This is a genomic window from Microcoleus sp. FACHB-68, from assembly GCF_014695715.1.
Taxonomy (GTDB): domain Bacteria; phylum Cyanobacteriota; class Cyanobacteriia; order Cyanobacteriales; family Oscillatoriaceae; genus FACHB-68.
The window spans coordinates 1-57,671 of record NZ_JACJOT010000018.1 but is presented as its reverse complement, the minus strand read 5'-3'; the positions used below and the strand labels follow the sequence as shown (position 1 = coordinate 57,671).

General features: G+C 47.4%; 30 protein-coding genes (1 of these 30 running past the window's edge). 14 read left to right on the top strand and 16 right to left on the bottom strand.

Features of this window, described 5'->3' with window-relative positions; genetic code table 11:
- The 3 genes from H6F73_RS23970 to H6F73_RS23960 all read left to right on the top strand — a co-directional run.
- Positions 1 to 168, top strand: the 3' portion of a protein-coding gene (locus H6F73_RS23970) for a Re/Si-specific NAD(P)(+) transhydrogenase subunit alpha (RefSeq protein ID WP_190761288.1). The gene continues 987 nt to the left of window position 1, outside the view; only the last 168 of its 1,155 coding nucleotides appear in the window; its start codon lies beyond the left edge, outside the window; its stop codon occupies positions 166 to 168.
- 115 nt (positions 169 to 283) lie between these two features.
- The gene (locus H6F73_RS23965) at positions 284 to 577 is read left to right on the top strand and encodes an NAD(P) transhydrogenase subunit alpha (RefSeq protein ID WP_190666009.1); all 294 of its coding nucleotides are present in this window, start codon (positions 284 to 286) and stop codon (positions 575 to 577) included.
- Positions 574 to 1,983, top strand: a complete 1,410-nt coding sequence (locus tag H6F73_RS23960) for an NAD(P)(+) transhydrogenase (Re/Si-specific) subunit beta (protein ID WP_190761287.1) — start codon at positions 574 to 576, stop codon at positions 1,981 to 1,983. The genes H6F73_RS23965 and H6F73_RS23960 overlap by 4 nt, the downstream gene beginning before the upstream one ends.
- A gap of 74 nt (positions 1,984 to 2,057) precedes the next feature.
- On the opposite strand, the gene H6F73_RS23955 is transcribed toward H6F73_RS23960, so the two are convergent.
- Genes H6F73_RS23955 through H6F73_RS23940 form a run of 4 tightly spaced genes read right to left on the bottom strand, consistent with a single transcriptional unit; the run spans position 2,058 to position 7,363 of the window.
- Positions 2,058 to 3,695, bottom strand: coding sequence for a hypothetical protein (locus H6F73_RS23955; protein ID WP_190761286.1), 1,638 nt, complete (start codon positions 3,693 to 3,695; stop codon positions 2,058 to 2,060).
- A gap of 14 nt (positions 3,696 to 3,709) precedes the next feature.
- A complete protein-coding gene (locus H6F73_RS23950; RefSeq protein WP_190761285.1) occupies positions 3,710 to 4,051 on the bottom strand; it encodes a hypothetical protein in 342 nt (113 codons plus the stop codon).
- A gap of 40 nt (positions 4,052 to 4,091) precedes the next feature.
- Entirely contained in the window at positions 4,092 to 7,175 is a 3,084-nt protein-coding gene (locus tag H6F73_RS23945; RefSeq protein WP_190761284.1) for a CHAT domain-containing protein, read from the bottom strand.
- Positions 7,176 to 7,177: 2 nt separating this feature from the next.
- Complete coding sequence (locus H6F73_RS23940) at positions 7,178 to 7,363, bottom strand: hypothetical protein (RefSeq protein ID WP_190761283.1); 186 nt, start codon at positions 7,361 to 7,363, stop codon at positions 7,178 to 7,180.
- 157 nt (positions 7,364 to 7,520) lie between these two features.
- On the opposite strand from H6F73_RS23940, the gene H6F73_RS23935 reads away from it, so the two are divergent.
- From H6F73_RS23935 to pruA, 3 genes are all read left to right on the top strand, one after another.
- Complete coding sequence (locus tag H6F73_RS23935) at positions 7,521 to 8,114, top strand: SH3 domain-containing protein (RefSeq protein ID WP_190761282.1); 594 nt, start codon at positions 7,521 to 7,523, stop codon at positions 8,112 to 8,114.
- A 415-nt stretch (positions 8,115 to 8,529) separates the two neighbouring features.
- Positions 8,530 to 9,078, top strand: a complete 549-nt coding sequence (locus H6F73_RS23930; protein ID WP_190761281.1) for a Uma2 family endonuclease — start codon at positions 8,530 to 8,532, stop codon at positions 9,076 to 9,078.
- 241 nt (positions 9,079 to 9,319) lie between these two features.
- Positions 9,320 to 12,292: an L-glutamate gamma-semialdehyde dehydrogenase gene (gene pruA, locus H6F73_RS23925; protein WP_190761280.1), complete on the top strand. Its 2,973-nt coding sequence runs from the start codon at positions 9,320 to 9,322 to the stop codon at positions 12,290 to 12,292.
- Between the two features lie 301 nt (positions 12,293 to 12,593).
- Here the strand turns inward: pruA and H6F73_RS23920 are convergent, their stop codons facing one another.
- The 4 genes from H6F73_RS23920 to H6F73_RS23905 all read right to left on the bottom strand — a co-directional run bounded on the left by H6F73_RS23920 (position 12,594) and on the right by H6F73_RS23905 (position 16,018).
- Complete coding sequence (locus H6F73_RS23920) at positions 12,594 to 13,556, bottom strand: protochlorophyllide reductase (protein ID WP_190761279.1); 963 nt, start codon at positions 13,554 to 13,556, stop codon at positions 12,594 to 12,596.
- Between the two features lie 107 nt (positions 13,557 to 13,663).
- On the bottom strand, positions 13,664 to 14,428 hold the full coding sequence (locus tag H6F73_RS23915) for an ABC transporter ATP-binding protein (protein ID WP_190761278.1): 765 nt from the start codon (positions 14,426 to 14,428) through the stop codon (positions 13,664 to 13,666).
- Entirely contained in the window at positions 14,425 to 15,084 is a 660-nt protein-coding gene (locus tag H6F73_RS23910; protein WP_199330762.1) for an energy-coupling factor transporter transmembrane protein EcfT, read from the bottom strand. The genes H6F73_RS23915 and H6F73_RS23910 overlap by 4 nt, the downstream gene beginning before the upstream one ends.
- 10 nt (positions 15,085 to 15,094) lie before the next feature.
- Complete coding sequence (locus tag H6F73_RS23905) at positions 15,095 to 16,018, bottom strand: energy-coupling factor ABC transporter permease (protein WP_190761276.1); 924 nt, start codon at positions 16,016 to 16,018, stop codon at positions 15,095 to 15,097.
- Positions 16,019 to 16,596: 578 nt separating this feature from the next.
- Between H6F73_RS23905 and H6F73_RS23900 the strand changes: the two genes are divergently transcribed.
- The 6 genes from H6F73_RS23900 (at position 16,597) to H6F73_RS23875 (ending at position 23,275) form a co-directional block, all read left to right on the top strand.
- Positions 16,597 to 17,595, top strand: coding sequence for a multicopper oxidase domain-containing protein (locus H6F73_RS23900; RefSeq protein ID WP_190761275.1), 999 nt, complete (start codon positions 16,597 to 16,599; stop codon positions 17,593 to 17,595).
- A gap of 140 nt (positions 17,596 to 17,735) precedes the next feature.
- Entirely contained in the window at positions 17,736 to 18,746 is a 1,011-nt protein-coding gene (locus H6F73_RS23895; RefSeq protein ID WP_190761274.1) for a helix-hairpin-helix domain-containing protein, read from the top strand.
- 11 nt (positions 18,747 to 18,757) lie between these two features.
- Positions 18,758 to 19,729: an FTR1 family protein gene (locus H6F73_RS23890; RefSeq protein WP_190761273.1), complete on the top strand. Its 972-nt coding sequence runs from the start codon at positions 18,758 to 18,760 to the stop codon at positions 19,727 to 19,729.
- A 99-nt stretch (positions 19,730 to 19,828) separates the two neighbouring features.
- Positions 19,829 to 20,263 (top strand): ferritin-like domain-containing protein, encoded by a 435-nt coding sequence (locus tag H6F73_RS23885; RefSeq protein WP_190761272.1) that lies wholly within the window; start codon positions 19,829 to 19,831, stop codon positions 20,261 to 20,263.
- Between the two features lie 73 nt (positions 20,264 to 20,336).
- Positions 20,337 to 21,293: an FTR1 family protein gene (locus H6F73_RS23880; protein ID WP_190761271.1), complete on the top strand. Its 957-nt coding sequence runs from the start codon at positions 20,337 to 20,339 to the stop codon at positions 21,291 to 21,293.
- A 584-nt stretch (positions 21,294 to 21,877) separates the two neighbouring features.
- Complete coding sequence (locus tag H6F73_RS23875; protein ID WP_190761270.1) at positions 21,878 to 23,275, top strand: hypothetical protein; 1,398 nt, start codon at positions 21,878 to 21,880, stop codon at positions 23,273 to 23,275.
- An 85-nt stretch (positions 23,276 to 23,360) separates the two neighbouring features.
- Here H6F73_RS23875 and H6F73_RS23870 read toward each other — a convergent pair whose 3' ends face one another.
- The 7 genes from H6F73_RS23870 to H6F73_RS23840 form a co-directional block, all read right to left on the bottom strand.
- Positions 23,361 to 25,082: a diflavin flavoprotein gene (locus H6F73_RS23870; RefSeq protein WP_190761269.1), complete on the bottom strand. Its 1,722-nt coding sequence runs from the start codon at positions 25,080 to 25,082 to the stop codon at positions 23,361 to 23,363.
- A gap of 181 nt (positions 25,083 to 25,263) precedes the next feature.
- Positions 25,264 to 26,991, bottom strand: coding sequence for a diflavin flavoprotein (locus H6F73_RS23865; RefSeq protein ID WP_190761268.1), 1,728 nt, complete (start codon positions 26,989 to 26,991; stop codon positions 25,264 to 25,266).
- 203 nt (positions 26,992 to 27,194) lie between these two features.
- Positions 27,195 to 32,606, bottom strand: coding sequence for a DUF4347 domain-containing protein (locus H6F73_RS27145; protein WP_190761267.1), 5,412 nt, complete (start codon positions 32,604 to 32,606; stop codon positions 27,195 to 27,197).
- A gap of 189 nt (positions 32,607 to 32,795) precedes the next feature.
- Positions 32,796 to 33,644, bottom strand: a complete 849-nt coding sequence (locus H6F73_RS23855; protein ID WP_190761266.1) for a sulfotransferase — start codon at positions 33,642 to 33,644, stop codon at positions 32,796 to 32,798.
- Between the two features lie 632 nt (positions 33,645 to 34,276).
- Positions 34,277 to 42,124, bottom strand: a complete 7,848-nt coding sequence (locus H6F73_RS23850; protein WP_190761265.1) for an FG-GAP-like repeat-containing protein — start codon at positions 42,122 to 42,124, stop codon at positions 34,277 to 34,279.
- A 419-nt stretch (positions 42,125 to 42,543) separates the two neighbouring features.
- Complete coding sequence (locus H6F73_RS23845) at positions 42,544 to 47,790, bottom strand: DUF4347 domain-containing protein (protein ID WP_206754763.1); 5,247 nt, start codon at positions 47,788 to 47,790, stop codon at positions 42,544 to 42,546.
- Between the two features lie 331 nt (positions 47,791 to 48,121).
- On the bottom strand, positions 48,122 to 49,195 hold the full coding sequence (locus H6F73_RS23840) for a TIGR03032 family protein (protein ID WP_347239610.1): 1,074 nt from the start codon (positions 49,193 to 49,195) through the stop codon (positions 48,122 to 48,124).
- A gap of 328 nt (positions 49,196 to 49,523) precedes the next feature.
- Here H6F73_RS23840 and H6F73_RS23835 point away from each other — a divergent pair, with 328 nt between their 5' ends.
- Entirely contained in the window at positions 49,524 to 50,333 is an 810-nt protein-coding gene (locus H6F73_RS23835) for a glucose 1-dehydrogenase (protein WP_190761262.1), read from the top strand.
- 10 nt (positions 50,334 to 50,343) lie between these two features.
- The gene (locus tag H6F73_RS23830; protein ID WP_242072637.1) at positions 50,344 to 51,234 is read left to right on the top strand and encodes an SMP-30/gluconolactonase/LRE family protein; all 891 of its coding nucleotides are present in this window, start codon (positions 50,344 to 50,346) and stop codon (positions 51,232 to 51,234) included.
- 100 nt (positions 51,235 to 51,334) lie between these two features.
- On the opposite strand, the gene H6F73_RS26780 is transcribed toward H6F73_RS23830, so the two are convergent.
- Positions 51,335 to 57,040, bottom strand: coding sequence for a choice-of-anchor I family protein (locus tag H6F73_RS26780; RefSeq protein WP_277882648.1), 5,706 nt, complete (start codon positions 57,038 to 57,040; stop codon positions 51,335 to 51,337).
- Positions 57,041 to 57,671 lie beyond the last annotated feature (631 nt).

Below are 57,671 nucleotides of genomic sequence, written 5' to 3'. Positions count from 1 at the left end.
AAAAATATTTTGACGTTGCTGCAATACCTGATTAAGGATGGCCAAATGCAACTGAATTTTGAGGATGACATCACCGGCGGCACGTGTGTGACGCACGCCGGCGAGATTCGCAATCAGCGGGTGCGCGATGCTTTGGCGTCTAGCCCTCAGCATTCGTCGGTAAGCTAAACGCGAAGTTTGACAAGTCAAGGCGGGTTTTGTTCGTGAAGCTGTTGTCTGAACATTTGTTTCTAAACCCGCCCCTACAGACACAGCGATTTGATGGAAAAGAATTTGGAGAACTATGGCAGAAGGATTGATTGCCGGTTTAGTTGTATTTGTTTTGGCGTCGTTTGTGGGATTTGAGGTGATTAATAAAGTGCCTCCGACGCTGCACACGCCTTTGATGTCTGGATCGAATGCGATTTCAGGGATTGCGGTGATCGGGGCGCTGCTGATTGCCGGTGATCGCGAGTGGAATGTTACGGTGATTTTGGGCTTGATTGCGATTATTTTGGCCACTATCAACGTTGTGGGTGGCTTTTTAGTGACTGATCGGATGTTGCAAATGTTTAAGAAAAAAGAGGTGAAAGCATGAGCGATTTTCTACCCTCAGGCATTCAGCTGAGCTATTTAGTTGCAGCATCTTTATTTATTGTTGGTTTGAAGCAGTTGGGTTCACCGGCAACGGCGCGTCAGGGCAATGTGCTGGCAGCCGTTGGGATGTTGATCGCGATCGTCGGAACCCTGCTAGAACGCTCAGTGTTGAACTACGAGATGATTCTGGTTGGAATCATCATCGGTTCGATTTTAGGCGTGATCATGGCCAAGAGCGTGGCGATGACGGATATGCCCCAGATGGTGGGCGTGTTGAACGGTTTGGGCGGCGCGGCTTCGGCTTTGGTGGCGGTTGGGGAATACTGGCGCGTCAGCAGTCATTCTGATGTGGTGCCGCTTGATGCCAACATCACGATTATTTTGGGCGTGTTGATCGGCGGAATTACCTTCACCGGCAGTTTGATTGCGTTTGCAAAATTGCAAGGCATCCTTAAGGGTGCGCCGATTACGTTTCCGTTGCAGCAACCTGTGAATGCCTTGCTGTTGGTGGCGTTACTTGCCGGCAGTGTTTATCTGTGTGTGACACCGGCTAATACTACGGTGTTGCTGGGACTGACTGCGGTTTCGCTAGTGCTGGGTGTGATGTTTGTCCTGCCGATTGGTGGGGGCGATATGCCGGTGGTGATTTCGCTGCTCAACTCTTATTCAGGGGTTGCGGCAAGTGTGGCCGGCTTTATCGTGATGAACAATATGTTGATCATTGCCGGTGCGCTGGTTGGCGCGTCGGGATTAATCCTCACCCAGATTATGTGTAAGGCAATGAACCGTTCCTTGACAAGTGTGCTATTTGGTGCATTTGGTGGAGGCGGTTCGGCTGCTGCTGGCGGTGACGCAGCCGGCGCTGTTGGTGACAAGACGGTTCGCAGCGTCGATCCGGAAGAAGCGGCGATGATGTTGGGCTATGCCCGATCTGTGGTGATTGTACCCGGATATGGGATGGCAGTTGCCCAGGCACAGCACACGGTTCGGGAATTGGCCGATCAGTTGGAACGGCTGGGTGTGGAAGTGAAGTATGCGATTCACCCCGTTGCCGGTCGGATGCCGGGACACATGAACGTGTTGCTGGCTGAGGCGAATGTGCCTTATCCGCAGCTTTATGATATGGATGACATCAATCCCCAGTTTGATGAGACAGATGTGGCGCTGGTAATTGGGGCGAATGATGTGGTGAACCCGGCGGCGCGTCACGATGCCGGCAGTCCGATCTATGGGATGCCTATCTTGGAAGTGGATAAGGCAAAGCATACGATTGTGATTAAGCGCGGCATGAGTGCTGGCTTTGCCGGCATTGAGAATGAGCTGTTTTACAAGGAAAAGACGATGATGCTATTTGGCAGCGCGAAAGATGCGGTTGCTAAGTTGGTCTCTGAAGTGAAGCACCTGTAAGGCAACAAGCCGGTAATTTGTACGAAAAAGAAATAGCTTGCTTCTTAGGTTTTCTGTGAGAGGCAAGCTATTTTTTATGCCGGCAGTTCGGGATCTTTGTCTTTATCTGGTGAATTGGGTTTGTCTTGTTTGGGGGGAAGCTTAGGCTGAAAACCGACTAATTTCCGCACGCTAGCAACGATTCTCTTTAGATTCATGACTCCTGAAACGACTGCCCACACCCCTAAGCGGGCACCTAATAAGCCGGCACCTAAGCTCATTAAAAGAACTAGCGAGAAAGGATGAATTTCGCTTGTAGGAAAATTAATTGCCCTTGTGGTAAATGGCAATCTTATCGGATAGTTTTCTGGTTCGGCTTTGATTAAGTAGGGGATGCTTGTTGCCACCACTCCTGCTGTAGCCAAGCCAAAACCTAATGCTTGAACAGTAACTTGTAAGTCTCGATCTCGTTGGGCTTCTTCGATGTCTACCATGCCTCTGATCGAATTAATGGCTGTGTCGAGTAAGCCAGAGCCATGCTGAAAATAGCCTAAGTCGGCGGTAATTTGCTTTTGAAAAGTTACACAGGTTTCTTTACTGAAAGTTTCTAAAAATTTTAAATCTAATGGGTCTGATTTTGACTTGAGGTAGGTTCTAATTTTGCTAACTTTATCCTTATAATTTTGAGTGTTAATGTTTAAGGTGTGCTGCCGGATTTCTATGTCTCTCAGCAATCTAGCGTATTCCACAGCTTTAGTTGGCATCTGCATGAGCTGGGTGTTGAGTTTTTGCAGAACGTTTTGGCTTAATCTCTGAGGATAAGACTTTTCTTTATTTAGGTTTTCAAAAGTCTCGTTAATTATTTGTTCAATTTGTTCATATTCATCACGAGTTACATAATAAATTTTATCGCGTTCGTGATAGGTATGAAGTATCTTGTTACGGTACAATAGCAGCTCTAGCAAATCATTATAGCAGTCAAATAATCTTTCACTGGTTGTAGGATTAGTGAATAACCAGATGAGGATATGCCAAGAATCTTCAATTTGGCTGAGACTGCCGTATTCAAAAATCGGACTGCCAAATAATTTTCCTTCACCTGAAAAAGTGGGAGTTTTAAGAGGGCATTGGATTAGACTTTCTAGGCACTTATCGGCTAAGTTTTTAAGAAAGTTGCTGTCTGTTTTTGCTGCGGCTTCGTTTTGCTCGTCAGTAAGGGTGATAGTAATCAGAATGGTTTGTCCTAAGAAATTTAGGTTCGGATCGAGAGGCAAGGAATAATGATTTGGGTTAAATAAACAATTACTTGGGTTAAATTGTTTAAAAATCGAAATGTCAACCGGCTCAGTTTTTTGTCCAGCCTCTTTTTCAGGAACGCGAATATTCAAGCCAAGGGCGTAACTATCGCTAATGCGTTTAGGTAAAGCAAATCCTTTAATGGGTATTTTGACATTTCCTTGTTGAATGGTTTTCTCGAAAGGGAGAGAGCGCCGATTGCCTACTTTTTCTGGGACAATTAAATCTATTCGCGTTCCGGGTGGTTCGCTTTTCTGATAACTGGTTAAATTTTCTCGATTAAATTTCTTATTGACTCCTAAAGCGGTTAATATTCTGTTACATTTGTCCCATAAATAATTTATATTTCCTTCATTTGAGTTTGCATCACCGGCTAGAACTTTATGAGCGTGAAAAGCAAACAAGTGGACGTTAGGCGCATAAACTTTATCAAACATTTTTATTGCTGCTTTTATTGGTCTTGAGCTTTCTTCTTCAATTGTTCATATCGAATTTGGACACTTTGACGTAGGGTTTGAGTGATATTTTCAATTTCTGTGAACGTGTTATCCATTGCCGGCGGATCATCAATATCTTTTCTGTTTTTACTTAGCTTCTCTCTGAGCTTTTCTCCAAGCCCGTGTTGGGCACACCATTTACTGATTGTCATGGCGATGGGAAACAACTCTTCGTCGTCTGATTCGGCAAGGCTTTCATCAAGTTGAGGCAAGTCTTGCCAAGCTGTGGGTAGAAAGTATTCAGGATAGTTTTGCAGCCAGTCTTGAAATTCAGCAATGACTTTGGTGGGTTCCATTAAGTTACTCTCCAGGTTTGAGGATTCGATTAAAATTTACTTATTTGCCAATAGCACAGAAAGCCGCCCAGTATTGAGGATCGCTAAAAGGCAAAGGTTTATCGCCTAGCTCTACTAATAGCCCAAGCTGTATCTTTTCAGAAGATTTTTTATCTAATTTTAAGTCATTTTTCATCCATTCGATAATTTTTTTGCTAGAGATTGTTCTCATCCAATATTGGGCGTTTTTCAGGGCAAGTGAGATATTTGACTCGGTTCGTAACTCCTCATAAAATTTAATCATTAAAATGGTAGTGGCAAAGTCATTAACAGACCAAAGACTGCTGACGACACTCAGGCTACCGGCATAGAGGAAGCCGCTGGGTAAACCGATATACTCATCAACGAGTTTTGTGGCATCTGTCAAGCCGGTTTCGCAGGCGGAAAGTGTCACCAACCGGCACACCGGCAGATCGACTGAAGCAAAAATTTCTTGCAGGGTTAGGCTTTTTTCTGGATTGGCTTTTCTTCCATTTCTTAAGGTTAGTTGTCGCTTATCTTTTTCAGGGGTTGGCGGTTGCGGCGTATCCGCAAGATGTAAAGAATCTGCCAGAATTAACGACGAAAGCAAAGGAAACTCGAAGTTAAACGCACCGTGACAAGAGAAATGGGCGTATTCGGCTTTGCGAAGCGCGGGTAAGTTTTGCGTGAGGGCGGATTTTGTCGCTGCTTCTTTAAGCAAAATTTGTGTGTCTGGAGGGGGTGCAAAATCCCGTTGAATGGTTTCTACTTCAACATCAGTATAATGCAGGTCTTGGGTGGGATTTTGAATCGCAAATAGGAAGCGGTTGAGTAAGAGATTTTCTGTTGGCTGAGGGATGCCGGCAGATTCTTGAATTCTGCGTTGCACGAGTTGCAGCAATTGGCAGCTAGGCGCGTAACGGATGCCGGCAGGGAAGCAGTCAATTAACCGGCAAGGAGAAATTTCTAAATCCACACACCGGCTGCTTGAGACTTCGCACGCATGAAGCGGCAATAAATGCAGGGTACGGTGGGGAATTAAAATCAATTCCTTGCAGCTTGGGGGAATTTTGGCAACAATTTCATCAAGGCGCAATATTTGGGAGAGGGAGGCAAGTCTGCTACTGAGGTTGTCTTGCCGATTTGTCTGCCGGTAGTCGTTTAAATAGGTGTTTGCCCAAGCTTCTAGCTGCTGCAATTCTGGCTTACTGAATTCCACTACGTCTAGGGTGTTTTGGGTGATGATGAAGGCGTAAAAGCCAGAGGTGCCGATGTACCAGTCGAGGATCGCTGTTTCCGAGTTAATTAAGGTACGGATGCCGGCAAAGCTGATGGGTTCGACGCGCTGGGTGAGGGTAAATTCTGGATCTTGTTGTTTTATTTCGTCAAGGAGTTGGTTTAGCTGCTGCCGCGCTGCTTGCAACTGTTGTTTCTGCATTTCAAGATAGTCGCGACTGAGGTTAGACGCGCTGCCGGTGCGCTGAGTGTCTGCCAAATCCCCACTGGTATCCTTTTTTGGGGTGGGGGTTTCTGTTGCGGTTTCTTCCAGCAGCCAGCTAATGGAGGCAAGCCGATTACGCAGTTCCCTTAGCTGCTGTTTCTGTTTTGCCGGTGCGTTTTTGGGGTAGAGATCGGCATTGGCTAGAAGTTCCACCAATTGGCGAGATTTACTGCGTTCAACGGTTTCCACAGCGCGATCCATCTGTTTGTCATTGATGCAGACTCTCACCATATCCTCATACACATCAAGGGCGCTTTCTCGAAGTTCTCGCTTGCGCTTCTCTGATGTCACCCATTCCAGGCTTTGTTCCACGGCCTGGATGGCAGCATCATAACCAAATATTGCTTTGTCCCATAAATTTTCTCTTAAGCCAAGGATGCCCAAATTTCGCCCTGTTCTTAGGCAATCAATCGGATAGGCGCTGGGAGTATAAACCGTAAAAGCCGCCTCACAAGCGGCAATCGCTTGTTCTAAATTCTCCCCCCGATCCCCTCGAATTCTGTGACGGTAAGCAAGTGCCAAATTATTTTGAGTCATTGCCCAATCTTGGGGAAATGCCGACTGTGTGCGAACCGTTAAAGCCGCCTGATAAGCGGCAATCGCGAATTCTAAATTCTCCCCCCGATCTCCCCGAATTCTCTCCGTGTAAGCATTTGCCAAACTATTTTGAGTGGCTGCCCACTCTTGGGGAAATGCCGACTGTGTGCGAACCGTTAAAGCCGCCTGAGAAGCGGCAATCGCGAATTCTAAATTCTCCTCTCGATCCCCCCGAATTCTGTTACGGTAAGCACTGGCCAAATTATTTTGAATCATTGCCCACTTTTCGGGAAATGCCGACTGTGTGCGAACCGTTAAAGCTGCCTGATAAGCGGCAATCGCGAATTCTAAATTCTCCTCTCGATCCCCCCGAATTCTGTTACGGTAAGCAAGTGCCAAATTATTTTGAATCATTGCCCAATCTTGGGGAAATGCCGACTGTGTGCGAACCGTTAAAGCTGCCTGATAAGCGGCAATCGCGAATTCTAAATTCTCCTCTCGATCCCCCCGAATTCTGTCACCGTAAGCAATTGCCAAACTATTTTGAGTGTCTGCCCACTCTTGGGGAAATGCCGACTGTGTGCGAACCGTTAAAGCTGCCTGATAAGCGGCAATCGCTTGTTCTAAATTCTCCCCCCGATCTCCCCGAATTCTGTCACGGTAAGCAGTTGCTAAATTATTTTGAGCCAGTGCCCAATCTTTGGGGGATTTACGGCGGGTGAAAACTGCTTGGATACTCTCATAACCGGCAATAGCAATTTCGTAGTTAGCTGCAATACTACCCTGCGGAAACTGCTGTACCAAATTACTGAAATTACCAATATTTGAGGCAATAGATTGTGTGGTATCTGAATTTAGCGATAATACTTCAGAGGCCCAATTCCGCAAAAATTGAGCGAAATTCTCGTTAAGTTTATCTATATTTTGCTGTAAAATTGGATAGACAGTTTGGGGATTGTCATTACTATCGCTAATGGCTTCCAACACCTCGATTAAAAAATTAAGATAAATTTGCGCCTCTAGTTGCGACGCCACAAAATCACCCAATTGCGTGGCCACATCTCTCAACCAATTAAATAATTCCATTCTTATCTCCTTATCGCCGAAACTTGCATCAACTTCCCCAACTCCGCATCCAGCAACTCTAGCTGGGCGTTCAATATAGCCTCTTTCTCGCCACTCTCAGAATTTAGCAAGGTGTAGATCAGAGCGTTGTAGGCTTGCAAACGCTGTTCATTCATAGCAAGTTGGATTGGGGATGAGGCATGGGGCATTGGGCATAGAGGGTACTTCTCTCCGTCTCCCTCTCCCCTGCATCTATTATTACCGGCCCCAGGAATTGCTCTAATCCCGTACACCTCTGCCTGTCACCCCTCAGGAGCTATAAAATACAAGGCAAGATCCTTTTGGTGTGATTTGGAGTTTTCTCTTATGAAAATGAATCTTTGGCAAACGTCCTTGGCGGTAACTGCCTCCCTGTCCCTGTCTGTCAGCACTTTTTCCATTCCCGCATCTGCCGGCATCACGCAGCCACAAGGCAGCCAGTCTGCTGCATCTGGACAAGCATCTCTTCAGAATCAGGGTACAAATCAACTGATCGCCCAAGCCAACTGCCGGCGGGTGAATACAAATGCCAGTGATCTCAATGTTCGTTCCAGCCCAAATGGCCCGATCACCGGCTCAGTTGCGAAAGGAACGCTGCTGACTGTCGATAGTGTTGGCAATGATGGCTGGGTGTTGATTTCATCTCCCCAAAAAGGTTATGTGTTTGGCCAATATCTCGGCACTTGCGATCAACCTGTACCGCCCAACCAAACCTCCACAACTGGTGACAATTGCCGACAAATCACATCGGCTGAGGCGGTGAGTGTGCGGCAGTCTCCTTCGACAAATAGCCCAATTCTCGGTAATTTAGCCAATCTTCAGCGTGTGACGATTGTGAATCGCGGTGCAAGCGGCTGGGTGCCAATTTCCGCGCCGGTGACGGGTTTTATTCCGGCTAACATACTGATTTACTGCCGGTAAGGGGTTGTTAGAAACGTCTTTTTGAGCCGGTAATCTTTGGAGATGCCGGCTGAGTTAGCCAGGGGTTTTCATCTCTGGCTAATTGTTTGAGCCGATTGCTGCCGGTTTATTTTTTAATTGATAGAGAGTCATCCTAAATCTGTCGTGAAAAGCACAGCCGGTTTTCCCCCTAAATCCCCCAATTCTGGGGTACTTTGAAAAGCTCGTTTCCCTCCTCATTTGGGAGGTAGAGGGGAATAAAATGTAGTCGTTCTATCTCAAAGCCCCCAGCATTGGGGGTTTGGGGGCTGACTTAAATCTCTGCCGGACTTAACCGGCAGCAAAAGCAAAGGATAAAATAGTTATAAAACCAACCGGCAACTCTGCTTGTGATCAATGTGCCGGTTGCAATCATCCTCTAATTGGCAGGTTTGAAATGAGTGTAACCATCGCTAAATGGACAGTGGATGACTATCACCGCATGATAGAAGTCGGTCTTTTAGAAAACCGGCACGTTGAACTATTAAATGGAGAAATTATTGAAATGCCTCCAGAGGGTTTAGAACACGCTTATCTGGGAGACGAAGTTGGCAAATATCTCAGTAATCTTCTCGGTAAGAGCGCCAGAGTTCGAGAAGCTCGTCCCATCACTTTGCCTAACAACTCAGAACCCGAACCCGATCTCGCAATTGTTAAACCACTTGGTCAAATCTATCGCCAACACCATCCTTATCCCGAAGATATTTTTTGGCTGATTGAGTTTTCTAATACTAGCCTTGTTAAAGATTTAGATGTTAAGCGAAAAACATACGCCGCCGCAGAAATTCCAGAATACTGGGTTGTGGATTTGAAACACCGGCAGCTTAATGTGTTTCGTCAACCTGTTAATGGTGACTATGTTCAAGCGGTAACGCTAACAGCCGGAGAGATTGTGCCGGTAGCTTTTCCGGATATTAAGGTGCCGGTGCAACAGTTACTGGGTTGAGATGAGCTATCGAATCTTTAAGAAGATATTTGAAAAGTTGCTTTTTTCTGGAGTCAGAATTGAAGTGTAGTTAAAGCTACAGCAAATTTTTCATCGCTAATTTATTACGTCCCATTTTATCTTTGATTTTTATATAAATTAATAAATGTCGGGTGGCTGAACCGGCCTTTGCAACGCCACAATAGAAGAGAAGAGAAAGTCTTAAACAAACGCCTCACCCAGAACTAGGAGTTTTCCCGCTGTGGTTGTACAAATATCCAATAGCACCTACGAAGCTAAAACCCAAGAAATTGCGAAACAACTATTAGCCGCAACGAAAGAAAATCGTTCCTTTTTTGCCCAGATCCGCGACCAAATGCGCCCGGATGATAAATTGCTGGCTTGGGCGATGAGTAACCCTGGTTTGCGGGTGCAACTGTTTCGCTTTATTGACTGCTTGCCGGCACTCCGCAGCAAACCGGAAATTGCCCATCACCTGCAAGAATACCTAACCGCTGAAGAAGTGGAACTGCCGGCAGCCCTCAAAGGCTTGATTAGTTTTAGCGGGGGCGATTCGATGGCGGGACAGGTGGCGGCAACCACGGTATCCACAGCCGTCGAAACTTTAGCCCATAAGTACATTGCCGGCGCAAATATTAAGGAAGTGATCAAGACAATTGAACGCCTGCGTAAGGATAAAATGGCGTTCACGATTGACTTGTTAGGCGAAGCCGTGATTACGGAAATTGAGGCACAATCTTACCTGGATCGCTATCTGGAACTGATCACCCAACTCAGTGAGGTGGCGAAAAAGTGGTCAACCGTGCCGGCCATTGATCAAGCAGATGGCGAAGATATCCCACGAGTTCAGGTATCTGTCAAGTTAACCGCCTTTTACTCGCAATTTGACGCCCTCGATCCCAAAGGAAGTGAAGCCCGCGTGAGTGATCGCATCCGCACGCTGCTGCGCCACGCCGAGGAAGCCGGTGCGGCGGTTCACTTTGACATGGAACAGTATTGCTATAAAGATTTAACCCTGGCAATTCTGAAGCAAATCCTCATGGAAGCGGAATTCCGCAACCGCACAGATATCGGCATCACCATCCAAGGCTATCTGCGCGACAGTGAAAAAGACTTGCGGGATTTGATTGAATGGGCGAAACAGCGGGGTAATCCTGTTACCGTCCGCTTGGTAAAAGGGGCGTATTGGGATCAGGAAACGATTAAAGCCCTGCAAAAAGATTGGCCCCAGCCGGTTTATAACGATAAAGCGGCAACGGATGCCAATTTTGAGAAAATCACCCAAATTTTGCTGGAAAATCACGAGTATCTGTATGCCGCGATTGGTAGCCATAACGTGCGAACCCAAGCGCGGGCGATGGCAATTGCAGAAACCCTGAATATTCCCAAGCGCCGGTTTGAGATGCAAGTCCTCTACGGCATGGGCGATAAACTGGCGAAAGGCTTAGCAGATCGGGGTTATCGCGTCCGCGTTTACTGTCCTTACGGCGATCTTCTCCCCGGCATGGCGTACCTGATTCGCCGGCTGCTGGAAAATACGGCAAATAGTTCTTTCTTGCGGCAAAACATGGAAGATCGCCCGATTGAGGAATTATTAGCGCCGCCTTCCCCGAATGGCAAAGACTCAATCCATCGCGGTTCGCCCGTCTTCCCCAATGTCGCCGATACCGACTATGCCAATGCCAAATTGCGGCAAGAAGCCCAGCAAGCGCTGGAATCTGTGCGTCAGCAGTTGGGTAAAACCTATTTGCCGCTGATTAATGGGGAATATCAAAATACTGCACAAATGGTGGATTCTATCAATCCATCCGATCCGAATGAAGTGATTGGCAAAATCGGGCTGATGTCTGTGGAACAGGCACAGCAAGCGATTCAAGCAGCGAAGGATGCGTTTGCGGGTTGGCGAAAAACGCCGGTGAGGGAACGCGCTGGGGTACTGCGGAAGGCGGCGGAGTTGATGGAAAAGCGCCGGCATGAATTGTCTGCTTGGATGCTGTTTGAAGTCGGAAAACCGCTGCGGGAGTGTGATGGGGAAGTCTCGGAGGCGATTGACTTCTGCCGGTATTATGCCGATGAAATGGAACGGCTGGAACAAGGACATCACTATGATATTGCCGGCGAAACCAACCGCTATAATTACCAGCCGCGCGGTATTTCGCTGATTGTTTCTCCCTGGAATTTCCCGCTTGCGATTCCCACCGGCATGACGGTTGCCTCTCTGGTTGCCGGCAACTGCACTTTATTAAAGCCGGCGGAAGTTTCAACCGTAATTGCGGCAAAATTAGCGGAAATTCTGGTAGAAGCCGGCATCCCGAAAGGTGTCTTCCAATATGTTCCCGGCAAAGGTTCTAGCGTCGGTTCTTACATGGTGAAACACCCCGACGTTCACATGATTACCTTCACAGGTTCTCAAGAAGTGGGTTGCCAAATCTACGCCGATGCCGCAATTTTGCAACCGGGACAAAAACACCTGAAACGGGTGATTGCGGAGATGGGCGGCAAGAATGCGATTATTGTCGATGAGAGTGCCGACTTGGATCAAGCGGTTGCCGGGGTCGTGCATTCCGCATTTGGCTACAGTGGGCAAAAATGCTCAGCCTGTTCGCGGGTAATTGTGCTGGAACCGATTTATGATACGTTCGTGCAGCGCTTAGTTGAGGCAACACGTTCGCTGAATGTTGGCCCAGCAGAAGCACCGAGTACCCAAGTCGGGCCGGTGATCGATGCCAACGCTTATGATCGCATCCGGGATTACATTGAGAAGGGACGCACAGAAGCTGAGGTTGCCTTAGAAATGCCGGCACCAGGTACGGGATATTTTATCGGGCCGGTGATTTTTACGAATGTGTCACCCACTGCTAAGATTGCCCAAGAAGAAATTTTCGGGCCGGTGCTTTCTGTGATGCCGGCGAAGAATTTCCAAGAAGCAATCAATTTCGCAAATGGCACGAATTTCGCCCTCACTGGCGGCATTTATTCTCGCACGCCTTCCCACATTCAACAGGCAGAAGTTGAGTTTGAAGTCGGTAATCTTTATATCAACCGGGGGATAACCGGCGCAATTGTCTCGCGTCAGCCTTTCGGTGGGTTCAAGCTTTCCGGCGTTGGTTCCAAAGCCGGTGGCCCAGATTACCTGCTACAATTCCTCGAACCTCGAACAGTGACGGAGAATATCCAGCGTCAAGGGTTTGCGCCGATTGAAGGAGTGGATTAGTTGATTAACCGCAGATAAACGCAGATAAACGCAGATAAATTTAATATCATCTGTGTGTATCTGTGTGCATCTGTGGTTTAAATTCCTCTTCTCTTTGTGGGGAGTGGATTAGATTATTAACCGCAGATAAACGCAGATAAACGCAGATAAAGATTGAGAAATTTAATATCATCTGTGTGTATCTGTGTGCATCTGTAGTTTAAATTCCTCTTCTCTTTAGTAGTTAACAAGCCGGCTCACCCGTGCTAACAAGTGAAACCGGCTTGTTCAATTGCGTTTACAGCACTTAATTAAAGTCTGCTTACGCCAGTCCAACTAACTTAGCGCTGAGATCCCACATCCGTTCGCCTTTTTCATCATCGCGGGCTTGGGGAGAGACTTTTTGCACAAAAGAGGTGCCATTTTTCTTTTGGCGATTTCCCCAACTCCAATAGGCACCGGATTGCTTATATTCAGGCTCGGCAACCACCGCCGCAACTCGTTCGCCGGCTAATTCCTGAGACACATATCCCCCAGTGATATTTTTTTGGAACCAAGGGAATATTTTTTGGAAAAGCGGATAGTGGTTGCGGAATAAAGGCGTGTCTGCAACGCATCCCGGATAAAGGGAAGTGAAGGTGATGCCGGTTGATTCGTGATAGCGCCGGTGCAGTTCTCGCATTGTCAAAACGTTGCAAACTTTGCTATCTTTGTAGGCTTTAACCGGCTCAAACTTTTTGCCATCAATCATCGAAACTGGCTCTTGAAATCCGGCTGCAAAACCTTCCAAATTACCTAAATCTGGACGTGGGGGAATCTTTCCACCCAATTCATCCGGGTTGTGGGTGACGGTTCCCAAAATAACCATCCGCTTGTCAGCTGCCGGTGATCGCTTCATATCCTCAAGCATAGTTTGGCACATGAGGAAATGACCAAGGTGATTGGTTGTCACCGTCAACTCATAGCCTTCCGGGCTTCGCAACGGTTCTTTGATCAAAGGCATATAAATGGCGGCGTTGCACACTAAAGCGTCCAGCGGTCTGCCCAGTGTTCTAAAATTGCTGATAAATTGCCGAACGCTATCCAAGGAGCCTAAATCGATGTGCTGGATGGTGTAGCTATCCTGGGGCATTCCCACGGTTTGGGCAGCGTTTTGGGCTTTTTCTAAATCCCGACAAGCCATCACAACGTACCATCCCCGTTTAGCAAGCGCTTTCGCGGCATACAAGCCAACCCCAGAGGATGCGCCGGTGATGACAACCGTTGACTTCCGATTCTGTTCCATTGTCTTCAGACTCTATTGACCGTGTTGACTTTCTCTAGGATCTCATGTCAATGGACTGCCTGACAGATGGCGATAAAAATGTTTCGCTAAAACCCCTAATCCCCTATCTAATAATCCACCGGCAGCCCATAATTCTCAAGCGTCGCCCCATCTTGCAATAATTCTTGAGTGGGCCGGTCTAGCTTAATCTCACCTTGACCCATCACCATCGCCCTGTCAGTTGTTTTACGAATCCAATTTAAATCATGGGAAGCAATTAAAAGTACCTGCACCGGCAGCTGACATAGCACCTTTGCTAAGTGACGCCGCCATGCCGGATCAAGGCCGGTTGTGGGTTCATCTAAAATTAAAACAGACGGTTCCAATGCCAGAATTGCCGCAAGCGCAGCTAAGCGTTTTTGACCGCCAGAAAGTTCGTGTGCAGAACGATTTGCACAGGCTTCTAAACCGAATTCTGCCAACAACTGACGGGCTTTATCAACTGCAACCGCCGGCGGGACTCCGTAGTTGCGTGGCCCGAAAGTAATGTCTTCTAAAATCGTTGGCATAAACAGTTGATCATTCGCGTCTTGAAAACAAAAACCAACTTGCCGGCGCACTTGGGGCAAGGTTGCCGGTTCTAGGCGCGTTCCCTGAATCCAAATATCACCAGATTTAGCTTGTTTTAAGCCAATTAAATGGTCTAATAAAGTGCTTTTGCCACAACCTGTCGGGCCGAGAAGGGCGACTCGCTCACCTTGATTGAGGGTAAAAGAAACGCTACGCAAAACCGGCTCTTGTTTAGGATAAGCAAAGACTAAATCCTTAACAACAAGGCCGGCATCACGAGAATGAGCATTTGGGGTTTGGGGATAAGAAGTTGAGAAACTCAAAATTTTAAGTAAGAAGCTAAAGTTAATCCACCGGCAACGGAGGCAGCCCCTAATAAACCGGCCAGTTCTTTCGGTGTCGTTTTGGCATCAACCGGCAGTTCGCCCTGATAGCCACGAGAAACCATTGCACCATAAACGCGTTCTGCACGGTCGAGTGTGCGGATATAAAGCGCCCCGATCATAGCAGCGCTGGCGTAGCGCAACCAGCCGGCAGGGCCAGATAATCCGCGACACTGGGCGGCGCGTTGCATCCGGGTGACTTCTGAGAGCAAAATTTCTAAATATTGTCCCGCTAAAAGCACACTTTGCTGCAAACCTGCCGGTAGGGGTAAGCCTTTAAGCGCAATTCCAAAACTGTGAGGCGGCAAACTTAATAAAAAGCTATTCACAATCAGCAGACAAATCAGGGAACGAACGAGCAAATAACTGGCGCGTTCCCAACCCAAGGGCAATGCCATTAAGCTGAGAAAGATTAATTCTGCCCCCAGCAATTGGGTGAGGGCTTTCAATGGTGTCCGCAACACGAATGCCCACAAAAGCGCAAAAGCGCCATAGACGCCGAGTAAGGGCCAAGTGCCGAGTTTTAATAAAGCTGCCCCGATGACAGCAATCAGCGACAGCCGCAGTCGAAATATAATCGGGAAGGAATGACCCATTACCTCGCCTTTACGCATCTTTGGGTTTAACTAGCTGGGCGAGTCCAAAAGCCACCCCAAAGGACGCACCACTGCCCAAAATGCCGGCAATGCTAGTACCCACCGGCCCTAATCCTTCGATGCCGTAATCCGCAAAGGGAGTGGGAACCGGCACTCGCACATTGTCAGCTAACTCAATAAAACCTAAGTCTTCGGCCACTTTTTCTAAGCCATCTGGCCATCCAGAAGCGGCTAGGGAAAGAACGCCGGCGATGAGCAAAACACTGACAACCGGCACCACCCATTTATCTAATTGCGGCTGTTCCCCTGGTAGCAAATCGGGACGTGCGGTTGCTAGGTAAGAAAGCACGCCGCCGGTGATGATACCTTCGCCTACTCCGATTAGGATGTGAACACCACTCATTGCCGGTAACACTAAGTTGGGCGCGGCTGTCCCGGAAAGCACCAATTGAATGGCACAAAATACGGCTGCTGGCACTACGCTAACGCCGGCAGCAATCCCAGCCGCCAAGGGCAGCCGGCTTCTCGATCCTCCCAGCAATCGTTGCAAGACTTGCGTGAGTGTCCAGCCAACCCAGACGCCGATGACCCCCATGTTGAACACGTTGGCTCCCAAGGCGGTGATACCGCCGTCGGCAAATAAGATGGCTTGAATGATTAAAACGGTGGCGATGCACAGCGTCCCTGCCCAAGGACTCCCCAGCATCACGGCGGCTAGGGTTCCTCCCAGCAGGTGGCCGCTGGTGCCCCCCGCAACGGGAAAATTAATCATCTGGGCGGCAAAGATGAAGGCAGTGGTTAAGCCCAAAATGGGTGCTTGTCGAATCCCATACGCTTCGCGAGAACGTGCCAGAGATACTGCCACGGCTGCTGCGCTGGCGATGCCGGTTGCGGCTGCAACGGGCAAAGAAACAAAACCATCAGGAATGTGCATTAGTGTTCCCTGATCCTGAGAATTCCGGTTATTTAGTCTACAGAAATCAAGTAACAGGGTTTTAGAGAACTTGACAATCCCCTCTAGGGGTATTTGCCGGCAGCCGATTCTTGCTTCAGCTCGCTTATTAATTACGGCCTGTCGTTGTTTCTACGCCACATCGCCTTAATTCTAAAGAAATTATTGAGAATACTTATAAACAATTCACTTTAGCTTTGTCAGGCTTGTTACCATAGTTGCTAAATAGTTTCATTAATTGTAAAATCAATTTCGTCGAAAACTGAGCCGCTAATTACAGATTTTTCTGGAAACCAAGCTTTCACCGGCTGCTTAAGCTAGAAGCCGCTGTTTTGCTTAAAATTGCTTTATTTATTACGTTCTGGCATATTGATCAAGCGCCTTAAGCAGAAAGTCTCTCGGCTTGTATAACCGTCAAACACAAAGGCTTGATGGCAAAAATACCCGTTGCTTATTGCTAGTATTTTTTAAGTATCGGGTTTAATTAGCGCTGATTTATCCTAACTTACGAAATCAGTGCCAATCCCTCGGCTTTACCCCATCCTTCCCCTACTCAACCAATGCTTGACCGGAAATCACTCCTTTTAAATCGTCGCAGATTGCTGCAATTCGGAATCGCCGGCATCGGGATGAGTGGCGCGGCGATTGCATTGCCTCAACTGTTAGGGCAGCGCCAAAAGCTGGCCCAGGCGAAAGTGCCGCCCCTCCCTGGCGATGCGCCGGCAATTAACGACACGATGCATCCAATGACGATGCTGCGGGATTTTGACTGGGGAACGGTTAAGAAAGTGAACGGGCGAACGGTTCGGGAATTTCAGCTCATTGCCGGCACCTCTACGATTGCCTTAAACAGCGCTGTAACGTTTAATACATGGAATGTTAACAATCGCGTACCTGGCCCAACTCTGCGGGCGCGGCAAGGTGATCGCGTGCGTGTCCTGTTTTTAAATCAGGGGGGACATTCCCACTCGCTGCACTTTCATGGGGTTCACCCGTCAGAAATGGATGGAGTGAAACCGATTCGTCACGGCGCGGCAACGATTTACGAGTTTGATGCCGAACCCTATGGCGTCCATCTTTATCACTGCCATATTGAGCCGGTGACGCGCCACATTAATAAAGGTTTGTATGGGATGTTTATTGTCGATCCGCCGGAAGATCGTCCTCCCGCTGATGAAATGATGCTGATCATGGCCGGCTATGACGTGAATGACGACGGCAAAAATGAGCTTTACGCCTTTAATGGCGTGCCGGATTATTACCACCACCATCCCATCCCAATTTATCAAAATCAGCTAATTCGGCTGTATGTCCTGAACATGATTGAGTTTGATGTGGCGGCAACGTTTCACTTACACGCCAATATGTTCCAGGTTTACCGCACAGGTCGCACGCTTACGCCGGCTGAAGAAACGGATGTGATTACAATGGGCACGGCTGAACGGCACATTCTGGAGTTTTCGTTTAAGTATCCGGGGAAATTTATGTTTCACCCACACCAAGATGCGATGGCGGAACACGGCTGCATGGGGCAGTTTGAGGTGATTAAACCGGCTTAGTTGCGGGTTTTTGGGAATTTGCGGGTATCAGTTGACAAAATTTCTCACTAGCTAGAAAATGAATTCCGCAAAGGTTTTATATCATTCCGCTGTTAGAAGCCTTTTTTGCAAGTTCGTGTAAATTTTGTGAAATTAATCCTATGCTTGGCTTTCGTTCTTTATTTCTAACGGTTGCAACTGCCGGCTTAATAGGGCTTGCCGGTTGTAATGATGCTAATACCACCAATAACACCGCGACTGAGACAACGCCGGCAGCAACGAACACGGAAACAACGGATCACAGTGGTCATGCCGGCGGCAAGAAGAAAGTTAACATTAACACCGCTATTTTGTCCGAGTTAGATAAATTTGAAGCGCAACTGGGTGTGCCGGCGCTATCTAATAAAATTCAAGCGAGTCGTCCTTATGGTTCTCCAGAGGACTTAGTTTCTAAAAAAGTCATTACGCAGCAACAATTTGACCAAATTAAAGACCAGGTGACAATAGAAGATATTGTTCTCACTGGTGAAGCGAAAGATGTCGATTACATGACCAAATTGGGTCTGATGAAAGGACACCTGATCGTTGCCAAAGAACTTTTAGATCAGCAAAAACCCGACCAAGCAGAACCTCACATCGGCCACCCCGTTGAAGAAATTTATGTGGATGTGGAAGAACAGTTAGAAGAGCGCAAGGTTAAAGAATTTAAAACAACTTTAATTGGTTTGCAAGACCAACTCAAATCAAATCCTAAAAATGAAAAAATTGGGGCTAATTTTGAGACTTCTATGCAGGCGGTAGATGGAGCGATTCAGGGACTTCCAGAAGCGCAACGTACATCTCCTAAATTTGTGTTGCAAGTCATCAATGGATTGTTAGAAGCTGCTGATGCTGAATATGGAGCAGCGGTTGCTAATAATAAAATTACCGCCGATATTGAGTATCAAGATTCTCGCGGGTTTGTTAACTATGCCAATACGCTCTATAAAAATATTTCTCAGCAAATGGCGAAGGAAAACCCAGACGCTCATAAACAGATTCAAACCAGCATGGCTGAACTCACAAAAGCTTGGCCTTCTGTAACTGCGCCTGCTGCGCCGGTGAAAACCCCAGAACAAGTTTCCCAATTGATTGCAACCATTGGGCAGAACAGCCAAAAAGTGGTGAAATAACCTTCTAAATCATGGATTTTAGTTCTGCTTTACCTACATTTGTCATCACCCTCCGAGAAGGTGTTGAAGCTGCTCTCGTTGTGGGAATTGTCCTGGCTTGTTTAAAAAAAGCAAAAGCAAGCCAGTTAAATCCTTGGGTTTATGCCGGCGTCATCGCAGGAATTGTTGCAAGTGCGCTGGTGGGTTTGCTCTTTGGCGTGATGATTCAAGCTTTAGGCACTGCCAACCAGCAATATGCACCGATTATTGAGCCGTTGCTAGAGGGCGTATTTAGCGTTTTAGCAATTATCATGCTCAGCTGGATGCTGGTGTGGATGACTAAGCAAGCACGGTTTATGAAAGCGCAAGTGGAAGGCGCAGTGAGTGCGGCGCTTCAAAACAATAGCCGTGCCGGTTGGGGGGTTTTTAGCTTAATTTTCATCGCCGTTTTAAGAGAAGGCTTTGAAACGGTTTTGTTTGTTGTTGCCAAATTTCAACAAGGTTTTATTCCGGCTTTAGGTGCCCTTGTTGGGTTAGGTGTTGCGGCAGGAATTGGCGTTTTACTATTCAAATGGGGCGTTAAAATCAATATTGGCCAATTTTTCCGCTACATGGGCATTTTATTGCTGCTAATTGTAGCCGGCCTGGTTGTTTCCTCACTCGGACATTTTGACACAGCCATTAACGCCCTAGCACAGATGGATCGTAAATCTCAATCCCTGTGTTTTTATTACGAACGGTTTGCCAAAGTTCACTCTTGCGTTCTCGGCCCTATCGTTTGGAATACAACCAAAATCTTACCAGAAGATCGCTTTCCGGGTCTTTTATTCAATGCTCTGTTCGGCTATACCGACAAACTGTTTTTAGTGCAAGCATTGGGTTACGGAATATTTATAATTACCATAGGCGGGATTTATTTCCAAAGCTTAGCCGGTCGGGTTTTCTTACCCTTCTTAAAAAGTCGGCGATCTGCTAAAGAATCGGTAAGCTCTCAGCGCGATTAAACCATATAGGAGATTTAAGCGAGAAAAATCTCCTATTTGTGGGTTCATTCTTTATCCAGTATCCGTTATCCTGTGTTTAACACTGACAATAAACAACGAATGAAAGAGCTGGACGTAAAGAAAACCATCAGCCTGCTAAATACCATCATGGAATTTGAATTAGCAGGGGTTGTGCGCTACACCCACTATTCTCTCATGGTGACTGGGCCAAATCGCATACCGATTGTAGACTTTTTTAAGGCTCAAGCCTCTGAGTCTTTAATTCATGCTCAACAAGTGGGAGAAATTCTCACCGGCTTAGAAGGGCATCCCAGTCTGCGAATCGCACCGATGGAGGAAAGCTACAAACACGCCGTGCGCGATATTTTGGAAGAAAGCCTCAACCATGAGAGAAAAGCCTTGGAGATGTATAAAGACTTGCTCCATACGGTTGAGGATGCTAGCGTTTATCTGGAAGAATTTGCTCGGACGCAAATTGGTACAGAGGAAATGCACAATATCGAAATTAAAAAGATGTTGCGCGACTTCAGTTAAGTGTCAACAATTCGCGGCTAATCGTGAGCTAATTTCTTGCGATTAGCCAATAGCCATTTAACTCAAAACAGTGATGGATTTTAGTGCTGCCCTGCCTACTTTTGTCATCACCCTGCGGGAAGGTGTTGAAGCTGCCTTAGTGGTGGGAATTGTGCTGGCTTGTTTGAAGAAAGCGAATGCCAGCCGGCTGAATTCTTGGGTATTTGCCGGCATTCTTGCAGGAATTGTTGCGAGTGCGTTGATAGGGGTTTTGTTCAGTTGGGCAATGCAAACTCTCCGCACTTCTAACTGGACTTATGCGCCGGTGGTTGAGCCTTTGTTGGAGGGTGGTTTCTGTGTCGTAGCGATTGCTATGCTCAGTTGGATGCTGATCTGGATGACTCAGCAGGCAAAATCTTTAAAAGCTGAAGTTGAAGGGGCTGTGAGTGCTGCCTTGCAACAAGAGACTGCCGCCGCCGGCTGGGGGGTTTTTGGCTTAATTTTCATCGCCGTTTTAAGAGAAGGCTTTGAAACCGTTTTGTTTATTGTGGCTAAATTTCAGCAAGGCTTGATGCCGGCACTCGGTTCCCTTGCCGGCTTAGCTGGGGCTGCCGGTATTGGCGTGCTGTTATTTAAATGGGGCGTGAAAATTAATATTCGCCGGTTTTTTCAAGTTATGGGCGTTTTTCTCCTCCTCATTGTTTCTGGCTTAGTGATTTCCGCCCTGAAAAAGTTTGACGCTGCCGGCAGCATTTTATCTCAGCTACAACCGCAATTTGCAAATTTTTGCATTGCCGGTTCTCCTTCTTGTATTTTAGGGCCGGTTGTTTGGGATGCGACGAATCTATTGCCCGATAACCAGTTTCCTGGTGTTGTTCTTAAAGCTCTATTCGGCTATCGCGCAAAGCTTTATCTCGCCCAAGCTGCTGGTTATATTTTGTTTCTAGTTACCGCCGGCACCCTTTATTTCCAAAGTATTGCAGGGCGATCAATTTTCTCCTCGAAACATCTCCCATCTGTTGAAAATTCTGTGAGTTCTGAACCCAAATAAAGAGTCAATTAAATATATTTTTACCTATAAAAATGAGTGGGAATCGAGCAGAATTTGGGGATTAGAGGATTTAAGACTATTTAAACTGTCAGGAAAAATTGATATTACAAAGGTTTTCTGTGCTTTTTCTAGATGACCTCGGTTAATTACAAATTTTGTTATCTACCAAAAGATAGATGAGAGGGAAATCCTCTTGAATTAAGCGATTGTTTACTCAGCAGTTTAGTATTCGGCATTTACGACTTAATATAATTGGCAATGCCGGCTAAGTAAATATTATGCATTAATATTATTCATTATTTGCATAACAGATTGCAACAAATAGACAGCTACTTTACGATCAACCTACCCGCACAACGCTCAGGCGATTAAAAATCGAGGTTGTGTCAATAAAGTCCGCGAAAAAGGGACTTTAAAATGGAAACTCGCGTGACAGGCAAAACGCTTGTGGTGGGCGAGGTTCATTGATGTGCGAGTGAGACTCGCCGCTTTCAGTCGTCACAAGAAATCAGATCGACATTCTTGGCAGCAACGTCGCTTAAATGTCTGATTTGTCAGGAAACGTGAACAAACGGAGTTGACTCATGATTGATATGTATAAACCGGGTGCCCTTCAACAGACTTTATCAGCAATGTCGCATCAGGAGCTGCTAGATTTGGTCTTGAAATTGTCCAGCGACAGCCCAGATTTTAGTCGCGCCCTGCTGGCGAATATTCGCTACGCGCCGAAGCCAGGAAAAACTGAACAAGTGCGGCAACTAAAGCAGCAAATCTCTAATTTTTTTGCGGCGTTTCCAACTCGATATGCTTATTTAGATCCGGAATATGATGAGGATGAAAGCTATCCCGAACTCGATCCAATGATTGAAGCCGCAAAAATGTTGCCTTCAAATGAGCGGCTAGAAGTTTTGTGGCATCTTGTCCTTTGTGGCAAGCAGATGTTTGAACATGAAAATCTGCCGGTGGGGACGCAGCAAATTGAAGCGGCGATTAACTTTTATGCAGAAGCAGTCAGACAAAGCGCTTTATCTCATCAGGAAAAGCAGCCTTATTTTGATGCATTAGTAAATGCTCTCACCTGGCGGATGTCCGGTTATGGAGAGGTGAGTGATGCCCTTGAAAAGGCAATTTCAACCCTCTGTGCCGGCACCCAAGATTATCAGTATTTGCTCACTCGATTAGAAACCAGTGATTATTCTAGAGCAAATGAGTTAAGTGCCGGTTATTACTTGAAATTAGGCGATCAAGAAAATTATCTGCGGATTCGCCAAGCCAATTTAAAAACAGAAGCTCACTATCTGGAACTGGCTAACTACTGGCTGCAAAAACAAAACAAGCAAAAATACATTGCTACCTTAGAGCTTGGTGCATCCTTTTTACTTCAACAACGTCGGGAACCAAGATATAGTTTTGATTTCTTATTCTTAGGCTCGTCAGTAAAGCCCAGCGAACTGTTACGGACTTTAGCCGATTACTACACACTTAAATACGACTACGAAAACCTCTGCCGCATTTTGATAGCAACCGCAGAATATAGCGGGGTTAATCTGGACTTGTACGAACAAGTTAAAACCGCTGCTTCCGCAAATCAGTGGCAAGAATTACAGCCGCAACTGCTAGAATTTGCAAAGCGAAATCCTGAAATTTTGGCGCAAATTTATTTATTTGAAAGTGATTGGGAAGCCGCGATTCAACTGGCACACCGGCATCTTCATGCTGAACGATTGCAGGTTTTAGTTGCCGAAGGAGTTAAAGAACATTATCCCCAAGCATCCCTAAAGATTTACGAGCAGCTAGTGCAGCATTATATTGGCTTGCAAAGCCGCGAACACTATCGCACGGCTGCCCGTCATGCCGGCGCGATCAAATCGATTTATCAAGACATTTTGAAAGCGCCAGAAAACGGGCGAAATTATATTAACGCTATTTGCCAACGTTATCCCCGCTATCGAGCATTACAAAATGAATTTCGCCGGCTGTAAACTACTAGAGACAAAGCATAGGGCACTAGGACTCCCCATGCCCTATGCCCCATGCCCCTACCTTTAGGTTGGCGCAGCCTTGCCCCTAATAATGACTTCCCGTTTTGCGCTGCTGCACCGCTGTCATGCCGGTAGCTTGCTGCACATGACCATTTTCAACCACTGCATAAACCAGCCAGTGATCTCCACATTCCATGCGATTGTCTACGGTGCATTCTAAATAAGCAAGAGCGCCGTCTAAAACAGGACAACCGTTGTTAGCTTCTTTTGTTTCCAAGCCGGCAAATCGATCTTCTCCTGGTGCGAAAGACTTCATAAAATGCTTTCGCAATTGCTTACCTTCAGCCAAGATATTTAAAACAAACTTATCTCCCTTGTGCATCAAAGATTCAATCGCGCGATCTTTAGCAACCGCAACCGTTAAACCAGGGGGATTAAATGTTGCTTGAGACACCCAAGAAGCCAGCATCCCACTTGTTACTTCTCCCCGCTTGGCTGCCACCACACAAAGCGATCCCACAAGACGACCGACTGCTTGTGCGGTACGATCCGATTGGGCGGCGTTTACCGATTGTTTTGGTGCGCGAAGTTTTTGGGATTTTATCAATGCTTGAGCGAAATCTGTTCCCGCTTCTTCGCATTGTTGTAAAGTAACATCGGTGGGTTTAAATTTCACCCGAATTGGTTCAAAACCGAGCTTATAACCGGCATCTTGTAATTTGCTTTCTAACAAATCAATCGCTTCGCCACTCCAACCGTAGGAACCAAAAACGCCGGCTAATTTCGTCTTCGTTGCGTTAGAAAGCACAACTCCCAAAGCGGTTTGAATTTGAGTTGGGGCATGACCCCCAAGTGTGGGAGAACCGATAATAAATCCAGCACATTTTTCTATTGCTTCTTGGATTTCCGCCGGCTCAACTGCTTCGCAATTAATTAATTCTACGCCCACGCCTGCTTTGGTGATGCCCTTTGCAATTGCTTGCGCTAAAGTTGCGGTATTGCCATAAGCGGAAGCATAAAGCAGAGCAACTGTCAAGTCTGTAGATTTTTGATCTTGACTCCACTGCCGGTAAAGATGGGTGAGTTCAGTTAATCCATAGCGCACCAAAGGGCCATGAGAAGGCGCGTAAAATTGCACCGGCAAATCTGCAATTTTATCTAAAGCACTTTCTACCTGACGCGCCTGTGCGGCGTGGAGACAGTCGAAATAAAAGCGCCGGTCTTCACTGTATATTTTCCACCCTTCATCAAACACCTGATCGCCGCAAACGTGCGCCCCAAAAAACTTATCTGTGTAGAGAATTTGCGTTTTTGGGTCGTAAGTACACAGTCCATCAGGCCAACGCGGACTCGGAGTAGGAATAAATTTTAACTCATGCCCTTTTCCTAAATCTAAAGTTTCTTCCCCCCGCACAACCGTGATATTCAAAGTTTGATCCGGCAAAGCAGCACGCAAAGCGATCGCAGCGGGATTTGAGCAAACAAATGTAATTTGAGGGGCTAATTTTAACAAAGCTGTCAGCGTCGCACCCCGGTTCGGATTGACGTGTCCTAAAATTACATAATCTAGCTTTTTCAGATCAAAACGCTGCTGCAATGCCGCTAAATAAATTTCAGTAAACGATTCACCAGGCGGGTCAATCAAAGCAGTTTTTTCCGCTTCAATTAAGAAAGAATTCGCCGTTGTTCCTCGTTGAAGTGAATATTCAACTTCAAATTTAAGTCTTTCCCAGGTACGCGAACGCAGCACTCTGGTATCTTCGCCGGTTGCGAGAACTTGAACATCACGAGGTTTTGCGGGTGTCATAGATGAAGTTGGGTAAGTGTATTTAAAGGCTAAAACCGCAAAGGTTCGCAAAGGCTAATATTTCTCGGATAAAGATCGATTCCCCTAGCCCCCTTATTAAAGGGGGTTGGGGGGATCTCCATTGGCTGAATATCACTGACTAATTGGCGGCAACCTTTGTGTTCCTTTGGGTTGCAGAAAGTTAGTAGTGATTGCCAACTTTCCGGTGGTGAACTGCCGGCAACGCATCAGGATTGGAAACACGACCCGCGTCAATTGTTGCGTAAACAATCCAGTGATCTGAACACTCCATGCGGCTAGCAACTTGGCATTCCAGATAGGCGACAGCGTCAGTTAAAATTGGGCAACCATTGCTAGCCGGCTGAGTATTCACGCCGGCAAACCGATCAGCACCAGGCGGAAATCGCTTGAGAAAATGTTTCATCAGCGCTTGGTAATTGCCTTCTTCCAGTACGTTAAGAACGAAGCGATCACCGACGTGCATTAACGCTTCAATTGCCCGATCCTTAGCAACAGCAATCGTTAAACCGAAAGGCTTGAAACTTGCTTGAGCAACCCAGGATGCTAACATAGCACTGCTGGCATCCCCTTTTTTAGCAGTGATAATGTAAAGCCCGCCGCTGATGCGTCCCAGGGCTTTATCAAGTTCATTATCGAGGGACTTCATCTGCTTGATAGCTTTATCGCGAGTGAGCCACTGTCCCAAGTCAGTGCCGGCTTCATCGCACAGTTTGTAAGTCCCTTCAGTTGGCATTTCTTTAATTAGAATGTTGGGAAATGCTTCTTTTAAACCCAACTCCAAGAACTTACTCCGCAGGGGATAAATCGATACATCATCCCCACCGCCAGATTCAAACAAACCGATGCTTTGCTTATTAGTAACGGCTGCCAAAATAGTGCTAATCGCAGCTTCGGCAGTGGTAGCACCAAAGCCACTGGTTGGGGGTGCGCCGATCACGATACCGGCTGCCTGACTGACGAGTTCCCTGGCTTCTTGAGGTTCGGCAAATTTGAGATCCATCATTTCCACCGCAACGCCGGTTTTGGTAATCCCGTAGGCGATCGCTTGGCTGAGGCGATCACTATAGCCGTAATCTGAGAAGTAAAAGACGGCAACCGTGGTTTCTGCTTTGGCTTGCGCTTGACTCCACTGCCGGTAACGTCCGGTGAGTTCTACTAAATTATGACGCAGCAGAGGGCCGTGGCCGGTGGCAATTGTGGTAATTTCTCCCAAGTCTGCCATGCGCTTCATCGCACCTAAGACAGAACGGGCATTAGGAGCCATTAAACACTCGTAGTAAAAGTGATAATCTTCTTCAATGGCTGCTAAATCTTCGTCAAAGGTTTTATCGGAGCAATAGTGCATCCCAAAGGCATCGCAGGTGAAGAGAACCTGGGTTTTATGATCGTAGGTGAAAATTGTATCTGGCCAATGCAGGTTAGGGGCTGATACGAATTCCAAAACGTGCCCGTTGCCTAAATCGAGTTTGTCGCCATTTTTTACAATTTGGCGTTGAAATGGCCGGTGAACTAAATCTTCTAAAAACTGTATCGCAACTTTTGCGCCAACCACGGTGGCTTGCGGTGCCAGTTGCAAGACATCTTTAACTAAACCACTATGGTCTGGCTCGGTGTGGCTGATAATCAAATAATCAATTTCAGCGGGTTCTATGATGCCGTGCAGGGTGTCTAGATACAGCTGGCGGAATTTCTCGTGGGATGTGTCTACTAAGGCTGTTTTCTCACCCCGAATTAAGTAGGAGTTATAGGTTGTACCGTTTTGCAGTCCAAATTCTATGTCAAAACGATCGCGATCCCAGTCTAGTGAGCGTATCGTTGTTGTGTCCTGGGAAATTTCGCCGGTTTCTATCGTCAGTCTGCGTTGGACTCGGTCGGTGAGCACTACCATCAGTGGCCTCCTTTTGCGCGACCCATTTTTACTTCATTTCACATATTGTTACACGTTCTAATTATGAAGATTTATTAAAAAACCTATGAGTCGGTTAAGAATCCTAAAAGTGGGCATGGGGCATGGGGCATGGGGCATAGGGCATGGGGCATGGGGAATGGGGGATTTCACCCACTCATCCCATGCCCCTAGTTGATTTGGGGCTAGATTAGAGCGAAATCACTTGCAGTAATTAAGTTAGATTGCACACCGGCTAGGGTAGCGAGAAGTTCATCACCGGCACGAATTAAAGTGGCGTTATTACCCTCCGTAATAATGAGATTCTCGAAGGTTAAACCGGCACTTAAACCCAGTAAATCTTCCCCATCGAAGAAATCAGTAATCGTATCACTGCCGGCACCCGATTTCAGAACAAAAAGATCACTGCCGGCACCGCCAGTCAGAATATCGTTGCCCATATCTCCGTTGAGAATATCATCCCCACTACCGCCCGTCAGTGTGTCATCATCTTTGCCGCCGTGGAGGGTATCATTGCCATCGCCGCCATCCAAAAGATCCGCACCCGCGTTGCCGTAGAGTGCATCATTGCCGGCATCCCCGCTCAGGGTATCATCGCCGGTATTGCCAATGAGGGTATCATCGTCTTTGCCGCCGCTCTGGGTATCATTCCCATTACCGCCATCAAGGAGATCATCGCCAGCGTTGCCGTTGAGGTAGTCGTTGCCATCACCGCCAACTATCGTATCGTTGCCGAGATCCCCAAGCAGCAGATCCGCGCCTAGGTTTCCAATAATGAGATCGTTATCTTTGCCGCCATTGATGGTGTCATCACCATTACCCCCATCGAGGGTGTCATTATTAGCATTGCCATTGATATAGTCATTGCCTAAGCCGCCATTAACCGTGTCTTTCTCCTGTTCACCAAGTAGGAAGTCATCTCCATCTTGTCCTAAGACAATATCACTATCTTTACCGGCAAAGATTATGTCAATATCATTGCCACCATCAAGATAGTCAGCGCCGGCATTTCCAAATAGAATATCAATTCCGTCACCGCCGATGAGATTGTCATTAGCGCCACTGCCGAACAGCCAATCACTGCCGGCAAAGCCATCAATTGCTTCGGCTGTATTTGTGCCGGTGATTGTATCGTCTGATTCGCCGCCATTAAGCGTTGATTCAACTTCATTGACATTGGGAATGATGGGGATGCCAAGTGCAAGATTTCCTAGATCCGCAATGCCGGGTGTTGCGGTGGGTGCCGGTGTTGGTGTTGGGTTAGGTGTAGGAGTGGTTGTTGGGTTAGGTGCCGGTGCCGGCGTTGGGTTGGGAGTTGGTGCCGGCGCGGGGTTAGGTGTGGGTGCCGGCGTTGGGTTGGGAGTTGGTGCCGGCGTTGGTGTTGGATTAGGTGTAGGAGTGGGTGTGGGATCACTCACCGCCAAGTTAAAGCGCTCACTATTACTGGCACCGGCAGTATCAGATGCCGTCAGCAAAATATCAAACGTCGCTGCCGTCCCTTCTTCTGGTGTGCCGGATATCGTGCGTGTTTGGGGATCGAAACTTAACCATGCTGGTAAGGGACTGCCATCTGCTAGCGTCAACGTATAAGTCAGCGCATTACCATCAGCATCAACAAACGTATTTTCCGCGAAGGTATAGCTAAAAAGTGTTCCCGCCGTTGCCTGAGTATCTGAAATTGGGGTTGATACTGTTGGGGCAGTATTCGGCGTTGCGTTAACGGTTAAAGTAAACACATCGCTGGCCGTTGCCGCTGCGTCTGATGCGGTTACTTTAATATTAATTGCGCCTAAATCATTGGGTACCGGCTTTCCTGAAAATGTGCGCGTTGTTGAGTTAAAGGTTAACCACCTTGGCAAAGCACCGCCATTTTCCAAACTTGCACTGTAAGTAGTGTCGCCATCAACCTCGATGAAAGTATTCTGAGGAACGGTAAAATTAAAGTCGGCATTTTGCACCGCACTTTGGTCGTTAATGACTGTTGATAACGTTAGCAGATCGTTAACGGCTGTGATATTCAAGCTAACCGTGTAACCTGTCGTTGTATAAGCCGATTCATCTGAACCATTCCAGTTAAAGGCAGCAATTCCATTGAAATTGGCATTCGGCGTAAAGATCAGGTTATTGAGTTCGGCAACTGCAATTTCTTGATTAACGGTTACAGCATTGCCGGCTAACGTTAGAGTGCCATTTTGAGGCAGCGAGGTGAGCTGAATTTTGGCTAAATTCTCCCCCTCTATTTCATCAAAGGTGCTGCTGAAGTCAGTGGCAGAAAATTCAAGATTCGTGTCTTCATCGCCTTGTTTAACCACTGTATTAACAGTGATGAGACCGAAAACGTCCTCGTTATCTGCTGAGATGCCAGAGGTTGTGGGGTCGGTGTTGGCGTTGTTGGCTGCATCATTGCCGCTGAAGTTGGGGAGTTCACCTACGACATTGACGGTGGGAAGGCTAGAAGGCATCCCCTGGTTGTTGCCGTTGGGGTTAGTTGTGGAGTGCAGAGCAAAAATAGCTCCACCTTTCCCTTGGCCGGGGTTCGCGCCGGTGCCGCCGGTGGCGGTGTTGTTGGTGAAGGTTGTGTCGTTGAGGTTTAAGGTGCCGGTGCGAATAAAGATCGCTCCCCCGAAGCCGGCACCACCCCCTCCACCGCCGCCTTCGGTTCCAGGATAGATGATTGTGCGGTGAGATCTGGATGGAATGCCGCCAATACCGCCGTCGCCGCCGCCGAAGCCGCCACTGCCTGGAGAGCCGAGGGTAAGGCCGCCGCCACCGCCGCCACCGCCAAAGCCGCCACTGCCGCCACTGCCGCCACTGCCTGGAGAGCCTGCAGAGCCTGGGATAACGCCGCTGCTGCCGCCAAAGCCTCCGCCGCCGCCATCGCCGCCGCCGCCGCCAAAGCCGCCGCCATTGCCGCCATTGCCGCCATCGCCGCCGTTACCGCCAAGGCTACGGCCACTGCCGCCGCCGCCGCCGCCATCGCCGCCAATCCCTCCGCCAGCAAACAAGCCGCCACTGCCACCAGGGCCACCATTGCTGCCATCGCCGCCAAAGCCATTGACGCCATCGCCGCCATGGCTGCCATTGCTGCCGGCGCTGCCGTTGCTGCCGCCGGTGCCGCCGAAGAACCCGCCACTGCCGCCGCCCTCATTGCTGCCATCGCCGCCAAAGCCGCCGCCGCCATAGTCAATATCGTTCTTGTTCTCACCGCCATTGCCGCCGAGTGCAGAGTTGTTGGCGAAGCTGACATTAGTGAGCGTTACCGTTCCGTCATAAATGAAGAGTCCGCCCCCCATACCAGCAGCACCCCCGCCGCCATTTCCGGCTTGCGCTCGGCCCCCTATAACACTCATGTTTGAGAAACTGACAACCCCCGACCTCACAAAGAAGGGGCGAACGTCACCGGCATCATTAATCCCGTTATTAATGGCATCGCCGCTAACGGTGCAACGATTGCCAATAATGTTGATATTGCTGTCAATTGCGATTTGCGAATTGGCCGTGAGTCTGACATTGTTGTACAGGGTAATTGTGTCATCCCCTGCCGTGTTATTTGCTTGCAAAATCGCCCAGCTTAAGGTGCCAACCGTGTTGCCAGTTCCGTCGTCGGTCTCAACTGTGACATCAAAGTCTGTTGCTAAGTTAATCACATCAACGGCTAGATTAACTGTTGCACCGGCAATGGCATAATCCATGCCATCAAACCCATTCCACCCAAAGCTGATAATGCCTGAGAAATCGGCATTGGGTGTGAAGGCAAGATTCCCTAAAGCAGACGTCTCAATTTCTTGATTTGCCGTGACAGCTACCCCATTTAATGTCAGACTGCCATTGGCTGGAAGTGAGGTGATTTTAATTTTGCCCAGAGGTTGGTTATCTGAATCCGCAAAGGCGCTTTCAAAGTCGGTTGCCGAAAAAGTAATGACGGTGCCTGCACTTCCTGTTTTTCTGATTGTACTAACAATCGGCAACTCATTTGTCGCGTTCATCACCCCGTAAACGTCCTTGTTATCTAGCGCGACGCCAGGGATCGTGGGTTTAACATTGGCAGTGTCGGCGTGGTTGGCGGCATCATTACCGCTAAAGTTGGGCAGTCCATCTACTGCCGTGACGATAGGGAGGCTAGACGGCATCCCCTGGTTGTTGCCGTTGGTGTTGGTGGTGGACTGCATGGCAAAAATGGCCCCACCTTTACCTTGGCCAGGGGTTGCCCATCTGCCGGCGATGGCACTGTTGCTGGTGTCGCCTTCACCCCCGATGGCACTGTTGTTGTTGAAGGTTGTGCCTTTGAGGTTTAATGTGCCGGTGCGAATAAAGATCGCTCCCCCCAAGCCGGCTCCGCCCCCGCGAGTGCCGCCGGGCAGGTACCTGTAGTAACCGCCATTGCCGCCGAAGTTGCCTCCTTCGCCGCGATCACCGCCGCCGCCGCCATAGCCGCCATTGCCGCCGTCGCGACCGCCGCCGCCGCCGAACCCGCCGCCGCCGAACCCGCCGCCATTGCCGCCCCTGCCGAACCCGCTGCCGAACCCGCCATAGTTGCCATTACCGCCGTAGCCGCCCTCTGGGTTGAAGAAGTCATTGCTAGGGGAGCTAAAAAGACTACCGCCGGTGAAGACGCCGCCATGTCCAAACATCCCGCCACCACCGCCCGTGTTGCTCCCAGAGCCGCCTATAGCCGCGTTGCCAGTGAAGGCAACGTTATTAAGGCTGACACTGCCGGCATAGATGAACAAACCGCCCCCTATGCCGGCACCACCGCCACTGCCACTTCCCCCTTGTGCCCGTCCGCCGGAGATGCTCAAGTTAGAAAAGTTGACTTCCCCCGACTTGATGAAGAAGGGGCGCACATCACCGGCATCATTGGTGTTGTTGCCGTTCACATCCCCACTAACGGTGAAATTATTGCCAATAATGTCGATATTGCTGTTAATTAGTGTCAGGGGAACTGCGGTAAATCGGACGTTGGTTTGCAGGGTAATTGTGTCATCCCCTGCCGTGTTATTCGCTTGCAAAATTGCCCAGCTCAACGTGCCGGCGGTGTTGCCGGTTCCGTCGTCAGTCGCAACCGTGACATCAAAGTTTGCCAGGACATACTCGTAATCTTCAATCGCTTCGGCAGAGAAGGGAGTTGCCGTTTCAATGCTGCCGGACGTGATTTCTAAATCCCAATCTCCCCCAAGTGCGCTGCTGCCGGTTTTGTTATTAGAGGCGGCAATATCTGCGCCGGTGATTTCGCTCAGACGTGCAATAAAAGACGGGTCTGCCGCTACATCGCACCCATACAATAAAATGTCGGCAGTTTCACCCAAATTCATTCGCCACTGCTGCAATAAATTTGAATAGCTTTCTAAGTTGTTAAGGTTGAGTTGGGTTGCTCCGAGTTTTAAACTGCCCGGACTCCCGTGTGAAATAATATGAACCGCGCTTAGATTGTCAGTGCCGGTGATAATTTCGTTAACTTGCTCGATGCCATCTTGCGTTTCATCAAGGATGACTACTTGTGTACTTGCGGCAATGCCGGTGAGCAGTTGTTGATAATTTTTAACGGTTGGATCGACAATAATGATTTGCGGCTGTTCCAGGTTGGTTTCGGTATTCATAGTATTGGCTCTTTTCCTTAGAGTTAATTGACTTCCTGCGATGCTTTGCTGTATTAAAAATGGTTTAACTTCATAGGCGTTAAATTAACTTGTTTCCTAGCTCAAAAACGGTTCCTCTGGAGGTAAAAATCCGAATTTTTATCTACTCTACAAAGCTTTTACAAACTTAATCCGTCTGTGGATTGAGGTTTAGGGATTTTGGGGTGCATTTGCTTTGGGTTTGGCTACAATAAGATTGGCTTTGCTATAGCTCGGTTCTGCCCAAAATGACAGGTTGTTAAATCGCTCAAATAAGTCAGGCGGTAAAATGGTCTGTCTCGGCTGAAATTCAACTTTTTTACGGATACTGTGCAGCCCTCGTGTTTTAAGTTTGTCATCAAATTCTGCTGCCTCATACTCGACGTTTTCATAATCATGTCCAAAATTTTCTTCCCTAATAAATTGATAAATCAAGGCAATTGTTTTATCGGGTCTTTGAGTAAATAGCTCGTAATCAATCAACAGCAGCCGGTGCGAATGTTCGCTATAAAATGCTTCTTTTAGGGCAGTATAAGCAAAACCTACCAATCTGCCACCTTGAGTTAAGGCTTCAGTTCTGCTATAAACGGTTGCCCGTTCTGTTGCGTTGCAAAATAACCCAGAAACATCAAAGGCATTTTGGCGAATTAATCGCTCAATGCTGTCCATTACCCAAGCAATATTTCTGACGCAGCAAATAATTTTCGCATCGGGAAATAATTCCGCAATTAAGCTTAATTTCGCGCACCAAAGTCGGTTGGTATCAAAAATAACATTTTTATCAGCTTGGGGTTGGTAGTAAGCTGAAAAAATGCTTAATATTAAGGCTTGTTTTTGTTCGGGCGAGATAAAAACCGAATATTCATTGTTTTCACTCATGGCTTCCAGCATTCGCTCAACTAATGCCCCGACGGGAGAAGTCATACCGGCGTAAAACCGGGGATTTTGTCGCAAAATTGCAGAGAGTAATGTGGAACCCGAACGCGGTAGTCCAGAAATAAAGTGAATTTTATTAAGCATAGTATAAAACAAAAAAGAGCAACTTTAACACGGCCTTATCAATCGCCAGAATAAAGTTTACAAAACTTTATTCACCAGCAAAATTAAGTGTTAAGAATGAGCAACGATTGCCCACCATGCGATTTAGGTGATCAGCTCAAGGCGTTCTGCTATGGCAAAAAGCCTTAATAGCCAGGTGAATATCCGCTCAAATTCAGATAACTATCCGTTTGATTTCATCAAGTAAAAATAGCCCGGTGGATTGATAAGTAGTGAGGCAAGGCTAATTTTCTGGGAGCGCAACCCGCCTTGAAAATGACGGAAACAAGTAATTTTCAAGGCTAGAGAGGATTATGAAGCTGAGTTCGGTTCTGTAGCATTGAAAGAATTTCCAGAAGACGTGGCACGATTTTGACACGCCTGCAATTTCTACTCTAACTAATAAAAATCTGTTTGTGTAAAGGTAATTATTATTATTAAATAAAATAAATATAAGTTAAAGTTTGTGCTTTTTGTTCTGTTGTAAAGCCGGCACTCAATATTATAGGGTGCGTGGCTCACACACCCTACTCCACTTGTAGGAGCAAACTTCTCAGGCACAACCGTCTTATGCCTTTTGCCTTACATCTGAGCAAGGCAGAGGAAATGTGCAACTACAGTTGAACAAAATCATTGACAGTGATCAAGCCGGGTTGCAATCCATTTAGCGTGGCTAACAATTCATCACCGGCACTAATTAAAGTGGCATTATTACCAGCAATAATCGTGAGATTCTCGAAAGTTAAACCGGCACTTAAACCCAGCAAATCTTCACCATCTATAAAATCGGTAATCGTATCGCTGCCGGCACCAGATTTCAGAACAAAAAGATCACTGCCGGCACCGCCGATTAAGGTGTCATTGCCCATATCTCCGTTGAGAATATCATTGCCATTGCCGCCAGTCAGCGTGTCATCATCTTTACCTCCATGCAGACTGTCATTCCCCTCACCCCCATTGAGGTTATCGCTGCCGGCATTACCAAACAGCAAATCATTCCCTTCATTGCCGGCAAGGTTATCACTCCCCATATCGCCGCAAACAATATCATCGCCGGTGTTGCCTGAAAGGATATCCGAGTCTTTGCCGCCGTGAAGGCTGTCATTACCTTCACCCCCATCAAGGGTGTCATCTCCTTGGTTGCCATTGAGGTAATCATCTGCATCACCCCCATTGAGGCTGTCATTGCCAAGGTTGCCTAATAGCTGATCCTTGCCACCACTTCCTAAAAGCGTGTCATTATTTTTGCCACCGTAAAGCGTATCATCGCCGGCATTGCCATCGATGAAGTCATCTCCTTGATTGCCGAATAGCAAGTCATTGCCATCATTACCAACGATGCTGTCATTGCCTTGTTTGGCACTAATCGCATCATCACCACTGGTGCCAGTTAGCGTATCATCGCCATCACTGCCAAAGGTTTGATCAAAAGAGGTGTTGACGAGATCGGTAGTGCCGATGATAACTGGAACACCGTTATTACCGCCGTTGTTATTACCGCCGTTATTGCCGTTATTATTACCACCGTCGTTATCATCAATGGGGATGCCTTGAATTTGAGCATCTAATGCAGCGCCGGTATCTTCTGCAACCACTTGTGAAATTTCTTTCGTGCCGGCACCGGCTTCTCTAATATCCTTCACCACTTCATCCAGCGTTACCTTTTGCACACGAGCAATTTCTTCATCAACTGACTCACCTGTGCTATTCGCAACTGCCTTGTCAATCGCTTGATTACTCTGTGCCATCACTTCAGCAACTGAGGCGATGAATTGTGTATCTACAATCGGGTTAAGATTGGCATCTGTTTGTTTGACGTTTGTTACAGCTTGCTGAATCAGTGTCGCCAACTGCTCGGCTGAACTTAAATCTAAGGTGGTGCCGGCTTTTATTTGAGTGGTGAAAGCCGCCACAACCGCTTTCATGATTGCAGAATTCTCTGCACTCGAAGCGCCATCAATTAAGGCATTTGTTTGGGTAATGACGTTTTGCACCTGCGTCATTGCTACCAAAACTTCCACCCCACCGGCTTGATTATTGTTGGTGGCAAGAATTGGATCAAAGGAGGTTAAGTCAATATCAGAGGGGACAGAAAGCGCTGTAAGAACTTGAGTATTCGCCTCATCCGGCTCAATTCCTTGCTCTATTAAATCTTGAATGAGAGTGGTTAAGAGCGTGATGACTGTAGCAGAAGCCGGTGCAGTTAGAGGCGTTTCTAATGGCAAGCCGGTGGCTGTATCTGTGCCGCCGAATGCTCCGAGCCGGCCTTCCTCTGGGTCAATTTCACCATTATTGTTCGTGTCGAAAGTCTCGAAGGGAATATCGAGATTAAATTCGCCATTGGTATTAGTTGTTGCCGATGGCTCATTGGCATCAACGATGCCATTGGTGTTTGCATCTAAGACGACTGTTGCTCCCGAAATGTAATTATCAATCACCCAGCCACTTGTGTACGATTGCGACTTCCTAATCTCAAATCTATGATTAGCACTGGCTCCCCAAGGGTCAGTTGCTGTTAAATTTACAAAGAAGCTGTTCCATTGAGTGGGAGGAGTCCCCGTCAAAGTAATTGAATTTTCCTGACTGTTGAAATCAAAATTCAGCCAACTGCTGTTTGGACTGCTTTTTATACTACCCCCGTTAGCTAAAGTTAGATTGTAGGTGAGAAGGTCACCATCTGGATCAGTGAATACGTTTTTGATTGGGATTCCGCTGGAGCGGTAACTGCGGTTAAGGTCAATAATTTGCTGTGGCGCATCATTAACAGGTTTGATATTCAAATTGACCGTGTTGCCTGTTGCCGCATAAGCCGTGCCATCTGAACCATTCCAGTTAAAGCTAACTGTTCCATTAGAATTGGTAGTCGGCGTAAAGGTCAGGTTATTGATCGCGGCCACTGCAATTTCTTGATTAACGGTTACGCGATTGCCGGCTAAATTCAGGGTGCCATTTTGAGGCAGAGAAGTTAGCTTAATTTTCGCTAAGCTATCGCCATCTAAATCCCCAAAGGCACCCGTAAAATCAGTTGCAGAAAATCCAATGTTCGTGTCTTCATTACCTTGTTTCACCACCGTATTGACAATCGGCAGGTTATTAACATTATTGACAGTGATGTTAACACTCGCGGCAGCCGTTGCGTAGGCGATGCCATCAAATGCATTCCAAGTAAAGCCGGTTGTGCCGTCGAAGTTGGCATTGGGGGAAAAGACAAGATTTCCTAAAGCTGCCGCCTCAATTTCTTGATTGGCTGTGACAGAGACGCCGCTAAGCTTGAGGGTTCCGTTAGTGGGAAGTGAAGTAATTTTGACTTTGGATAACGGGTTGCCATCCGCATCGCTAAACTGACCCGTAAAGTCAGCGGCGGTAAAGGCAATGTCAGCATTTTCATTACCGGCTTTACTGATATTTCCTAAAGTTGGCGCAGTGTTAATCACATCAACCGCTAGGCTAACATTTGCGCCGGCAGCCGCATAAGCCGTGCCATCAAAGCCATTCCAACCAAAAGTGATAACCCCAGAGAAATCGGCATCCGGTGTAAAGGCAAGGTTTGCTAAAGCAGCCGGCTCAATTTCTTGATTGGCCGTAACAGCCACCCCGTTTAACGTCAGACTTCCATTGTCAGGAAGTGAGGGAATTTTAATTTTGCTGAGAGCATCATTATCTAAATCGCCAAAAGCACTTTGAAAGTCGGTTGCCGTAAAAGTAATTGCCGTGCCGGCACTTCCGATTTTGCTAATTGTACTGACAACCGGCAAGTCATTAATGGGATTGACAATTAAGTTGATTTCTGCATTGCTCGCAGAGTAACTCGTGCCATCAAAACCATTCCAGCCAAAGCTAACATTGCCGTTAAAATTGGCATTGGGAGTGAAACTTAAACCACCTAAAGCTGCTACAGCGATTTCTTGATTTGGAGCAACAGAAACACCATTTAACCTTAGGTTTCCGTTAGTCGGCAAAGCAGTAATTTTTATTTTTGTCAGGCTATCGCCATCAGCATCTGAAAAGGCATTCGTAAAATCAGCAGCCGTAAAGGTAATGGCGGTGTCTTCATTACCAGATTTGCTGATATTACTGACAATCGGCACATCGTTAACAGCATTGATAGTGAGGCTAACACTCGCACCGGCAACTGCATAAGTTGTGCCATCAAACCCGTTCCAGTTAAAGCTTGTGCTGCCGTTGAAATTAGCAGATGGGGTGAAAGAAAGATTGGCTAAAGAAGCCAAGTTAATTTCTTGATTGGCTGTGACAGCAACGCCATTTAAGGTGAGGGTGCCATTGGTTGGCAATGTGGTAATTTTAATTTTTGTTAGGCTGTTGGCGTCAGCATCTGAAAATGCACTGATGAAGTCAGAAGCATTCAAGGAAATAAGGGTGTCTTCATTGGCAGCTTTGCTAATATTGCTGACGGTGGGTGCGTCATTAACAGGTGCAATATTGAGGTTGACTTGGGCGCTGCTCGTTGCGTAGGTGGTGCCATCAAAGCCATTCCAGCCGAAGCTAACATTGCCGTTAAAATTGGCGCTGGGAGTGAAGGCTAAACCGCCTAACGCTGAGCCAGCGATTTCTTGATTGGCAGCGACAGAAACACCGTTTAATGTGAGGGTTCCGTTAGTTGGTAAAGCCGTAATTTTAATTTTCGTCAGCCTGTCGCCGTTAGCATCACTAAAGGCGTTGGTAAAATCAGCAGCCGTAAAGGTAATGGCGGTGTCTTCGCTGCCGGGTTTGTTGATATTGGTTAAGGTGGGGGGTTGGTTGGCGTCGGTGATATTGACGGTGACGGGATTAATTGCGAGTGTGGTGGGATATTCACTAGCGGTACTATAACGGATGCTGTGTGTGATGGTGTCGGTATGGTTACCTTCTACGACGTTATCATTAATGGCTCGTACGGTAATTGTTTGAGGACTGGTATTGGTGCGCGTGAAGGTGGCACTGTTGACAAACGTAATCCCATCTGTGCTGATTTGGGTTTGGCTGTTAGCAACGGCAGTAATATCAACGATACCGGAAGGGATAGTATTTAAAGCAATGGTGTAACTATCGGTTGCACCCCCTTCAGCAACTGAAGTGCTGCCATTTGATTGAACAATGGTAACGCCGGCAATGTCATTGTCAGTGTTGCTGGCATTAACAGAGGGGAAGGTTAAGGCGCTGTAGTTGGTATCACTGCTGGAAACGGTGCCGTTAATTTGATAGGCGACATTGCCATCAGCAACATTATCATTAACGGCAGTGAGGGTAATAGTTTGAGGGGTATTCCAGTTGGTGGAATTGAATATTACGGATGGAGTGACTGCGCCTTCTGCGGTTTTGCTGCTGCTTAAAGCCAGGGTGACATCAGATGTGGGTTGAGTATTTAACCGAATCGTAAAACTTGCGGTTCCCCCGGCTTCAGTGGTGTTGAGCGTGACACCGGCAGGAGTAATCGTAAAACCTGCTGTGTCGTCATTGGTAATCGTCGTCGAGACGGGAGTCGTGATGGGAACGGTTGCTTGAACACCGGCAGGAGTGGTGCTAGGAGTTAGAGAAACTTGAATCGTTTCGTTGGTTTCACTAACCACATCACCGGCAACATTCAGGGTGATGGTAGCAGAGGTTGCACCGGCAGCAAAGTTAACCGTATTGGCAGTATTGGTGATGCCGGTGCCGGCAACGGCTGCGAGGGTGTAATCTGTGTTGTTTGTAGCGGTTCCGTCAAAGCTCAGATCGACGCTGCTAGCAACATTGGTGCGTCCGCTGCGGGTGATGGTATAGGTGATGGGAGTCGTGCCGGTGTTGCCTTCGGTAACGGTGGCGTTGTTGGCAGTAATGGCGTAGTTGATGACATTGTTGGCATGAATCGTTGTTGTATTAAGCAAAACAGAGCTGTTACCACTCCAGTAGTTAGAGGTCGCCAGATCCGGTAAACCATCTGTATTAAAATCGCCCACAGCAGCAGTCCACGGCCCTGTACCAATGCTTAAGTTGCGAGCCGGCCCAAAGTTGCCGGTGCCATCTCCTGAGAGGATGGAGATGTTATCAGTAGGACTGTTGCTACCCACGCCATTGGCAGTGACTAAGTCAAGGAAGCCATCTACATTGAAGTCGCCGGTGGTTACGGAACGAGGCCCTGGCCCGACACTAAAGTTAGTCGCCGCGTTAAAATTACCCCCTCCTGTGCCTACCAGGACGGAAACGGTGCTAGAACCTTCATTGGCTGTGGCTAAATCGAGAATATTATCTCCATTCAAGTCGGCAACGGTAACGCTATAGGGATTTGTTCCAACGCCGATGTTAGTCGCAGTGCCAAAATTACCGCCGCCGGTTCCTAAGACGATAGAAACGTTGTTAGAACTATAATTTGCGGTAACAAAGTCAAGAATGCCATCTGCGTTAAAGTCTCCTGCCGCAACAGATTGAGGTGTTGAACCCACAGCAAAGTTGGTAGCACTACCAAAGCTGCCGGTGCCATTTCCTAACACAATGGAGACCGTGTTGGCGCTAGTGTTTGCCGTGGCGAAGTCAAGATAGGAATCTTGGTTAAAATCACCTGTGGTAACAGACCAGGGGCTTGAACCGACACTATAATTTGTCGCAGGATTAAAGTTGCCGCCTCCTGTTCCTAAGAGGATGGAGACATTGCTGCTGCCCCAGTTGGCGACGGCGATGTCAGGGATATTATCTGAGTTGAAGTCCCCGATGTCGCTAGCAAACGCATAAAGGCCGGTGTTAAAGTTAGTAGCCGTCCCAAACTTGCCGGTGCCATCTCCCAACAAAAGGGAAACATTATTTGTAGCGCGGTTCGGGATGACCAGATCAAGGATGCCATCCCCGTTTAAGTCATCGACAGAGACGTACTGCGGCTGATTTCCTGCGCCAAAGTTGGTGGGTGAACCGAAGCTTGCCACAGGAGTTGTAGTATTAAGCAGAACTGAGGTGGTATTAATCCAGTAGTTTGAGGTCGCCAGATCCGGTAAACCATCTGCATTAAAGTCGCCCACAGCAGCAGTCCACGGCCCTGTCCCAATGCTCAAGTTGCTTGCCGGCTCAAAGTTGCCGGTGCCATCTCCTGAGAGGATGGAGATGTTGTCGGTGGGACTATTGCTGATCACCCCATTGGCGGTGACTAAGTCAAGTTTGCCATCTACGTTGAAGTCGCTAACAGCCACAGAACGGGGATTTGGCCCGACGTTAAAGTTAGTTGCTGGGTTAAAATTGCCCCCTCCTGTCCCTAATAGGACAGAAACAGTGCTAGAACCTTCATTGGCTGTCGCTAAATCGAGAATACTATCTCCATTTAAGTCGGCAACGGCAACAGAATAGGGATTGGTTCCAACGCCGATGTTAGTCGGAGTGCCGAAATTTCCGCCGCCGGTTCCAAAGACGATGGAAACGTCGTTAGAGTTATAATTTGCGGTAGCGAAATCAAGGAAGCCATCTGCGTTAAAGTCTCCCGCCGCAACAGATTGAGGTCTTGAACCCACAGCAAAATCTGTAGCAGCACCAAAGCTGCCGGTGCCGTTTCCTAAGACAATGGAAACCGTATTAGCGTCAGTGTTAGCCGTGGCGAAGTCAAGATAGGAATCTTGGTTAAAATCACCTGTAGTAACAGACCAGGGACTTAGACCGACAGCAAAATTGGTGGCGGGATTAAAGTTGCCGCCTCCAGTTCCTAAGAGGATAGAGACATTGCTGCTGCCCCAGTTGGCTACAGCGATGTCAGGAATATTATCTCTGTTGAAATCTCCGATGTCGCTAGCAAACGCATATTGGCCGGTGTTAAAGTTGGTGGCTGTGCCAAACTTGCCGGTGCCATCTCCCAAGAAAATGGAAACATTGCCGACGCGGTTCGGGATGACCAGATCGAGGAAGCCATCGCCGTTTAAGTCGTCCACGGAGACGTACTGAGGCTTACCTCCTCCGTTAGGCGGAGTTTGTGCGCCAAAGCTAGTGGCTGAACCGAAGCTTGCCAGAACAAAGCTGTAAGATGCCAGCACAGAGGCATCAAATGCTAAGAAAATGTTGACCTTGCCGGTGCTGTATTCCATTTCCCAGTCACCGCCAAGCGCTGCACTGCCGGTTTTATTCGTAGAGGCTGCAACCTCAGTACCTGTTAACTGACTTAGCTTTTGCACAAAAGCTTGACCAACTGCGCCGGCTGCAACTTCGCAACCGTAAAGAATAATCGAAGCACAAGAGAAGTTCTTTGTCCAAGATTGTAGTTTCTTTGTGTAGCGATCTAGGTTATTTAAACTTAAGTTAGTATTGCCTAGTTGCAAAGAACCTGGACTGCCGTGGGAGACAATGTGAAGGGTAGAAATGCCCGTGTGTTGAGCTAAAACTTCCGTAATTTGACTGATTCCATCCCGCAGCGGATCGATGATGATGACTGGTGTGCCGGCTACAGCACCAGCAATTAAGCTTTCTTTGTCGTCAACCGTTGAATCGATAAAAAGGAGATTGGAGGGAGTATTCATGGCGAATGTTTTCTCTACGGTGTACAGGTTTTTATTTGCTGTGAGCTTTGACATTTTGGTGAGAGTTTTTGTGAATTAGATGGTTAGTAGGTAAGTTTTGATTAAAAGCTTCTGTGAAAAATTTATAAAGCTTAAATTGCTTTTTAAGCTGGACAATTTCTATTACATATTGCTGAAATTCACCCAGCTGCCGCAAGATCAATTTAGGATCAATTCCAAATTGATCTTGACAACAACTAATTAAATGTGATATATATTTCATCTCCGCAGCCGCACCAATGCCGGCGGGGAATACCGGCATATTTCATAAAGCACTACAGCCATACGAAGATTGCCGGCAGATTTCTGTATCGGTGCCGGCTGGATAAATAAAAAAAGGGGGTGAATAATTTTCACCCCCTTTTTGATTTTGATGTCAATTAGATTGCTATGAAATCACTTGCAGTAATTAAGTTAGATTGCAAGCCGGTAAGGGTGGCGAGAAGTTCATCACCGGCAAGAATTAAAGTTGCATTATTACCCGCAGTAATCGTGAGGTTCTCGAAGGTTAAACCGGCAGCTAAAGCCAGGAAATCTTCCCCATCGGTAAAGTCAGTGATCGTGTCACTTCCAGAACCCTTGCTCAAGACAAAGTAATCGCTGCCGGCACCTCCCGTGAGGATATCATCGCCTAAATCTCCGTTGAGGATATCATCACCTAAGCCACCGATCAGGGTGTCATTACCTTTGCCGGCATAGAGGCTGTCATCACCTTCACAGCCATCCATAATGTCATTGCCGGCATTGCCGAAGAGAATATCGTTCCCCTCGCCGCCACAAACGGTGTCATTGCCAATATCACCGAGGAGCATATCATCACCGGCACCGCCTTTAAGGATGTCGTTGTCTTTGCCGCCAAATATGGTGTCATTGCCGTCTCCACCATCAATAAAGTCAGCGCCGGTGTTACCGAATAGCAGATCGTTGCCGGCACCACCATTAATCGTGTCGTTGCCCATATCACCGAGAAGGATATCATCGCCTTCTCCGCCTAAAACGGCATCCGCATCTTTGCCGGCACATACTGTATCGTTGCCTTCAGCGCCATCGATGAAGTCATCCCCTTTGTTGCCGAATAATAAATCATTGCCGGCACCTCCATGCAGGGTGTCATTTCCCATGTTGCCGAGGAGAATATCACTGCCTTCTCCGCCTAAGATGGTATCCGCATCTTGTCCGCCAAAGTTGGTATCATTACCCTCACCGGCATCGATGAAATCAGCGCCAATATTGCCAAACAGCAAGTCATCGTCATCACCGCCATAGACATTATCACTGCCGGCCATTGCCATGACAATATCATTACCACTTTCCCCATCAAACGCTTCTGCGGCGGCGGTTCCCATAATTGAGTCATTGCCGGCTTCTCCACCAAAGTCGCTTTGATCAACATTGGGAATAATCGTGCCGACAACTAAATCCGGCGTGGGGAAAATATCGCAAAGGCAACTTGTGCCGGTTGGTGTAGGCGTTAGATTTGGTGCCGATGCCGGTGCCGGTGTAGGCGTTAGATTTGGTGCCGATGCCGGTGCCGGTGTAGGCGTTGGATTTGGTGCCGGTGCCGGTGCTGGTGTAGGCGTTGGATTTGGTCCTGGTGTCGGTGCCGGTGTAGGCGTTGGATTTGGTCCTGGTGTCGGAGTTGGTTCCGGTGTCGGAGTCGGTTCTGGTGTCGGATTTGGTGCCGGTGTCGGTGCCGGTGTAGGCGTTGGATTTGGTCCTGGTGTCGGAGTCGGTTCCGGTGTCGGAGTTGGTTCCGGTGTCGGAGTCGGTTCTGGTGTCGGCGTTGGATTTGGTGTTGAAATTGGTTCTGGTGTCGGCGTTGGATTTGGTGTTGGAATTGGTTCTGGTGTAGGCGTTGGATTTGGTGTTGGAATTGGTTCCGGTGTCGGTGCCGGTGTCGGTTCCGGTGTGGGAGAATTAACTATCCCAGAGATCGCAAAATCAAAAGGATTTTCGTTGGTGTCGTTGCTGGTAAATGAAAGAGTGCCAGTGGAAGTGCCAATCGTAGCTGCATCCAATTGAATTTGCAAAGAGGCTTGAGTATTCGCCGCTATTGTAGCCGGCAAATCGCTGATCACACTGAAGCCGGTCGGTAACTGCAACTCACTGAAATTAAGTGCTGCAGTCCCAATATTTTTAATGGTGAAGGTTTTGTTAATAGCAGCGCCAACAATGGTGCTACCAAAGTTCAGCGCATCTGTTGAACCATCCGCAATATCGCTCGTTCCATCTAAAACCTGAATTTCTGGTTCGGGAAGGGCTGTAACTGTTCCGGCAATTGCAAAGTCAAACAGATTTTCATCAGTATCATTCGTGGTGAATGAAAAAGCGCCACCGGCATTGCCAACCGTTGCTGCATTCAGTTGAACTTGCAAAGAGGCTTGAGTGTTTGCTGCTAGAGTCGTTGGGAAATTGCCGGCAAGGGTGAAACCGGCAGGAAGTTGCAACTCGCTCAAGTTAAGTGCGGCGGAGCCAATATTGCTGAGAGTGAAGGTTTTGGTTAGGTTAGTACCAACAACGGTGCTGCCGAAATCTATTGGAGTTGTTGAACCATCCGCAATATCGATGGCACCTTCTAAAACCTGAATTTCTGGTTCGGGAAGGGCTGTAACCGTGCCGGCAATAGCAAAGTCAAACAGATTTTCATCAGTATCATTTGTAGTAAATGAAAGTGTGCCACCGGCATTGCCAACCGTTGCTGCATTCAGTTGAATTTGCAAAGAGGCTTGAGTGTTTGCCGCTAGCGTAGTTGGAAAATTGCCGGCAAGGGTGAAACCGGCAGGAAGTTGCAACTCGCTCAAGTTAAGTGCGGCGGAGCCAATATTGCTGAGAGTGAAGGTTTTTGTCAGGTTAGTACCAACAACGGTGCTGCCGAAATCTATTGGAGTTGTTGAACCATCCGCAATATCGATGGCACCTTCTAAAACTTGTATTTCTGGTGCTGGGATATTATAAGTGACGGTATTATCGCCACCGATGCCGGCAATACTGAAATTGCCGACAGCATCAACCGCAGCATTGGCGGCGATGCCGGCAGTTACTGTTCCGCTGCTAGTCATGCCGGTGACGGCGACGTTATAAGTCGTGCCGGCAGCGTCAACCGGCGTAACAATTGCGGTGGTTGCGCCGGCACTCCCACTGAGAGTGATATCGCTGCTATCAAAGCCGGTGACATTTTCGGAAAAGACCACCTGATAATTGATCGTCTCCCCTATTGCCGGATCACCTTGATTGATTGCTTGATTTATGGTGTAGGAAGGGCTGGTTAAATCAGCAGTCCAAGTGATGTTTCCACCGGCAGCTAAGGCGTTACCCGAATTATCAGTGATATTGCTAACCGCTAAGGTGAGTTGGTAATTGCCATCACTAGCGGTAATGCCCGCCAAATTACTCAGCATCCAAATAATATTGTCGTTTGTCGTAAGCGTTTCCGCCCCTGTGAGCAGATTTGCACCGCCGTTCAGCGTTAGGCTGAAGTCTGCTAAATCGAAACCTTGGACAGCTTCGCTAAAGGTAATGCTAAGGTTGCTGACACTGCTATTGCGGGGGTTAGTAGTGATGGGAGCAAGGGTGACACTCGGAGCGGTTGTGTCTAATAAGTTATAAGTCTGTCCCGTGAAACTGCCGTCAAATAAGGTGCCAGCGGTGCCGGTGCCGGCGAGGGGTTGTGCTGTAGCGTTGGTGATGGAATCATTATCGACTAGGTTTAATCCAATCGTGCCATTGCCGGTGCCGGTGTTTACGGTGACTGTGTAGAGATTGCTATTACCGGCAACATTGATAATCGAGGCATTTGCAAGGGTGCCGGTGGTGACTAAGCTAAAGTCTGATGCGTCTACGCCGATGACGTTTTCACTAAAAGTAACCGTGTAATTGACACTGGCAGAGGCGGGGGGGTCAAGATCGGCACGGTTGATTGAGGTGACAGAAGGGAAAAGTTGATTAAACGTGTTCAGCAGCACAGAGACGCTGTTGCCGATGCGGTTTGCCGTTGCCAAGTCGGGCCGGCCATCTCCGTTAAAATCGCCTGAGATAACGGTTTGAGGACTACCCCCCACCGCAAAACTCGTTCCAGGTGTAAAGTTACCCGCGCCATCTCCCAATAACAAAGAGACGTTATTTGAGCCATAGGCTGACACTGCCAAGTCTAGATTGCCATCATTGTTGAAGTCTTCCGTAGTGACGGAACGGAGATTAGTCCACTCTCCTTGGAGAAGGGTATGGGTAAAGCTGCCGGTGCCATTCCCTAAGAGGATCGAGACAGTGCTGCTGTTAACAAGACCATTAAGGTTGCGGTTTGCCGTTGCCATGTCCAGGGTGCCGTCGCCGTTAAAGTCCGCCACGGCAACAGAATAGGGACGAGATCCGACGCCAATATTGGCGGAAGTGGTAAAGTTGCCGCCGGTGCCATTGCCTAACAGCACAATGACATTGTTGGTGATTGCGTTGGCAACGCTAATGTCGGGGTTACCGTCGCCATTGAAGTCCGCCACGGCAACGGGACGGGGACGGGGAGCAACCATTCCTGGAAGGGGAATGGTGGCGGAAGTGGTGAAGTTGCCGGTGCCATTTCCTAAAAGCACGGAGAGGTTGTCACCGACATTATTGCTGCTGACGATATCGAGGTTGCCATCGCGGTTTAAATCCCCAACTGCGAGGTTGCGAGGACTTGCCCCAACAGTTGGGGGGGTGGGGGTAAGGGTGAAGTTGCCGGTGCCATTCCCCAAAAGGATAGACAGGTTGTTGGAGGTGCGGTTCGCTGTGGCGATATCGGAGTTGCCGTCGTTGTTGAAGTCGGCAACGGTAATAGCAGTAGGATTCGCCCCCACAGGCAGGGCGACAGTGGCGAACGTCGTAAAGCTGCCGATGCCATCCCCCAAAAGCACGGAGACGTTGTTTGAGCCATCATTTGCCACGGCAATGTCTAGGTTGCTGTCGCCGTTGAAGTCTCCTTTGGCGAGGTAGTAGGGCGTTGTCCCCACTGCAAAGTTAGTGGCAGGGCCAAAATTCAACACCCCTGGGTATGTTTGCAGGACTGGTGGTGTAAATGCTAAGGATGAAGTAATTTCGCCAATTGTAAAGTCTAGTTTCCAGTCACCGCCTTTTGCTGCGCTGCCGGTTGGGTTGGTGGAGGCGGCGATTTTTGCACCTGTTAGCTGGTGCAGCCGGCGCAGAAGAGATTTCTCGCCGGCTGCCACGTTGCAACCGTAAATCAGGATTTCGGCGTTCTCGGTTAAGGCGGTTTTCCACTGCTGCAACAAGCCGGTGTAATCGTTGAGCGTTTCCAGGCTTAATTGGCTATTGCCTAAATAGAGGCTGCCGGTAGAACCGTGAGAGACGATATGCACATTGGAAGTCAGTGAGCCGGTGAGCGCTTCGGTGATTTGCTCGATGCCATCACGGAAGGGGTCAAGAATGAGAACCTCGGCCCCTTTCTGAATGCCGGCTGCTAACAGTTCCCAAGCTTCTACTCTGGTATCAATCGCTACCAGCATCCCCTTTGCTGAGATTGTGAAGTTGCTATCGGAGTTTTTCTGAGCTATTTGGATTTCTGTGCCTCGATAGGCTTGATTTTGGCTGCAATTGGGGGTGATGTTACTGTAGCGGTTAACGGTGGCAATTTGCATTGTCATTATTGCTCTGTTATCAATTGTTAGCGTTGGTTTGTTAGCAGTTAGTCGTAAAGTGTTTATTTACGACTAACCTTCGCTAACTCATTTCTTATACAGATATAAAGACGCCTATCCCTGTACAGCTATAAAAACTCAATTCGAGCCAATTGTGTTGCCAAATTGGCAGGTTTTTACACAAAAATATGCTGGCTGCTCATCGAATAATTAGTTCTGACCAAAATAAAATTCTGTCCATCCAAAAAGAGATTGGCAAAAGGGTTGATCTTAGGGGATCAGGGAATTAGAGAGTGGGCTGTGTAAGGGGAAATTCTCTAGGAGTAAAAAATTAAACAGATTGCATGGGATCAAGGGTGATCAGCCGGCTGATTTCGTCTGTCTGAAAGCCTAAGGCCATCGGTCGCCGCACGTTGGGTAAGATTTGGATGTCATACAGTTCGGCAATTAGTCCTTCAAATCGCAACCAGTGAACAATTGCGCCGGTGTTCAGATTTATCACCATAAATCCGCAGCGAGGCTCTGCATCTTTGGCAATTAATTCTTCATTGAGTGCTAGTCCAGAAAAGGTTTTCTCTTCGCTTCTTGGTTTTGACAGCCCGACGATGGCATAATCTTTCCAAAAGGCTAATCCGCGAAGATAGCCGGGACAGAAAGTAATGGGTTCAAATTTTCCGGTTTTTATATCTACAGAACCGAAAAAGCCGGTGCCTGAATTTAATAACCATAATTTGTCCCGATACCAGCGAGGTGAGTGTGGCATGGATAAGCCGGCTAAAATAATTTCGTTAGATTCTATGTCAATAACGCAGCCACTTGCTTGTCTTCTGTCTCGCCATCCGTCAATAACGTCAGATTGACTGACTGCCGTAACAAAACGGGGTTTTCCCTCTACCATTGCCAAGCCGTTGAGATGGCAGCGATCTTCGTTGATGACTTTGGAAATAAACGGAGGTTTCCACAGAGGCGTGCAACTGTTCCGCTCGCTTACAGTGGCTAAGCAATTTAGTAAAGTAGAGACAAAAATGATTCTGCCGGCATTATCTACGGCAATATCATGAATATCTAAATCGCCGGTTGTATAAGCAATTCGCGGGATATAAAGTTTGTCGTGCCCTTCGTAAAGTTGTGCGGGTAGCAGTACGTTGTCTAACTGCCAAAGTTGATACTTTGTACTCAAGTAAAGGCGTTCAGGCGTTGCGTAAAGTCCCATTGCTCGATTAAACAAACGCTCAAATCCAGAAAATTCTCCTTCTGAATTGACGCCAATAAACATCAGGCGTGAGGTTTGGTAGGTTGTGAAGGCAAGGCTGATCTGTTCTTCTTGCAACCAGTCGAGAAACTGGCGGGAGTAAGTGGTTTCTAAGGATTGAGCGGTTGTTGATGAGGAAATGTTTTGATTCACCCTAAGAATTCTCCGATAAGTTTTTATTTTAAAAGCCAGCATTCGGGGATTAGCAAAGATGAAATTTTACGATTGTTGGGGGGTATCAGCCGGCAAGGGAAAATTTTAGGTTCAGTAAAGACAAGCACCATTAAGCTAGTGAGATATAAATTCAGCCCAATTAGGGGCGCAACTGTCACTAAGAACAACACAGGCAATGAGCTTCTTTACCCCTATAGTAATAGCAGTTATAACCTTTGATAGATCCATCAAAAGTTGTCGCTAGATATAATCTACAGGGCTTAAGCCAGTTAATCTCTAAGCTCGTAGATATTTACTGTGAGGCGTTATGAGAGGATTGCAGGGCAAGACAGCACTGATTACAGGGGCTTCCTCAGGGATTGGACAGGCAATCGTAATCCGGCTAGCACAAGAAGGCTGTAATGTTGCCATTAATTATCGCAGCAATCCAGAGGCAGCACAAGAGACGGAAGAGCAAGCCATGCAAACCGCTTGCAACCAGGTAGAGAATTGTGGTGTGCAGTCACTCTTGGTGCAGGCGGATGTTTCTCAAGAAGCGGATATTATCCGCATGGTTGAAACAGTTATTGAAAAATTTGGCAGTTTAGATATTCTGGTTAACAATGCCGGTATTCAGACAGAGAAAGCATCTCACGCAGTTGAAACACAAGAGTTTGATCGAGTGCTGAGTGTGAATTTACGGGGTGCTTATCTTTGTGCCAGAGAAACCCTAAAGCATTGGGTAGAACAAAAGCGATCAGGTGTGATCATCAATATTTCTAGTGTGCATGAAATCATTCCTCGCCCCATGTATGTCAGCTATTCGATCAGTAAGGGGGGCATGGGAAACCTGACGAAGACCTTGGCACTAGAGTACGCAGCCCAAGGAATTCGCGTCAATGCGATCGCACCCGGTGCCACCGTTACCCCAATTAATGATGCCTGGACAGAGGATGCAGAAAAGCGGGCTGTGGTGGAAAGTCATATTCCGATGGGGCGCGCCGGCACTTCGGAGGAAATGGCAGCAGCCGTAGCATTTTTGGCATCCGATGAAGCGGCTTATATCACTGGACAAACCCTGTTTATTGATGGCGGATTGACCCTCTACGCTGACTTTCGAGAAGCCTGGTCTGCTTAAACAAAAAGGTATGGGTGACAACTTTATGACAACGACTCAGACATTGGTTCAAAACGTCCTCAATGCCCGTGCGCGGCTGGGGGAAGGCCCACTGTGGGATGAGAATAACCACCGGCTTTATTGGGTTGATATCCATAACCATCGTGTCCACCAATTTGATCCGGCAAGCCGGCAGAATCGCTACTGGGATGTGGGAGATTTGGTAAGTGCGATCGCATTGGCTAGCAGGAATCGATTACTGATGGCGCTGAATGATCGCCTCGCCTTCCTAGATATCCAAACCGGCAGCATCGAAAATCTGTGCCGGTTTGAATTTCCCCATCCGGATACCCGCCTCAATGATGGCAAGTGCGATCCTCAAGGGCGCTTTTGGATCGGTTCCATCAGCGAAGCGCCGGGGCAGGCAGCCCTTTACCGCTATGATCCAGATGGTTCTTTGCATGAGATGGAAACCGGGTTAACCATTTCTAACGGATTGGGCTGGAGTCCTGATGGGGCAACGTTTTACCTAACTGACTCACCCCAACGCAAAATCTTTGCCTATGACTTTGAGGGTGAAACCGGCTCAATTGGCAATCGTCGCGTATTAATTGACCTCGGTGATGAAGCCGTAGAACCCGACGGACTGACAATCGACCAGCAAGGTAATCTTTGGTCAGCCCTCTGGGATGGCTGGTGTGTGGTGCAATTTAGCCCAACCGGCAAAGAAATTCAACGCATTAAGCTGCCGGTGCAATGCCCCACCTGTCCCACCTTTGGAGGCAAAGATTTAACTGAGCTTTACATCACTTCTGCATCGGTGGGACTGAGTCAAAAACAAATTCAACAAGGGTTTTATGCGGGTGATTTATTTTGCCTCTCACCCGTTTCCCCCGGAATGCCAACTTATCGATTTAACTAAGCCGATATTCTTCTGTAAGCCAGTAATTTTTATAAAAATAAATCGGGTGGATAATGTCTTTGCTAAACTTTATCCACCCGATTTTTGAGGTTAATTTCGATTAAATGAGAACGAAATCATCGGCAGTAATTGAGTTAGCCGGCAACCCGTTGACTGTGGCGAGAAGTTCGTCGCCAACACGAATCAACGTGTTACTGTCGGAAGCCGTGATGGTGAGGTTCTCGAAGGTTAAACCGGCAGTTAAGACAAAGAAATCTTCACCGGCTGTAAAATCGGTGATGGTATCGCTACCGGCATCTTTGCTCAAGACAAAGCGATCACTGCCGGCACCGCCGGTTAAAGAATCGTCGCCTGAATCTCCGTTGAGAATATCATCACCGGCACCGCCTATCAGGGTGTCATCGTCCTTGCCGGCATAGAGGCTATCATTGCCATCGCCGCCATCCAAAAGATCCTCACCGGCGTTGCCATAGAGTGCATCGTTGCCGCTATCCCCGCTCAGGGTATCATCTCCCTGTCCGCCACACAGCAGATCCGCGCCGGTATTGCCGATGAGAATATCATCGTCTTTGCCGCCGTGAAGGCTATCGTCACCAACACCGCCATCGAGAATGTCTTTGCCACTGTTGCCGCTGAGATAGTCATTTCCCTCACCGCCAAACACGGAGTCATCGCCGCGATCACCCAGCAGCACATCTGCTCCGATATTACCTTTGATTAGGTCGTTATCTTGGCCGCCCTGAATGGTGTCGTCTCCTTCATTGCCATCAAGGGTGTCACTGCCGCTGTTACCGTTGAGGTAGTCGTTGCCGGCATTTCCTAAAACCGTGTCATCACCTTGTTCACCAAATAGGAAGTCATCCCCATCCTGTCCCAGAACCGCATCATTTTCTTTACCGGCAAAGATCACATCGGTATCGTTGCCGCCATCGAGATAATCATTGCCGGCATTTCCAAATAGAATGTCTATTCCGTTACCGCCAATGACATTGTCATTACCACGATTACCGAAAAGCAAGTCACTGCCGGCAAACCCGTAAATGCCTTCTGCAGTTTCTGTGCCGGTTAGTGTGTCATCTGACTCCCCACCATTCAGCGTTGTTTGAACTAAATTGACGTTGGGAATAACGGTGATGCCGGTGCCAAGGTTCCCTAGATCCGGAGTACCGGGAGTTGGCGTTGGCGTTGGAGTTGGATTTGGGGTTGGGGTTGGGGTTGGATTTGGGGTTGGATTTGGGGTTGGATTTGGAGTGGGAGTGGGATTTGGTGTGGGAGTTGGCGTTGGGGCAGTTGCCACCTGATAAACTGTCGTTGTGCCGCTGATTTCATTGGCAACTGCCAGCAACGGTTCACCTGTGGGACTATCTTCGGCTGAAATAAACTTCAACCCTTCCGGAGAAATATCGTTTCCGAGTTCGCCGGTAAAATCGTTATTGTTGAGGTATTGAGCGAACTTTGGCGCGGTTGGATCGCTGATATCATAAACCATCACCCCACTGATGCGTTCTAAGGCAATAAAGGCATAAGTGCGTCCCTCAATTACCCCTGTGACAACGCTTTCAGGTTCTGGCCCTTTGTTGTCGCTGCGGGAGTCAAAACTGCCGGTGTCGCCATCAGAATTAAACGCTTCGGGTACGAAGGCAGCGGTTAAGCGTTCAAAATCGTTGCCACTGTCATAAACCAGAGTTCCTTCGGTATCCCAAATTGAGAAGGAACGACCGCCAAAGGCATAAAGTTGGTCATAGTCCCCATCGCCGTCAGTATCGCCATTTGCGGTTGTGACATTTAGCCGGCCTAAAGTGTCCTCTGCTTGCAATTCTGCGGCATTCGGGAAAGCGATAGGATCGAGCGTTAAATCTGCAATTCGTGCTTCTTCGCTGAAGCCATCATAATCGCGGCTATCCCCTTCATTTGCAGTGATTAAATACGTTTGACCATTCACTTCAAATGAGCTGATGGCATCCGGTTGATACATCCCAAAAATCGGCCAGTTGCGAATATTAATCCCACCATCTTTATCGCTGGCATCTAAACCGTTATTGAGGGTAATTAATGCCAGGGTTGGATTTTGAGGTTCAGAATTAGGATTTAATGCGCCGGTTAGTGAATCAAAGCCGCCTTCTAATTGGAAATCATTGTCATTGACAACTGCAATGGTATTTTTGTCAACAAATGCCAATCCTTCTGCTTTGTCTGCAAAGTCGTAGCCGGCTTTAACCAAATCGACATACAATTCTTTGCTCACTGGCACAATATTTGATGCGGAAAGTTGCTCAGTTGTCAAGCTTTCTAAAGAACCGGCAATGCTAGCATCTAAGGTTGTGAGATTAGTCGCGCCGGCTAAATTAATTTTGAATACCTTTTTATCGGTATTCGCGCCAATCGCATCATCTCGCTCAATGACTAAAAATTCCCCATTTCCAACGGCTACCGCATCTCCCAAGCGATCTGCTGCGCCGCCTTCTAAGCGATAGAGATATTCGCCGGTGGTGGTGTTGGTTTCCGTGTCAAATTCTAAAATTCGCAGATTCAGGGATTTTTTAGCGTTGCCATCGTTGGCAACATCTGGGTTATCAATCGCACTTTGAATGAAGGCATAAATTTTGCCATTTTCATAGGCAATCGCTTCAAATCCCCGATTTGCTCGTCGCTGTGCATAAACTGCCGGCAACGCTTCTGTGCCGGTTGTTTCCCCAGATCCTTGCGGAACAAAGCGATCAATTAGCTTACCATTTGCATCAAAATGATAAAGGGAAGGCCGGTATTCATCCGCCATCCAGTAAGTGTTATCATCTGCTTTGACAATACCTTCGAGATCCGCACCCAAAGGATCGAGTGATAACTGATTTCCAAATAAATCAATGGGAACTTCATCAGAATAAGCCAAGCCATCAGTGCCGGCAAGATTTGGCAAGCCGGTGAGTGCAGTTCCATCGGGTTTTGTTAAGCCAACACGATCACTGATTTCGAGGGTGCCGGTTGAGCGATCTAATTCAAAACGAATCCACTCTGGCTGGAAATTTGGCAGCGCGAAAGGACGTTCGTTAATTCCATCCCCATTTGTATCAACCGGCTCTGCATTCGGGCCACGATCCGTGTGAGTGATAAACTGTAAGTTGCCGGTTTCTGGGTTCTTCCCTTCATAGAATAAACCAGAAAAACCACCCAGCAAAATATTATCACCGGCTTCTGTTGTTCCCAATGTCGGCAAGTTAGTGAAGGTAAATTTTTCTAGCTTGCCGGCATGATTCTTGAACCCTAAAGGTAAGATATCAGTAATCTCATTGGTTGTGAGATCAAGCTTTGCAATTGCATTGTTTTCTTGCAGAGTTACCCAGGCAGTTGTTGAATCTTCAGAAACCGTAATGTATTCTGGTTCAACATCTTGAGCGAGGGTGGCATTTGGCCCAAAAAGGCGGAATCCCTCTGCTTTTAATTGATCAATCGGTGTGTTAATCCCTGTAAATGAAGCTGTATTTACGGAGGCATTGTCCACGCCATCAAAAAGGTCAATAATACTGACAGAACCTTCTGGATCGTTCGTGTAATCATCGCTTGGTTCGCCTTCATTTGCCACCAGCACCTTTGTACCATCTGGGGTAAAGGTTACCATATCAGGCAGCGAACCAACGGTTACCGAGTTTAAAAAGGTGCCGTTTGTATCAAAAAAAACAACACTGCCGGCTGCTTGCTTATCCGCATTCTCTACTGCTACCGCAACAACGCCATTGTTGACAGCGACGCTATTGGCAACTGCACCATAAGGCGTGACATCAATTTCAAAATCCTTAACCAAATTTGTCGGATCAGAAGCACTCAAAACATCAATGACGGCAGCTTGCGCGTTTACTACAAATAAGCGCTGTGTGGTTGCGTCATAGGCAACAATTTCAGCCGCACTTTCACCGACAACTCCACTGTCGTAAGTGCCTAGCGGCGTAAAGGTTAAAATGCCTCCCACCGGCACTTCATCTTCGCGTGCAGCAAGATTTTGAATGCGCTGATCTTCACTTGCCGGTGCATCTGCAAAGTTGAAATTTCCAATACTTTTGAGGTAATCGGATAAAGCTTTTTGCTCAGTGCCAAAAGTATTAAAATCGGCTGTCGTTTCTGCCGGCACTAAATCCAGCCGGTTTGAGGTTGCCGCAAATTCTGGGAAAGGGTAACTGTCACCACCGCCGGCTAAGAAATTCAGCGTCACAATGCGAAATGTCCGATCTGGATCGCCAATCACTTCCCCATTTTGGACAACCGTATCGATTGGATTGCCGGCATCATCTTTCACGACCAAAGTTTGCACCCGATCACCAGCCGGTAAACTCGGATCGAAGCTAAATGCCATACCGCCAACTTGCGGAAATTGACCGGGAGTTGCGCCTTCTGCAGTTGCAGCAACCCCATGTTCAATTGTTTGCAATAACTGTTCGGCTGTCAGCGTTAGCAGAGTGAGTTGGTTGTTAAATCTCAGAGAGTTTTCAATATCAAGCTGAGATACTTCTCCTGCTTCTTTCCCTGCCAGTGGATTCGCAAGTGGAGGAATTTTTTCCCCTGCACTTGGATCGGTTCCAGGTGCCGCACTAATCGCGCCAATAGAGTCACGAATACCGCCCCCATTTTTTATAGAAATAACCGCAGCAGGGTCAACTTGACGAGCCGCGAATAAGTTGGCATCGGCTGTCAAGTTTCCTAAGTTAGTTTCTTGCGTTCTAACATCATTTCTCGCACCGTTGAGAAATACGTCTGTTTCGCCAAAGATATTACTATCTTTCGTAACGATAACTTCTTCCAGGGCATCCGTAATCGCTACAACTTCTGAATCAGGTTCTGGATTGCCTAAATCCGTAACGCCTTGTTCGTCTGTTGCATAAGCACCGCTAATTTCTGGATCAATACTTTCGGGAATTAATACCCCGTTATCGTCAAATTCTGCAACTAATCTGCCAACATATCTGTAGTTGGCAGCAGAATTAATAACGGCAACGGGTTCACCACTAGCAGAAGTTTCTAGGATAGGATAAACGCCTTCCGCAGCATCTCCAACTCTGAGGCGATCTGTTTCATCTGCCAAGAGTGTATGAGAACCGCCGGCAATAATTACATCGACATTTCGCAAGCGAGAAGCCAGCTCAACTTCGATATTTAACTGCTGCATATGCGCCAGCAGGATAATTTTGTTAATGCCCTGCGCGACTAAGGCATCGATAGCCGGTTGAATCGCAGCGGCAAGTGCATCATAATCTTCTTCATTTTCCGGTAAAACTCCAACGCCACCAGGGGAAGAAATGTCGGGTAAAAGAGGTGTTGTCGCACCGATAATACCGATAGGTTGTCCTTGAACAGTGATCACTGTACTTTTGGCGATGCTGTTAGGCAGAGGCGCTTGTCCATCGGGAACGACAAATCTTGCTAAGTTGCTGTCGCTGCTAAAATTCAAGTTGGAACTGAGGTAAGGAAAAGCAGTGCCGGTGTAATTTCCACTTTTCCCAATCAAAGAAGCCACCGTTGAAGTACCGAGATCGAATTCATGGTTGCCAAAGGCAGCAGCTTGAAACCCAATCTCATTAGCAATGGCAATGTCGCCTCTTCCCGCGCCTTCTCCCCCTAATTCGTCGCGCAAACTGCTGTCACTACTCGCCGCCAAAAACGGCCCCGGTATGTAATTGTCTCCTGAAGATAAAATCAGTGTTTGTTCAGCAAATTCAGCCTTCAGTGCGTTAACAACGGCTGAAAATCGGGGCGCATCTTCTAGCGCTGCAACACCACCTTCAAGATCAGAAGCGTGCAGAATTTGCAATGTGATTGCCATTTTTTAGTTTCCTGACAAAAATGAAAACGTTATTTCTTGAGTTTGCTCAGTTGATACGCTCTCATTACCAGCTAAAGATATAGTTATGTTAAAGTTAAGTTTATTTAAAATTTATGTTATAGTTAAGTGGTTTTTAATTAAAACGTATATAAACCACTTCTAAATACCTTTTTAAAGAAAATTTGTCATCAACAAGGTATTTAGGTATCTGATTAGATAATCAGATTGAATATCCCTACAGTAGTTTTATTTTTAATAAAAAATAATGTTATGGAAAAGTTGTTTTAATTTTACCGAACTTACTATATAAAACAACTAAAAAAATACTAAGTTAAAAACTTTTTGTTTTTACGCTGTTCAAGTTTGTTAATACAAAAGCTCTTTTTTAAATCGGGCATAATTTATTGTTAAAACTTTCAACAAACTCTTGTGTTAGTAGTTGGACAAAAACAAAATGTAGCGTTTTTAGTACTTGTGATACTAAATTCGGTTATAATAGGCTATTTATAATCCGGTCAGGCAAAAAAGTAAAAAGCAATGCCCAGAAAAGCGCATCTAGCCAATCATCTCAAAGAAGATGAACTGAAACAAAAGTATATAACAAGTCAAGACCCAGTGGAAGCAAGGAGAT

Bases quoted from the DNA above. Each gene is read 5' to 3' on its own strand.
- H6F73_RS23845 (WP_206754763.1), bottom strand. From the start codon at position 47,790: ATGCAAATTGCCACCGTTAACCGCTACAGTAACATCACCCCCAATTGC.
- H6F73_RS23935 (WP_190761282.1), top strand. From the start codon at position 7,521: ATGAAAATGAATCTTTGGCAAACGTCCTTGGCGGTAACTGCCTCCCTG.
- H6F73_RS23890 (WP_190761273.1), top strand. From the start codon at position 18,758: ATGGATTTTAGTTCTGCTTTACCTACATTTGTCATCACCCTCCGAGAA.
- H6F73_RS23930 (WP_190761281.1), top strand. From the start codon at position 8,530: ATGAGTGTAACCATCGCTAAATGGACAGTGGATGACTATCACCGCATG.
- H6F73_RS23850 (WP_190761265.1), bottom strand. From the start codon at position 42,124: ATGAATACTCCCTCCAATCTCCTTTTTATCGATTCAACGGTTGACGAC.
- H6F73_RS23955 (WP_190761286.1), bottom strand. From the start codon at position 3,695: ATGTTTGATAAAGTTTATGCGCCTAACGTCCACTTGTTTGCTTTTCAC.
- H6F73_RS23865 (WP_190761268.1), bottom strand. From the start codon at position 26,991: ATGGTAGTGCTCACCGACCGAGTCCAACGCAGACTGACGATAGAAACC.
- H6F73_RS23960 (WP_190761287.1), top strand. From the start codon at position 574: ATGAGCGATTTTCTACCCTCAGGCATTCAGCTGAGCTATTTAGTTGCA.
- H6F73_RS23830 (WP_242072637.1), top strand. From the start codon at position 50,344: ATGGGTGACAACTTTATGACAACGACTCAGACATTGGTTCAAAACGTC.
- H6F73_RS23950 (WP_190761285.1), bottom strand. From the start codon at position 4,051: ATGGAACCCACCAAAGTCATTGCTGAATTTCAAGACTGGCTGCAAAAC.
- H6F73_RS23940 (WP_190761283.1), bottom strand. From the start codon at position 7,363: ATGCCCCATGCCTCATCCCCAATCCAACTTGCTATGAATGAACAGCGT.
- H6F73_RS23855 (WP_190761266.1), bottom strand. From the start codon at position 33,644: ATGCTTAATAAAATTCACTTTATTTCTGGACTACCGCGTTCGGGTTCC.
- H6F73_RS23965 (WP_190666009.1), top strand. From the start codon at position 284: ATGGCAGAAGGATTGATTGCCGGTTTAGTTGTATTTGTTTTGGCGTCG.
- H6F73_RS23910 (WP_199330762.1), bottom strand. From the start codon at position 15,084: ATGGGTCATTCCTTCCCGATTATATTTCGACTGCGGCTGTCGCTGATT.
- H6F73_RS23945 (WP_190761284.1), bottom strand. From the start codon at position 7,175: ATGGAATTATTTAATTGGTTGAGAGATGTGGCCACGCAATTGGGTGAT.
- H6F73_RS23870 (WP_190761269.1), bottom strand. From the start codon at position 25,082: ATGACACCCGCAAAACCTCGTGATGTTCAAGTTCTCGCAACCGGCGAA.
- H6F73_RS23900 (WP_190761275.1), top strand. From the start codon at position 16,597: ATGCTTGACCGGAAATCACTCCTTTTAAATCGTCGCAGATTGCTGCAA.
- H6F73_RS23880 (WP_190761271.1), top strand. From the start codon at position 20,337: ATGGATTTTAGTGCTGCCCTGCCTACTTTTGTCATCACCCTGCGGGAA.
- H6F73_RS23875 (WP_190761270.1), top strand. From the start codon at position 21,878: ATGATTGATATGTATAAACCGGGTGCCCTTCAACAGACTTTATCAGCA.
- H6F73_RS27145 (WP_190761267.1), bottom strand. From the start codon at position 32,606: ATGAATACCGAAACCAACCTGGAACAGCCGCAAATCATTATTGTCGAT.
- H6F73_RS23835 (WP_190761262.1), top strand. From the start codon at position 49,524: ATGAGAGGATTGCAGGGCAAGACAGCACTGATTACAGGGGCTTCCTCA.
- H6F73_RS23885 (WP_190761272.1), top strand. From the start codon at position 19,829: ATGAAAGAGCTGGACGTAAAGAAAACCATCAGCCTGCTAAATACCATC.
- H6F73_RS23905 (WP_190761276.1), bottom strand. From the start codon at position 16,018: ATGCACATTCCTGATGGTTTTGTTTCTTTGCCCGTTGCAGCCGCAACC.
- H6F73_RS26780 (WP_277882648.1), bottom strand. From the start codon at position 57,040: ATGGCAATCACATTGCAAATTCTGCACGCTTCTGATCTTGAAGGTGGT.
- H6F73_RS23895 (WP_190761274.1), top strand. From the start codon at position 17,736: ATGCTTGGCTTTCGTTCTTTATTTCTAACGGTTGCAACTGCCGGCTTA.
- H6F73_RS23920 (WP_190761279.1), bottom strand. From the start codon at position 13,556: ATGGAACAGAATCGGAAGTCAACGGTTGTCATCACCGGCGCATCCTCT.